The organism is Dapis brunnea BLCC-M229 (genome assembly GCF_050015995.1).
In the GTDB taxonomy this organism is placed as follows: Bacteria; Cyanobacteriota; Cyanobacteriia; order Cyanobacteriales; family Microcoleaceae; genus Trichodesmium.
In genome coordinates, this window is record NZ_JBNHEP010000242.1 from 1 (window position 1) to 45321 (window position 45321).

Below are 45321 nucleotides of genomic sequence, written 5' to 3' on the forward strand. Positions count from 1 at the left end.
CAAGGAGTCAGGAGACAGGAGACAGGAGACAGGAGTTCATTAATGGATAATTGATAATGGATAATTGATAATTACCTCTCCCTAAAACGGAGAGGATTGACGCGGTAGGGAAAAAATTTATTCTCGCGTTGGTGATTGGATATGGTTAGGTAACCCATCGATCACTCGACCGCTTTTTTCCCCTATCCAAGGGGAGGCAATTAGGCTTGAATCATCTAATTATTTAATTGTTTAATTATTAATTATTTCGGTAAGAGGTAAGAGGGAAGAGAGAAGAAGGAAGATGTGGGGAGAAATAATACAAAAAATTCAACACTCCTTGAGATGATGATTTTTCCTCAAAATTGATGCGCGAAAAGACTTGACTACCATAATTATATAGCTATCAAATGGGTTCTATAAGTATAAAAATTGGCAACCTAATAATTCCTGGAACCCACAGAGGAAAAGCTACTGGTCTACCAAGCTAACAATGTGGCTTAACCGGATGTTAATCTATAGATATAAATTAAGTTAAAAATTTAACATTAGCTGGACACAAATTACTATTAACGAAGTATATAGAGGTCTGGCAAAATAGGAGAGTTGATTGCAAACTATGAGTCTTCTAGAATCTCAATGGCAACATTTCTTTGTAGACACCAATAATATCCGCCTACATTGTGTTACTCAAGGTGAGGGAGAATTAGTCATACTCCTTCATGGTTTCCCAGAATTCTGGTATTCTTGGCGGTATCAAATGCCTGCATTAGCCCGTCATTTCAAGGTTGTAGTTCCAGATTTACGGGGCTACAATGATTCTGATAAACCAGATAATGGTTATGACTTGGATACTTTAGCTGCTGATATTCGGGGACTAATTGAACGTTTAGGTTATGTTAAAGCACATATTGTAGGCCATGATTGGGGAGGGGCGATCGCATGGCACCTAGCTCAAAAATTTCCTCAATACTTGAACCGTCTAGCAATCTTGAATGCAGCTCATCCACAAAAACTGATTCAAGAACTGGCAGGAAATGTAGATCAAATACGCAGAAGTTGGTATATATTAGCTTTTCAAGTGCCTGGAATTCCAGAATGGTTAATTCAGCAAAACTTAGGAGAATTTATTAAAGGAGTTTTCCAAGGACAAGCAATTCGCAAAAGCGCCTTTACTGCTGAAATTACTCAGATTTATCAAGCAGCTTTAGAGAAACCTGGAGCTTTAGTCGCTGCAATTAATCACTATCGTCAATTTCTTTTGCCTCAAAACTGGCTGAAAAACTTCAACCCTAAGCCAGAAAAAGTTACAGCACCTACTTTAATTTTATGGGGTAAAGAAGATTATCTTTTAAGTCAAAAACTTACAGAAGGTTTAGATAAATTAATTGCTGCTCCTTTCTGGTTAAAAGTTATTCCTGAGTGTGGTCATTGGATACAACAAGAAGTACCCCAAACAGTTAATCGAGAATTACTTGATTTTTTCCGAAATTAAAAATTCAGTAAAAAAATTGCTGATTGAGATATTATTTGACTCAAAGCACAATTAGGCGTTGCTGAAGTGTAATAGTTAATAGCTTAATGTAAAATCGGAAAACTTATTTTTTTTACATTGAGACTTAAGCTAAAATTATTACCATTCACCAACGTCGTAAATCTGAATAAGCAAAAACATAGTGTGGAGAAAGATTTAAAAAAATTTGAAAAAAACAAGCAAATGCCGGAAAATTTTGACTTTCGGCGTTGGCAAAGTATCGGAGCTTTTTTTATCGTTTCCATACTCCTTGGTTCAATTCCAGCAATAACAAAATGGACAATTTTGTATATAAGTCCTAAAGCAATACTGGGTCTTCGCTATATAATCGCGCTCGCTTTATTCATGCCTTGGATTAGTAAGTTTATTTTAAGTCTTAATTCAATTCAAAATCAATTAACTTTAGGGACAATTGAATCGATCGATTTAAGTAATACCTTACAAAACAATGTAGGAATTAGAAAAATTGGGTCAATAAAGAATAATGTTCTATTCCGAGATGGTTTAATATTGGGAATTCTTACATTTGGTATTAATTTGGGTTTAACTATTGGAGTCCAAACAATTTCTGCAAATCGCACTTCTTTCCTATTTGGGTTGTGTGCTATTTTCGTATCTGTTTTAGAGTTTATCTATCGAAAGCGGTTTATTCTCAGAATATTTGCAGCAGCAATTTTAGCGTTTGGTGGCAGTAGTTTGATGTTCTGGGAACAAAGTTATGAACCTTTGATTGGAAGTTTATGGGTTTTAGGAGCAATCGTGTGTGAAGCAACCATTCTTTTTCTTTTAGAAGACATTGCTCCTCGTCACGATCCAGTCACATTATCAATCCTGCGATTGGGAACTGCCACTACTTTAGCCATGTTTATTGCCGTACCCGAACTTGCGAATCAGCTAGTCGTGATTGTGGAAAACTGGATACCTCTGTTATATTTGGGGGTTGTTACTGCAGCGATAACTTGGTTAGTTATTTTTGCTCTAAAATCTCTACCTGCTACTGAAGCTGCCTTGATTCAGACATCGGAACCAATTTTCGGGGCAATTATTTCATTTCTAGTTTTGGGTGAAAGTTTTGGTTGGCGTGGTATAGTAGGTGCTGGACTAATTTTGATCGGAACTACTTTAGCAATCCTGAATTCGTCCAATGAATTAGCTGAAAAAAAACAACTTATTTCCAAGTGCGAAGAAGTATAACGTATAAATATGATAGTTAGCAGTTTAGATCGACTAATTGGAACTGAACGAGATGTAGCTTGGGGGAATGGCCAAAGTCGCAGATTTTTGATTGAAAGCGATGGCATGGGATATACCTTAACGGATACCATTATAGATGCAGGAAGTGAGTCATTGCTACAATACAACAATCATCTAGAAGCTTGTTATTGTATTGAAGGGACGGGAGAAGTTGAAACTTTGGATGGGAAAGTTTTTCCAATTACTGTCGGTACAATGTACGCTCTCGATAAGCACGACAAACATTATCTACGGGCAACAACAACTATGCGATTAGTTTGTATCTTTTCTCCTGCTTTAAAGGGGAATGAGTCCCATAACGTGACAGATAGTCAAGAGAGTAGCTATTAAGTTTCAGTAGTCAAGAGAGTAGCTATTAAGTTTCAGTAGTCAAGAGAGTAGCTATTAAGTTTCAGTAGTCAAGAGAGTAGCTATTAAATTTCAGGGAAAATGTAGCACCTAAAACCCATACTTTACCGAATAATTAAGGTTTAAAGCCTCTCATCAGCAAAGAGAAACAAGAAAAAATTTTCCTTTGAGTCAATCCTCTCCTTTTCAAGGAGAGGTAATAATTAATTATTAATTATTGAATATGGGTCTTAGGTGCTACATTTTCCTCTAAAATATAAGTTACTCTTCCTCTAGAGTTTCATCCTCATCTTCGTCGTCTTCTATTTCATCAACCCGTGCCACAGAATTAGCCGAAACTACAGCACCTTGACTTAACTCATCCCGAACTTGCTTTTCAATTTTTTTAGCAAAGTCAATATTTTCTTCCATATAGGCAATAGCTTTTTCTCTACCTTGAGCAAAATTAGTTCCTTCGTAGCTATACCAAGCACCTCTACGTTTAATTACATCTGTCTCTTCGGCTAAGTCAATAATACAGCCAACATTAGAAATTCCTTTACCAAAAATAATATCAAATTCAGCAATGCGGAACGGAGGAGCAACCTTATTTTTAGCAACTTTTACCTTAGCATGAATACCATATTCCTCTGAAGATTTCTTCAGAGTTTGTGTGCGACGAATATCAAGTCTGACCGAAGCATAAAACTTAAGAGCATTACCACCAGTAGTAGTTTCTGGATTACCATAAACAACACCTATTTTTTGGCGAAGTTGGTTGAGAAAGACTACCGTACAACCAGATTTACCAATATTACCTGTAATTTTCCGTAGCGCTTGACTCATTAAACGAGCTTGGAGACCCATGTGAGAATCTCCCATATCTCCCTCAATTTCAGCTCTAGGTACCAATGCTGCTACCGAGTCAACAACTACAATATCAACAGCTACAGAACGAACAAGTTGATCCACCACTTCCAAAGCCATCTCGCCAGTATCAGGTTGAGAGACCAATAAATTTTCTATATCTACTCCTAATGCAGCAGCATAAGTAGGGTCTAGAGCGTGTTCTGCATCTACAAAAGCGGCAATACCTCCAGTTTTCTGAGTTTCGGCGATCGCGTGTAAAGCTAGGGTAGTTTTTCCAGAACTTTCTGGCCCATAGATTTCAATAACTCTGCCCTTGGGTAAGCCCCCTCCCAATGCTAAGTCTAAGGTTAGTGCCCCACTAGGGATTGTTTCTACCTTCATGCGGGTAGCATCTCCCAAACGGACAATTGACCCTTTTCCAAAACTTTTTTCTATGGTTTTGAGGACTGAATCTAAAGCTTTTTGTTTTTCTTTACTATCTGTAGCTGAAGCCATTTGTTTTTTTTCCCAACTTACACTAGATAATGGCTACCCAATAAGGGTAAATGTAGTTTTTCATACTGCATTATCGTAACATTTTTAAAATTCTATTATTCGATAATACATATAAAATATTATTAAGATTATAGTATTTAGGGAAAGAGAGCTAGTTTAGAGAATAAACATAGAACAAAAATGGACTTTATCGGTTCTCCTTGATAATTTCTAGTAGTCCAAAAATCCCAATTGATGGGGTAGAGATGTTTGAAGTTATAAAAATTATACCCAGTTTTTACGCCTGATAATTCTTGTAGTAGAGCACTAGACTATATGGACGATTGTGATATATACCCAACTTATTTGTATCAATATTTTATAGATTATCGGCAAATAATCTTATGCCCCGATCGTTTTCAGGAGTTATCTAAACGTTGGTTGAAGACCCGCGCTCTCCATCCCCCCCAACCCCCCTTTGAAAGGGGGGGAGCGACGCAATTGGAAAACCAATCAATATTGCGGGTTTACACATAGTATGTTAAAATGTAAATGTGGAAAATTAATCAGATTAGTAGATGGTTGAAAAAGCGTACAAATTTAGATTTTACCCAACTCCAGAGCAGGAAAGTCTGCTTAGGAGAACTTTGGGTTGTGTACGCCTGGTCTACAACAGAGCTTTGGCAGCTAGAACTCAAGCCTGGTATGAGAACAAAGAGCGAGTAAGCTACAAGCAAACCTCAACTATGCTTACTAGCTGGAAAAAACAGGAAGATTTGGATTTTCTCACAGAAGTAAGCAGTGTGCCATTGCAGCAAAGCTTAAGACATTTACAAACAGCTTTCACTAACTTTTTTAGTGGACGGACTAAATATCCTAATTTCAAGAAAAAGCGGAATGGTGGTAGTGCCGAGTTTACCTCATCAGCATTCAAGTGGAAAGATAATCAAGTCTATTTAGCCAAATGTGCAGAACCATTACCCATTAGATGGAGCAGGCAACTACCCCAAAACTCTGTGCTTAGTACAATTACTGTCAAACTTGACCCCTCTGGTAGATGGTCTGTATCTCTGAGAGTTAATGACACCAGAGATTTGAAACTTAAGCCAGTCAAAAAACAAGTTGGGATTGACTTAGGTATCACCAGTCTTTTAACTACCAGTGATGGAGAAAAAGTTGCGAACCCAAAGAATTTTCAGAAGTTGCATAAAAAACTGAGGTTAGCTCAGAAGTCCCTAGATAGAAAAACCGACAAAAAGTCTAATAATTATCAAAAAGCAAGGCTTAAAGTAGCTCGTATTCACGCAAAAATTAAAGATTCAAGAGGAGACTATACCCACAAACTAACAACCCAACTAATTAGAGAAAACCAAACGATAGTAGTTGAGGATTTGGCAGTTAAGAACATGGTCAAAAATCACTACCCACCCCCATCCCCTCCCGGGAGGGGAGCAAGAGGGGTGGGTAGTGATGCCAATTGGGGAGAAATAGTCAGGCAATTAGAGTACAAAGCTGAATGGTATGGACGGGAACTAATAAAAATTGACCGATATTTCCCTAGTTCCAAGCGTTGCTCTAGCTGTGGTTATGTAGTAGAAAAATTGCCTCTAAATATTAGAGAGTGGGATTGTCCTAAATGTGGTAGTCACCATGACAGGGACATAAACGCTGCAATTAATATTTTGGCTGCGGGACTCGCAGTGTCAGTCTGTGGAGCGACTGTAAGACCTGAAGGGAGTAAATCCCGGAAGGCGGGTGCATTGAAGCAGAAAGCCCCTAACAGCGATGCTGGGGAATCCCGCGCTGTCTCGTAGAGCAGCGTCGGGAGGATGTCAATTGTGCTATCTTATACATACTAATTAAGCCAACTTAATGTATAAAACGATACCCAACAGCAGCAATTCTCCGGTCTTTAAGGAGAATGTGACAGAAGTCGCCGAAGGTTTTTCAGACCATAGCTAAAGCTGATGGGTTTCCAAACAACCGATTGATAATATATATAGAGTATGCCAAAAAATATTCCTTTCGTTGACCTAAAACTCCAACATCAACCACTTAAAAGTGAATTAGAAAATTCGATTCAGGCAGTATTAGAAAGAGGAGATTTTATACTTGGTCAAGCAGTAGAAAAATTTGAGTCCTCATTCGCTACAGCTTCTGGAGTGGAAAATGGCATTGGAGTTTCTTCTGGCACAAATGCTATAGCACTTGGACTTCAAGCTTGTGGTATTGGTCCAGGAGATGAAGTAATTTTACCAGCTAATACATTTATTGCCACTTTAATTGGGGTCCTTCATGCTGGTGCGACCCCAGTGTTAGTAGATTGCCATGCTGAAACTGCGTTAATTGACTTGGAAGTTGCTCAAAAAGCTGTCACATCCAAAACCAAGGCAATATTGCCAGTACACCTTTATGGTCAAATGGTAGCTCCTAGTGAACTAAAAGACTTTGCTCAAGCTAACAACCTAATTATATTTGAAGATGCAGCCCAAGCTCATTTGGCACAAAGAGAAGGTTACTATGGTGGAAGTGTAGGAACTGCTGCTGCGTTTAGCTTCTATCCTAGTAAAAACTTAGGTTGCTTTGGTAATGGAGGAATGGTTATTACTAATAATGCGGAGGTGGCAAATAAAATGCGAACTCTCCGTAATTATGGAGCCCCCCGTAAATATGTCCATGAGGAAGTAGGGACAAACAGTAGACTTGATACAATACAAGCTGCCGTACTTAATGTCAAGCTGCCTTATTTAGAAGGTTGGAATAGCGATCGCAACCAAGCAGCTCAAAAATACGATACCCTCCTCAGCCCCATGAAAGAGAAAGGTATTATTCCGATCGAGAATTTGAGTGGTACTGGTCATATTTATCATTTATATGTGATTCGAGTCACTGACAAATCTCCAATTGAGCGCGATACCCTGAAAGAGAAATTAGGAGCAGCAGGAGTTTCTGTTGGTATCCATTACCCCATACCCTGTCATCTCCAACCAGCTTACCAAAACTTGGGCTATAAGCAAGGAGATTTTCCCAACAGTGAAATTCTAAGTCAACAGATTTTATCTTTACCCATGTATCCTGTAATTAATGAAGAACAAATTAATCACGTTGTTGAGACAATGTTTCAAATTATAGGTAAGTAATTGGTAAGTATTCAGCTATCAGCTTTATAGAACCTATTTAAAATCTCCTTGCCTAATCATCAGACTTACAATTTCTTGGTTTAATCATTATTGGCATAAATAGTTATACTCGGCAATTACCGAATAATTAATAATTAATAATTATAAATTAAATACCTTGGTTAAAAGCCGACCCCCATAGGGGAAAAAGTAGTCATTTAGCTAGCGCACAACTTCGTACTTCGGCTGTCACCGAGATGAAAAGCGGAGCTTAGAGTAGGATGGGATGCATCAGAAACCTAGCCAGATCCAATCGACCAAAGAGAAAAGTGCTAGGATATTTTCTGATATTCAATTCTTTTACGGTTTTAACCAGAGGTAATTATCAATTATCAATTATCCATTAATGAACTAGCCTGAAATTGCTTGATATACTAGCTACTTCAGAAGCTAATTTAGCTTGAGAAAGATACCAAATGGGTTCTAGACAAAATGAAGTCTTATGGCAGTATTTAGATAGTAAAGTGCCATTTGAAAATATGGTTCAAATTACATCCTAAGACCTGAGCTATCCGTAGCAAATTTCTTTAATGCCTTCAGAAAAAAAGCTGTTTGTTATGCTGAAAAAAAACCGAAATACTGACCATGAGCTAAATGAATACTTACAGTAATTGTTAACTTCATTGATTTTCAATTCAGGGTGTTATCATCAAAGTATCATCTAAAACTCAGGAATTTAAGTTATTAAATCAGGGTAAATAGAAAAATATAATATTATTTTTCATCATCTACAAAATCAAAATCAGTTTAATTTCTGTTGAATTTTAAATACAAATTTTAACTGTTTAAATAGCAATCAATAAAACAAAAAAAAATGCAAACGCGTCAAAAATTTCCTATTGCTATTGAGCAAAACTTACTGACAATAGCGATCGCTGCTTTAATATTTCTGATGTATGCTCCGCTGATCATATATTGGTATGATGGGTGGCTAAATAAAAGTATAAGTATAGAACATGAATATTTTAGTCATGGAATAATAGGTATACCTTTTGCTGCTTATATTGTTTGGAATAATCGGCATAAATGGGAAAACTTACCGAATATTTCTCATCCCTTGGGAGCAGTATTATTAGGAATTGCAGGAGTTTGGTATATCAGTAATATTTCAGACTTAATAAACTTGTCTTTTCCCATAATATTGGCAGGAATTTGCCTTTGGTTTAAAGGAATACCTGGTTTGAAATTAATGGGTATGCCACTACTCTTTATTTTGCTTGCTAGTCCTAATCATATTCCCTATTTAGTTGAACCTTATGCCTTACCTCTACAGAAATTTATTGCTGCAATTGCCGGGTTTATTATGACTCAGTTGCACATGGAGGTTATTGTTGAGCAAATATATTTATATGTTGGAAATAGAATTGTTGAAGTTGCACCCCATTGTGCAGGTTTAAAAATGTTATTTACCAGTATCTATGTTTCTCTAATGTTACTTTATTGGACTGGGGCTATAGCAAGTCGCGCTAAGACAACTTTTTTACTGGTTAGTACAGTATTAGTTAGTGTTAGTGCAAATATTGTGAGAAATACTGTACTAACAATTTTTCATGGTACAGGTCAGGATGAAGCTTTTCATTGGTTACATGATGGATGGGGTGGAGATATGTATTCTGCCTGTATGTTGGGTTTATTAATTCTGATTATGAACTGGGTAGATAATTATTTCACAACATCGGCTGATTCTCAAAATCAATCTGATATATAAATTATGATTATGATACTGTCTAAGATTTAAGCATTCAGCCATCAGCTATGAGTTATGAACTAATTATTTTGTCAGGAGGAATTAGTCTCCAGGAAGTGACATAAAAATGAAATTGGTCTATCAGCTAAGGTTATTCATTAATGGATAATTAGCTCAAGGAAAACCCTAACGGAATTAAAGATAAGGAAATATCCTAGCACTTTTCTTGAGGGGAGATTGGATATGGCGTTTAGCGCTCCGCCTTTTTTATGTCGGCGACAGCCGAAACGCACGTTGTGCGGAGCGCTAAACGATCGTTTTTCGCCTATGGGGGAGACTTTTAACCAAGGTATTTAATTAATAATTATTAATTATTAATTATTAATTATTCGGTAAGTTATTACCTTCAAAAGCTTTTTGGGTAGCATGATCCAGGAAAACATGACCCAGGAAAAGCTGAGTGCTTACCTTAAGGTCAGAAATTCTCAGTTTAGGAAATAGGAAATACAAAAGTAGAAAAAAAGTATACCTTAACTAACATGAGAAAGCCTATATAGCTTTCCCCAAGCTCGTGAGGTACAGTTATCTTTTTGTTTTTTTTATTCCCTGTTCCCTATTCCCTGTTCCCTCAAACCTAAAATTTTGTACCTCACCAGTATAGGAATTGCTATATAGAAATATAATCAAAAGATAGTTGTAGGATTATTTTTTTCCAAAATAATTCCACAAATAAATTAAATTATCATTTTTTTTATGATTTACAGTTTTAAATTACTTCATAGATATCAACTTTCAAAAGTAATATTAGTTGTACTTCTGTTAATTGTTTTAGTAGTAGGTGCTGTTCCTGGTTATATAACAGGAAAATGGTCATGGAAAAATACAGTCCAAATTGCTAATTTCAAAGACTTAAAACAAATAAGAGAAGACGGATTAACTATTTCTGATTTGCCAACCATATCCCATCAAAAAATACGAATTGCTGACAATAATTGGTTGCTGCAAAAAGTTAAACAGGATAATCAATCTGTAATTTTGTTACTTTTAACTCCCAATGGACCCAAAGACAAGCCCCAAGTAGAATGGATGGATATAAACGGGTTTAATCGCTGGAAAACAGATTATCACCAGCGAGTTAAATTTACCCTGAAAATAGCAGGCAATGGGGATGGAACTACAGACTCAAAAAAGCAATCTTCTAATATAGAAGCTAGATTCTTTCGAGGCTGGACAAATAAACAAACTTATGCAGTTATGCAATGGTATGCTTGGCCTGGAGGAGGAAGTCCAGAAACTGGCGATTGGTTTTGGAAGGATAGATCGGCTATGATATCCAAAAAGCGTGTACCTTGGGTAGCAGTTAATATTTTATTGCCTGTTGAACCTTTAGCAGATATCGATCCCTATCTACCACAACTCAAATCTATTGGGGAAAAAATTCAAGCATCACTAATGACAGAAGCATTCAAATAAGTTTTAGACATCTCCAGAAAAGAGGGAATAGGGAATAGGAAACAGGGAACAGGGAACCCACCCCTAACCCCTCCCAGGAGGGGAGTAATTCATAATTTATCGATAAGAATTGATTTTATTTTGTATTTTTGGAGATGTCTTTTAGATATAACAAACCACAATTAGTTAAGTTATTCGAATTTCTTAGACATAGTTAGGGTATGCAAAAAGTTACTTAATTCCTAAGAATAAAACTTAATCGCGCAAAGCTACTTCAAAGTTTATGATTAACAACTACTCTCGAAAGTTAATTTCTTTATCCTTAGCCAACTTTTACTCTAGTGCTATAATATTCTCCTTAACTGGGTTGATTTTTCCCAAAACTGCTTATGGGCAACCCCAATTACCTAATAACTCTAAACAAAATATTGCACAAACTAATATAAAATCTCCATCCATAGGTTCTCCACCTTTAGATCCTAACTTCGACTCAGATCCAGATTTACGATTAAGACGTTACTTACTCGGACCGGGAGACCAACTTTCGATTCAAGTTCAAAGATTTGCTGATCTAAATGTAGCGACAACTATAGGTCCAGAAGGTACGATTCAAATGCCTCTGATAGGAACTGTGTTATTGCAAGATTTAACTATATTAGAAGCAATAGCAAAAATTACCTCTGAGTTAAATAAATTTATCATTAATCCAGAAGTATCCATATCTTTAGTTGTCCAACGTCCAGTCCGAATCACAATTGCCGGAGAAATTACAAGACCTGGTTATTATCCGGTGGGAGGAAATTATCAAATTTCAGATGCTTTATCAGCAGCAGGTGGGACAACTTTTACAGCAGACCTACGGAATATAGAGGTACGTCGGACTTTAGCTAATGGTTCTGTAGTTAGTCAGATAGTAAATATTTTAACTCCATTACAAGAAGGTGGTTCTCCTCCAGATTTACGTTTAGAAGATGGGGATGTAGTAATTATACCTTCTCAGCAGTCTATTATACCTGAAGAGAAAGACAGAGAGTTACTCACTAATTATAGTCAAGCAGGAGCTTTAGCTACTGGTATTGTTACTGTGAATGGGGAAGTAACTCGACCTGGTTATTACCCTGCAAATCAGGTATCCTCTGCTTTATTAGCTGCTGGTGGTGCTTCTCTGACTGCCGATCTGCGACGAATTTTAGTCCGCCGGACCTTAGGTGATGGTACTGTGATTGAAGAAACAATTGATTTATATACTCCTTTGCAAAATTCTACTGACTTGCCCAATATTCCTTTAAAGGATGGCGATGCTGTGATTGTACCCACATTACAACCAGGGTCAGACTTAGGTTATGACCGGGAGCTAGTTGGTAAATCGACTTTGAGTCAAGAACAGATTACTATTCGTATTTTCAGTAATCCTAATGATACCTTGGCTACTACTAATCTCCCCAATGGTAGCAGATTAATAGATATTCTCAATGGTATAGCGGTAGAGTCAGCAGATTTGAACGCAATTAATTTAATTCGATTTGACAAAGAAAAAAGGAAAATAGTTAGGCGGGAACTGAATGGGAAAAAAGCGATATTTGGCGATAGTTCTCAAAATATTTTACTTCAGAATGAGGATATAGTTGTTATCGATAGAACTTGGATTAATAACATTAACTATCTATTTGAGAAATATACACTTCCTATTAGAAGTTCGCTGGAATTCGTGCTTTTTTTCCGGTCTTTACAACAAGATACCTCTAACGTATTCTTTGGTGGTGGTAGTAATGGCAATAATCGTAGAAATAATAATAGTAATTAATTAAAAATCAATAATTAGACATCTCCAGAAAAGAGGGAATAGGGAACACTTAACTGGGAACACTTAACCCACCCCTAACCCCTCCCAGGAGGGGAGTAATTGATAATTTATCGATAATAATTTATTTTATTTTTTATTTTTGGATATGTCTATTAGGAATAGGCAAATAATTAGAAGTAATACTATTTCTCAAAAATAATGCTATACCCGATCGGGTGGGGAGGTGTGGGAAGTAGTAGGGACGTTTTGCTGACGCAAAGCTCCGCTAACGCTGCGCGACATGAAACGCATTTTTGTTATGCAACGTCCGTACGGGAGAGGTTAAAAGTAGGAAAAATATATACACTCCCGGCTAATAATTGTCAAAAACAGACAAAAAATCTTGGTAACTATTGAGGTGTTGAAGTATCGCTGAAGTATAGCGTTACTTTTGGTAATTGGTATAAAAAAGTTTTGATTGGTCTATAAAGTTCGGGTGTGTTGTTGCTGAACTCAGAAGTCATATCAAATCTGGTTAAACAGTTATATATTGGTTAAGTCTTTAGGAGTCAGGAGTCAGGAGGCGAGAGAGAGAATAACAAAACTCCCCACACTCCCCACCCTTCCCACATTTTGCACACTTCCCACCCTCCCCACACTCTCCCCACTCCCCATCCCCAAATTAATCTAAAGGTGGTGCTTCGGGGCTGAGAATAACGATATATTCTCCATCTCCGTTTTGCTGAATGACAACAACGGGAGGGCGAGCATTTGAAGGGGCATTTTTTGGCAGAGAAGGGAATATGTAATATTGACCGTTTCTATCGATCAGCAGTCGCCACACAACTTTGGGAAAGTTGTCATCAGTTTTGTTGTTATAGTCTCTTTCTAGTAACTTTTCATATAATTCAAGATCGCCGATCGCTCGAAAACTACTTCTATTAGGATCGTCTGTGAGGTCGGAAATTTTTCTACCTAATGGTAGTTGATTTTCTGGTGTTATTAAAGTAACTACTGGTAACAATGATGTTTCGTTGCGAGCGTCTCGAATAGCATCAACTTTTCCCTGACTTTGACCGAGAAAAAATAAGGCTGTTAATAACCAGCTAACCATGATAATTTCGTTAATCAAAACTTTGTCATATCTGATGAAATTAAATTGTTTCAAATAGAGAAATGATTGGAAAGGGCGAGTAATTTTATGGTGTTTGGTTTTCAGACTCCAATTTAATAATTTCAACCGCCATTTGTTGATAATATCAGTTAATTTATTTCTGCAAAATTTAAGTATAATTAAATTAACTTGAATGACAATAATAATGATTATAAAAGTGAATATTCCTATCCGAATAGTGCGCCAAATAGTGGAAAAATCTCCTATGGATATGTTGCCTAAAAATACCTGTATTGGTGCAATTAAAAATGATTCAAATGGTAAATCTAGGGTGGTTACTTCTAGTTGAAAATAACCAAAATAAGCCCAACGATAAACCCAACCTGTAAAATATAAACCTATTCCTAAAAAACTTAATAAACTTGCAATTTTTCCCAGCATATTTTTCATTCATTGATAATGGATAATGAATAATTTCTCTAATTATCAATTATCCATTGGTAAATATAAATTATTCTTTCACTAGGGTAATACTATAGGTCTAGTAGGGTGTGTCAAGCTTGAAAATATGGGTTAAAAAACCTAACCCCCTAACCCCCTTCCCTGCAAGGGAAGGGGGGAAAAACTCCCCTCTCCTCGCAGGAGAGGGGTTGGGGGAGAGGTCTTCGCTCGTTGCTCAATCCTAACCTACAATTTTAGTCTAGACACGCCAGTAGGGCGCATTAACAATAAGCATAACGCACCGAAAATCATTGGATAATTGGATAAGCGGTGTGTTATGACGGATTTTTCAATAACTTTTCATAATCCAAATTTTAGCCGTCTAACACACCCTAAAAATTTTGCATTAGCATTAATATAGTAATTAAAGATATTAGCAGTAATAAATATTTCTATCCGGTACTAACTATGAAGATAAATAAAATTACTATAATTTTCTTAGTAGCTTGCCTAACTTTAGGAGTCCAAGATAGAAGACAGGCGATCGCTAACCCCAAAGCTATTGTAGAAGCTGAAGCTAAATCAACTGCACAACCTATTCCTTTTTCTTTCCCTACTAATGCGACAGTGGTACTCAAAGATGGTGATAGTAGATCCGGTAAAGTAATAGATATTAATTCTCAAAATATTACTATTAAAAAAGGTGAAAGTCGTCGCCAAGAAGCGATCGCCAATGTTGCCCAGATTAAGTTTAATGGAGATATTTGGTGGCCAACTTCTAGTAAGCCAATTCGTATTCGTGGGAATGAAGTAGAAATGAAAGGTGAACCCCGACGTTTTCAATTACGAATGGATGGCTTGGAATGGGAGGATGCAGAGAATGGTATTGCAATTATTAAACCGGAAGCTGTGGTTGGGGTAGATGAGAGAAAAGGTCTACCTCGAAGTATGAGGAATACTGGTAAGAGTCGTTATATTGTCAGTGAGATGGAGTTTGAACCGGAGCAGCAAATTTTAATTATTACTGCTACTTCTCAATCAAGAAAAGAATAATTTAGTAGGTTGGGTTGACGGCAGGAAACCCAAAAAATATAAATCTATTCCCATATTTTTGGCGTTGCACAATCAGGAATGATGAACTCTGAAAGTAGATATTTTTAGGTAATTCTTTTCTTCATATATGTACAGTTTAAAACCTATTATCATTCTTTAATGTGCAACCCCATATTTTTAATTACTAATTATGTGGGCTTGATATAATTATTAATTGTTGTAGCACTATAAAAAAGTCATAGTAGTAGCACGTCTAGACTAAAATTGTGGGTAAAACCTAACCCCCCAGCCCCCTTCCCTGCAAGGGAAGGGGGAGCATTTCTCCCCTCTCCTTGTAGGAGAGGGGTCGGGGGAGAGGTCTTCCGGGATGCTAAAACTTGCCCACATTTTAAAGCTAGACGAGCTAGTAGGGTGGGCAAAAAGTAATTTATCTAGATTAATAGTTAACTTTTCAAAAAAATTTGCCCACTATTGCTTCTACAATTTTAATGTTTTTAATCTTTGGGATAATAATTATAGTATCTGTTGAAGAACTCATTAAAGAAGCTTTATCTTTACCGAATATACAGAGGGCACTTTTAGTATAAAAGTTGGTTGAAAGTTTGGAGTTTGATATAGATGAAACGATTCAAAATACTTGGATAAATGAAGCTAAAAAACGCCGAGATGAAATTAAGAATGGTGATATTTTATCCATATCTGGAGAGGACGCTTTAGCTGAGGTAAGGCGAATTTTAGAATAATAAAATATGTTTTTCATCCTGCTGCTTTAACAGAATATTCTGAAGCTGTGGAATTTTATCCAGAGCGTCGAGTAGAAATTGCACAGACATTTATTAATACTGTGGAAAATACAATATTCAAAATAGTTAAATATCCCACTCGTTTGCCTGTGATTGATGAGGATATTCGCTGATGTCTAATGGATAAGTTTCCTTATGGTATTTTATACACGATTGAAGATAATTTTATTCTGATTTGAGCAGTTATGCACTGTAGTCGAGAATAGGGATATTGGTAATAGCTCAATTTTAACCTAATTCTATTTGACTTAATTATTTATATGAAACGAATTATTATTACTTCTTTAATTGGAATAACAACCCTGATTACAACTCCCCTAACACTGCCACTATTATCACAACAGAGTTACACCCAAACTTCCAACTCTCAGACAGAAAAGTTAGATAGCTCTGAGACAGAAACGTTAGAGCAACTAATAAAAACAGGATTGCAACAAACAGAGCAATACCAATCTCAGGAGGCTATAGAAACGCTTCAACAAGCTTTAGCTATTGCCAAAAAAGTCAAAAACCGAGAAAACGAGGTATTAGCAAACTTTTTTCTTGGTCTTAACTACGATCGTATAGGTAAGCCACAAGAAGCATTAAACTTTTACAATGAGGCTTTGATGATTTTTCGGGAAGCGGGCGTTCGCTCTGGAGAAGCTCATACTCTCAATAGTATTGGTGGAGTTTACGGCAGTATAGGTAAACCCCAAAAAGCACTAGAATACTACCAACAAGCTTTACCCATCTGGCAAGAAGTAGGCGATCGCTCTGGAGAAGCTCGTACTCTCAATAATATTGGTGTAGTTTACGATAAGATAGGTCAACCCGAAAAAGCATTAGAATACTACCAGCAAGCTTTACCTATCGTGCGAGAAGTGAACAATCGCTCTGGAGAAGCTCGTACTCTCAATAATATTGGTGAAGTTTACCGCAAAATAGGTAAACCCCAAAAAGCATTAGAATACTACCAGCAAGCTTTACCTATCTTGCGAGAAGTGGAGGATCGTTCTGGAGTTGCTACTATTCTCAATAATATTGGTGCAGTTTACACCGATATTGGTCAACCCCAAAAGGCATTAGAATACTACCAGCAAGCTTTACCTATCCTGCGGGAAGTGGAGGATCGTTCTGGAGTTGCTACTATTCTCAATAATATTGGTGCAGTTTACACCGATATTGGTCAACCCCAAAAGGCATTAGAATACTTCGAGCAAGCTTTACCTATCAGTCGGGAAGTAAACGATCGCTCTCAAGAAGCTACTACTCTCAGTAATATTGGTGCAGTTTACCGCAAAATAGGTCAACCCGAAAAAGCATTAGAATACTACCAGCAAGCTTTACCCATCAGGCGAGAAGTAAACGATCGCTCTGGAGAAGCTGTTACTCTCAATAATATTGGTTTAGTTTACGGCAGTATGGGTAAACTTCAAAAGGCATTAGAATACTACCAGCAAGTTTTACTTATCAGCCGGGAAGTGAACGATCCCTCTCAAGAAGCGACTACTCTCAGTAATATTGGTGGAGTTTACAACAGTATTGGTCAACCCAAAAAAGCATTAGAATACTACCAGCAAGCTTTACCTATCACGAGGGAAGTAAGCGATCGCTCTGGAGAAGGTACTACTATCAATAATATTGGTGCAGTTTACAGCGATATTGGTCAACCCGAAAAAGCATTAGAATACTACCAGCAAGCTTTACTGATAACGAGGGAAGTGAACAATCGCTCTGGAGAAGGTACTACTTTCAATAATATTGGTGTAGTTTACAGCGATATTGGTCAACCCCAAAAGGCATTAGAATACTACCAGCAAGCTTTAACTATCTGGAAAGAAGTGGGCGCTCGCTCTGAAGTGGCTAATACTCTCAATAATATTGGTCTAGTTTACAGCGATATTGGTCAACCCGAAAAAGCATTAGAATACTACCAGCAAGCTTTACCTATCACGAGGGAAGTACGCAATCGCTCTGGAGAAGGTACTACTATCAATAATATTGGTGCAGTTTACGACAGTATAGGTAAACCCCAAAAGGCATTAGAATACTACCAGCAAGCTTTATCTATCACGAGGGAAGTGAAAAATCGTTCTGGAGAAGGTACTACTCTCAATCATATTGGTGCAGTTTACGACAGTATAGGTAAACCCCAAAAGGCATTAGAATACTACCAGCAAGCTTTACTCATCAGGCGAGAAGTGGGCGATCGCTCTGGAGAAGGTACTACTCTCAATAATATTGGTGGAGTTTACGGCAGTATAGGTAAACCTCAAAAGGCATTAGAATACTTCGAGCAAACTTTACCTATCTTGCGGGAAGTAGGCGATCGCTCTGGAGAAGGTACTACTCTCAGTAATATTGGTACAGTTTACAGCAATATTGGTCAACCCCAAAAAGCATTAGAATACTTCGAGCAAGCTTTACTTATCAGTCGGGAAGTAAACGAGCGCTCTCAAGAAGCTACTACTCTTAATAATATTGGTACAGTTTACAAAAGTATTGGTCAACCTCCAAAAGCATTAGAATACTTCGAGCAAGCTTTATCTATCACGAGGGAAGTGAAAAATCGCTCTCAAGAAGCTACTACTCTCAGTAATATTGGTCTAGTTTACGACAATATTGGTCAACCTAAAAAAGCATTAGAATACTACGATAAAGCTTTACCTATCTTGCGGGAAGTGAAAAATCGCTCTCAAGAAGCTACTACTCTCAATAATATTGGTGCAGTTTACAGCAGTATAGGTAAACCCGAAAAAGCATTAGAATACTTCGAGCAAGCTTTATCTATCACGAGGGAAGTGAAAAATCGCTCTAGAGAAGGTACTACTCTCAATAATATTGGTGGAGTTTACGACAATATTGGTCAACCCGAAAAAGCATTAGAATACTACCAGCAAGCTTTACTTATCACGAGGGAAGTGCGCGAGCGCTCTCTAGAAGCTACTACTCTCAGTAATATTGGTGTAGTTTACAAAAGTATTGGTCAACCAAAAAAGGGATTAGAATACTTCGAGCAAGCTTTACTTATCAGACGGGAAGTGGGCGATCGCTCTGGAGTTGCTAATTCTCTCAATAATATTGGTGTAGTTTACAGCGATATGGGTCAACCCCAAAAGGGATTAGAATACTACCAGCAAGCTTTACCTATCACGAGGGAAGTGAAAAATCGCTCTAGAGAAGGTACTACTCTCAATAATATTGGTACAGTTTACAGCGATATGGGTCAACCCCAAAAGGGATTAGAATACTACCAGCAAGCTTTAACTATCTCACAAGAAGTGAGCGATCGCTCTGGAGTTGCTAATACTATCAATAATATTGGTGGAGTTTACCACAAAATAGGTAAACCCCAAAAGGCATTAGAATACTACCAGGATGCTTTAGTTATCAGCCGGGAAGTGAGCGATCGCTTTGGGGAAGCTACTTATCTCAATAATATTGGTCGAGTTTACCACAAAATAGGTAAACCCCAAAAAGCATTAGAATACTACGAGCAAGCTTTACCTATCTCACAAGAAATCAGCGATCGCTCTGGAGAAGCTAATACTCTCAATAATATTGGTGTAGTTTACAAAGACATAGATAAACCTCAAAAAGCATTAGAATACTACCAGAAAGCTTTACCCATCTCACAAGAAGTGAGCGATCGCTTTGGAGTTGGTGTTATTCTCAATAATATTGGTCGAGTTTACTACAAAATAGGTCAACCCCAAAGAGCATTAGAATACTACCAGAAAGCTTTACCCATCTCACAAGAAGTAGACGATCGCTCTGGAGTTGCTAATATTCTCAACAATATTGCTTATGTTTATCGAGATACCAACCAACCAAAGAAAGCAATCAAAAATTGGGAAGACTCATTAACAATGATCCTAGAAATGCGTGCGGGGTTAAAAAAAGAACACCGTAAAACTTTTTTAGCAGATGAAGATAATGAGGGTGCAGCGATCGCCCTTGTCGATCTCCTCATTGACCAAAATAAACCTGATGCTGCCTGGAAATGGTATAACCTAGCTACTACTTTCGACATCGCTGACTACACTCACCTTATTGATGCCAAAGTAAAAAACCCAGAAGCTCAAAAACTAATTAACCAATGGGAACAAAACTATCAAGAATTACAAGGTCTCTATGGCAAAGTAAAAAATAAATGGAATCCCCAACTTTCCCAAAAAATTAACCAGTTACAAGCAGACAAAAGCCAACTCGCGGAAAAGATGAGCCAGGAATACCCAGAAGTTGCGGAGCTTTTTGAATATAAGCCAAAAGATATCAAAAAACTCAAAGCCAATATTGCACCAGATACCGTTGTTATTCAACCAGCTCTTTTAACTGGTATTAAAAATGTTCCCGATAGCATAGCCATATTTTTTATCACCAGAGATAAACCTGTGCTAGTTAAAAAAATTCCTATAGATGACCAAAAATTTGATTACATCCTCACCGAATATCGCCAGCAACTAGAAAACCCCAACGCTGACGACTACGACATTAACCAAGAAAAACTCTATGACTATTTGATTCGTCCGATGTCAACAGAAATAGCTGCTTACTCCCCCAAACAACTTGCCATCATCCCCACCAGAAAATTACGTTATATTCCTTTTGAAACCCTATTTGATAATCAAACAGACCAATATTTACTGGAAAAATATCCCATCCACTACCTCACCCGCATCTCTGGGAACAAAAAACCAGAGTCAAAAAACACTAAACCTATGAAAGTATTAGCATTTGGTAATCCCACTCCCACAAAATTAAATCTCCCTGGTGCAGAAGAGGAGGCTAAAGCGATCGCAGAAAAGTTATCAGGCAAACATTACATTCAAAAAGAGGCAACCCTGACTCGTTTCCAAAACGAATCCCTGGGTTTTCCCATAGTGCATCTTGCTACCCACGGTTGCTTTCAAGAAGGTGGTTGCCCTGGTGTGGGTTTAGAGGAAAATACAATTTTGTTTGCCAACGATGAAACTTTTAAGATCAAAGATGCTGCCAGTTTAGGATTAAAAAATACAGATTTAATCGTTTTGAGTGCTTGCCAAACTGCCATGACAGCAGACTCCAACGGTGAAGAAATAGCGGGAGTTGCCTATTTATTTGAGCGTGCGGGTGCCGATGCTGTGATTGCCAGTTTATGGAATGCGGAGGATGAGACTACGAAGGATATTATGGTGAAATTTTATGAAAATTTGCAACAAGGAATGACGAAAGTGGAGGCATTACGTCAGGCGAAGTTAAGTTATGTTAGGGAGTATGTACATCCGTTTTATTGGTCGCCTTTGATTTTGATAGGTGATGGGGAGTGAGGGAGTTGCCAGACACAGATTCGGGCACGGATAAACGGATTAATCATTTGACATCATCTGTGTATCCGTGGCAAAAGATGCTAGACACAGATTCGTGCGGGGATAAACGGATTCATTATTTGACATCATCCGTGCATCTGTGACAAAATCCCTGTCTAGCTCATAGGTGATGGGGAGTGAGGGAGTTGCTAGACACAGATTCGGGCGCGGATAAACGGATTGATTATTTGACATCATCCGTGCATCCGTGACAAAATCCCTGTCTAGCTCTGTCTAGCTCTACAGTTAAAATTCTCCTGCTAAAGCAGCAACACAACGTTCGCAAATTGTGGGGTCTTCTGAGGAGACACCGACATGGGTAGAATAATTCCAACAGCGATCGCATTTCTCGCCATCTGCTTTGACTACTCCTACTCCTAAAGTATCTGATATAGATTTATATTCAAGATTTCCTAGAGTTTCTGGAGATTCTAATAATTCTACTTGAGAAGTAATAAACAGATAACGTAATTCATCAACTCCATTACCAGCGATGGTGGCTTTAATATTCTTGGGTTGTTGAGGTAAATTTTCTGTTTCTACTACTTGTGGAATAGGGGGAGAATCGACTTTTTGGGGAGGAACAAAAACTCCTTCTGGAGATACTAAGGTTGCTGATTGTTTAACTGTATTGTCTGTTGATTTTTTCGGTTTGGGTGATAAGGCTCCTTTACCTAATATATCTTCAGCAGTCAATTTGATTTTTTCGGACAAACTTTGCCGAGTTTTAGTCAATAACAAATTATGAGTAACAAAGCGAATTGTGTAGATGATTCCGACTAATTCCATGATGGAATTTACTACGGGTATTTGGTGAATTGTTGTTACTACTGTTAGTGTCACTCGGATTAATAACAGGAATATAATCAGGAAAAATATTCCTCCTAATGCTTTTTGATATGCACTAAATAATTTGCTCAAAATATCAGGAAAATCTGATAAAAAATCCTGGGGTTGAGCAAAATTAGCATGAGATTTTTGCGGGTTATTAGGAGTTGTATTTTCTGTTGTTTCTGGTTCTGTTTCGATTTGAACTTCTAGAACTTCTGACTGACTTTTTTCTGCTTTAGCAGTAGGGTTAAAAGATTCCATTTGCTCTCGCAATTCTGCATCTTTTACATACAACAATACCTTTGCTTCTAGGGGCGCACCGATGGCTTTTTCTGCTCTTGCTTTTTCCAATACTTTGTTAACTTCAGTGCGAGTTTTTCGTAATTCTTCCCATAATTTCACTAATTCTGGGTTATGCCATTTTGACTCTAATTTCACCCACCCAGACTCAAATACAGATTTGTAGGGAGTCGGATAAGGAAGATTTTGCCAAATATCTTCTGCCATGTGAGGTAAAACTGGAGCGATCGCTTTTGCTAAATTTTCTACAGCTATAGCTAAGACTGTCTGACAACTGCGCCGTCTGAAAGCGTCAGTCGCACTGATATAAAGTCGGTCTTTGGCAATATCTAAATAAAAGTTAGATAGGTCAACGACACAGAAATTTTGAATTGTTTGGAAAAAGCGGAAATACTGAAACTTTTCAAAACCATCTTTGACTTCAGCAAATACTTCTGTTATCCGGTGCAACATATAACGGTCTAACTCTGGCATTTCCTCATAAGCAACAGCATCTTTTGCCGGATCGAAATCATGGATATTCCCCAATAAAAACCGCGCCGTGTTTCTAATTTTGCGATAAATATCTGCTATTTGCTTGAGAATATTTTTACCAAGGGGTACATCCGAAGAATAGTCTACAGAGGAAACCCACAAACGGAGAATATCTGCACCATAAGGAGGTTCTTGTTTTTGATTTTTGCCGCCTTCAATAACTATTGATGGATCTACCACATTTCCCAGAGACTTACTCATCTTGCGACCATTTTCATCCAGCACAAAACCGTGAGTCAAAACCGTTTTATATGGTGCAACACCGTTAGTAGCAATACTGGTCAGCAAACTTGACTGAAACCAACCGCGATGTTGGTCGGAACCTTCCAAATATATATCAACTGGATATCTTAACCCTTCCCGTTGTTGAGCAACTGCTGCCCAAGATGAACCGGAGTCAAACCAAACATCCATTGTATCTGTACCTTTCTGATACTTGTCAGCATCTTTACGATATTTTTCTGGTAGGAGCTCCTCCACCGACATTTCCCACCAAGCGTCAGAACCTTTTTCGGCAATAATTTTTTGCACATGAGCAATGGTTTCCTCAGTCATTAAAGGTTCCCCAGTCTTTTTGTCATAAAATACCGGAATAGGTACGCCCCAACTTCTTTGTCGAGAAATACACCAGTCAGAGCGATCGCTTACCATTGGAGTAATGCGATTTTCTCCTTGAGCAGGTATCCACTGAACATCAGCGATCGCCTTGACTGCTTCATCCCGGAAACCTTCCACGGAAGCAAACCATTGTTCGGTTGCTCGAAAAATAGTTGGTTTTTTGGTGCGCCAGTCATAGGGATATTTATGTTCGTAGGGTTCCTCTTTCAACAGAGAGTTAACATTTTGCAGTGCTTCAATGACGGCAACATTTCCCTCTTTTAATACATTCAACCCCTCAAACTCTCCTGCTTCAGCAGTAAATTTTCCATTGCCATCCACAGGCGACAAAATTGGTAAACTATAACGTTGCCCTACGATATAGTCTTCCTGACCGTGACCGGGAGCAGTGTGAACTAAACCTGTACCAGACTCAGTAGTAACGTAGTCGCCACCAATGAGAATTTTACTTTCTCGCTCAAACAGTGGATGTTGATAAGTGCAGTTTTCTAAGTCTTGACCTTTAACAGTCGCTACAGGTGTTAAAGTTGTACCGAGAGTTGCCGACAAACGTTCGACTGCTTCTGCTGCAACTATGAATAATTTTTCTTTCCCCATTGCATAGTCAGCATCGGGTTTGACAACAGCATAGTCGAGGTCTGGGTTAACGCTGACTGCCAAATTACCAGGAATAGTCCAAGGTGTTGTCGTCCAGATGGCAACCCAGAGTTTTTCCAGGTAAGGTGCGAGAGACTTTTCAACTGCTTTTGCTAATTTCGTAATTTTAAAAGCAGCATAAATACTCTGAGATGTGTGACCTTCAGGATATTCTAGTTCAGCTTCTGCAAGAGCAGTTTTAGAACTAGGACTCCAATGTACTGGTTTGAGACCACGATAAATGTAGCCTTTCAAAACCATTTTGCCAAATACCCCAATTTGAGCAGCTTCATATTCTGGAGAAAGAGTCATGTAGGGATGTTCCCAGTCTCCCCAAACACCATAACGTTTGAATGACTCCCGTTGTTTGTCTACAGTTTCCAGAGCAAAGTCTCTAGCTTTGTGACGTAATTCTATAGGTGTGAGTTTTGCCCTTTCTGCTGATTTAAGATTTTGAATAACTTTTAATTCGATAGGTAAACCGTGGCAGTCCCAACCAGGAACATAACGAACTTTTCGCCCCTGAAGAATTTGATAGCGGTTAATAATATCTTTAAGAATTTTATTCATGGCATGGCCAATATGCAGGTTGCCATTGGCATAAGGTGGGCCATCATGTAGGGTGAATATTTCCCCTGGGTTGGTCTCTGAGAGACGTTCATAGATTTGTGATTCTGCCCAAAACTTTTGTAGTTCTGGTTCGCGGGTGACTGAGTTTGCCCTCATATTAAAATTGGTTTGGGGCAGGTTTACGGTGTCTTTATAGGATTTTGCTTCAACCATTAGATTTTAGATTTTTCTGTGAGTATATTCAGAATTTTAGACTTATTTGTTTGTATCATGCCCTGTTTAGGGTTTTGGTGGTGTTTAATCTTATCTGCATAACTGCCTGTCTATCTTAGTCAGGACTTACGCATTTTTGAGTTCTAAACACTACATATTTATAACGTTATAGTTCTTGAACGCTATATGACGCTATATATAGTGTCTCTGCGTAAGTCCTGTTAGTCTTGTAAAAAGAGTATCTATCAACAAAAAATTTGGTCAACATTTGCAGGTGGCTTTTATTCATTGTAGTATAAAAAATACAATTTGAAGTAAAAATTTAGATTTATTGCAAAAAATGCCAGTATATACTCGTCCTCCTAGTAATAAACCACCAGAAATAACCTATTTATTTATTGATGGAGGTTATTTGAGGAGAAGCTACAAAGACTGCACTTCTCAATGGTTCGGAAATGACGTTGGAGATGGCAGAGATATTGACTTTGCTGCAATCAAAAGTCGTTTTAATGCTCGAAAGGTTTTCTATTATGACTGCCTTGATGAAATTCACAATAAAAATGAGAAAGAAGAAGATTTTAAAGCTCGTGTATCTCAACAAAAGGATGATTTTAATCAAATCCGTTCTCTAGAAGGATATCATGTTAAGTTAGGAACTTTGGTAGGTAATCCAAACAACAAACGTCAAAAAGAAGTGGATGTTCTATTAACAGTAGATATGATGAATCACACGATTCGTAATAACATGACCAATGCAGTTTTAATTGCTGGCGATCGAGATTTTAAACCAGTTGTTGAAAGTCTAGTTACTATGGGAATGTATGTAAAAATAGCTTCCGAACCTCGTTCAACTTCCCCAGAACTTAGATATGCTGCTGATGATTATATACCTCTATTATTTGAGAATTACTATAGTTGGTCATCTCCAGAACTGAAAAAAAAGTATCCAACACCCAAAATTGATCAAGCGGGTGGTGGAGATACTCCACAGCGTTATAGACCTAGTGATGCTAAATTTCTTAAGCAGGGAAAAGTCAATGGTTATAAAGCAGAATTGTTTCAAAAAGATAGTCAGTTTATTCTCTTTTTTGAGAAGATAGAAGGTGGTTGGACTTTAAAGTTAAGTTTCAATAGTCAAGAAAGACTAGAACTTTATTACTTCCTAAAATATGGAAAAAAAATTGAATGGGATTGAATGAATTTATACAGTGTTTCATAGTGATAATTTTGACATGACAATAATTTCAAAAGATGATTTGACTTTATCAGGAGCGAAACTATTTATGATATTCTGAAAATAAATTGGTATAGTTATTTATTTATCAATGGAGTTTACTTGAAAAAAAGTATAAAGTGTACTTCTGATTATCTATAAATATGAAAATTCCTAATTCAAAACTTGCAGAAGTTGATGTTCGGAAGTTGCGCGATTATTGCCTCTCTCCAGAGCATTCAGGGGGTAAGCACAAAGCGCGGTTATTTGAATCTATTCTTGGCATGACTGCTAATGATGCAGAAGAACTGCGTAACATACTTCTTAAAGTTGTTGATATTTATGATGCTCAACTAGGACGTACAGATGGATATGGACAACGCTATACTCTAGATTTTATGCTTGAATGGAATAACAAAAGTGCTACAGTTCGTAGTGGGTGGATTATTGAGCATGGCTCAGATATACCAAGGTTAACAACCTGTTATCCTCTATAATTATTGAAGGTAAAAATATGAATGAAACAATCAAACTATTAGACGTAGTAGCTCTTACAGAAGACTTACCAGAAGTAAATTTATATCGCGGACAGGTAGGTACAATAGTAGAAATTCTGGCTAGTGGAAAAGCATTTGAGGTTGAGTTTTGCGACGATAATGGGCGAACTTATGAATCATTGGGTTTACAACCAGAACAGTTTATGGTGTTGTATTTTGCTCCTGTTTCTTGAGCATACAGCAGTGTTGACGCTCAGTGAAACACGTAAAAAAAAGGATAACCCTGTAGGGATGTTCCATGGAACGTCCCTACTTTGTTAGTTTTTGCCTATTGATAGATTTTTTCAACCTACATTCCCCTTGTAGTTAAAGTTATTATTTGAGGAGCTTAAAAGTTTTAATAATGCCAGTAAATGCAGATAAACCCCATCTGTGGAAAAAAGATATTACTCAGTCAGTAGATTTCTACAATAATTGGTTTCTTGAGTTTGCTCCGATAACATACAAAGAAACTCGTCTTAGTACCACTCAAAAGGTTGAGTCCACATTAATGTTGACAGCTAATTTCACAAATATCTCACGGGAGATACTGTATCAGCACCCATTTATCTTGCCTATATTGCGGATGGCAACAGCGCCACCTATTGCTCGCGATCGACTCATTGGACTTGCTGATGTACGACCTAATCTTGTTAAGAATATGGAAGAAAAACTACGAATACCGCCACGAATGAATCCAGAAGAAATTCATTCTGAACTTGATAAAATTTGTCTAATTATTATTAGATTGCTAGATAAAGATATCTTTCCTTGGCTCGAAAGTGGTAGACAAGCAACCGATATAGAAGCTACTAGAGCTGCTACTATTGTTGCCGATCGCTTATGTGGTAATTTAGCTGACCCTATTATTCGTAATGCTCAAGAACAAAGACAACTTTCTACTATGAAAAATTGGTTAGAAAACAGAGGTTATTCTTATATTGAAACTGGCAGTGGTTTACAGTTTAATCAACTCAATCCAGGCAGTTTTTCATTTCGGATGAATATATCAGTAAAACAACCTAAAGGTAGCAAACAGATTAATATTCCTATTGATACTATTATTATGCCGTTTAATTCTCAAGTTGGTGAATTGCCACTATTAATTGAAGCGAAGTCAGCCGGGGATTATACAAATACAAATAAAAGACGAAAAGAGGAAGCTATTAAAATTAATCAATAGCGATCGATAAAATCAGAAATTTCAGGAATATTACTGGAGTGATTCCTGGCGTTCGGGATGTGTTTACACTGAGTCAACATTTGAAAACGTTTCGGTTGAGAATGGAGTATTTGAATGCTGCTGGTAAGAAACTGACAGAGTTTTTAAACTCACACCCTTTGGTTTCTAAGGTATATTATTTAGGCTTAGACTCTCATCCTCATCGGGAACTCGCCCAGAAATATTTTACGAATGGGTATGGTGGTGTTGTAACTTTTGAACTCAAACTTTCAAAAAATGAGACCTCTGAATTTATTGATAATTTGACAATTCCATATATTGCTTCAAATTTTGGTTCGGCAGAAACTTATATTGAACAACTTGCGCCTTTTACCTACTACTATTTATCGGAGGAGGATAGAGAATCATTAAAAATTACGGATAGTTTGATTAGATTATCTATCGGTTTTAACGATCCAATAGATAGTCTAATTGATGACTTGAATAGTAGTCTGGCGAAATATCAGAGATAAAAAACCTAATTAGGACTTTCGATATTTTGCGTAAGTCCTGCTTTTCTTTTTTTCAAAGGAGTTTTAATGAACTTGATTTTCCCTTTCCATTCTTTCTCGAATTGCTTTTGTTTTTCTAACCAATCAGCTAATATTAATTCCGGATCGTAGTTAAAAGCTTTGGCGTGTTCTTCTCGAATTTTGTAAATTTCTTCTAAAATTTCATCAGGTAACATCATTGTTTTTTCGTGCTAATTGATAATGTGTACAAAGTATTGGTAATTGATAGCCAAAGTTAGTGCTAATTTCAGATAATTTTCTCTGAATATTAGGGTTAGCAATATGGCGACAATTCCATGTTAAAAGATAGTCTAAACTATAAACAGTTGCTAGGGCAATATGCAACGCATCATCACTAGCTTTAAGGGGAAGATTCGTTTGTTGGAGAAACTGTTGAATCAAGTTTGTAACAGTTTGATTATCAAAGAGAAAGGGAAAGTCTTTAATCATCTCTATTCTATTTTGAGCCATTTCTGGGTCGCCCCTAGCTGCCTCATCCAAGACTACTTGAGAGACGTATATTTCAAAATTGCTTCGGCAATTATCCCACCATTCTCTGGTTACTGCCATATTAGCAGCAACAATTAGATTTTGGCTTGGTCTGGCGGTTAAATAACCAATAACACTTGTTTCTAAATATAAACTTTCACTCATTGCTATTTAATTATTGTTCAAATTTACCTTGTTTAAACTTGCTCATAACTAAATTTCAACCTAATTTTATTCATTTATTGTCTTAACAATTTAAGATTACTCTGTTTAATAATTAATAAAATATGTTGATTGATACTAGACATTTATAGTATCTTGTTAAATTAATCTTAAGTAAGAGATTATTTAGCTAAAGCATATTTAAAATAGCTAAAATATATTTGATCGGGACTTACCGAAAAATTTGGGTTTAAAGCCTCCCCTTTTCAGGGGATAATAAATAAAAATTTTCATGATTAGTCAATCCTCTTCTTTTCAAGGAGAGGTAATTATTCATTATTAATTATTCATTATTCATTGTTGAAATATCCATGTGAAATAATACACAAATTCTAGGGGTTAACAGTCGTTAATCCCTACTATATAAAGAGAGATTTTCACAGAAAAAAACAGCGATTTAAACACTCCATTATTCATCTAAATGTAATGAAAAATCAATTGCTATTATCAGAATAATCAAAGTTATTTGATAGATAAAAATTAATCGCGATCGCATTATTATTCATAGCTGCAGTTGGGCTATCTTTTGCAGCAATATTTATTAAATGGAGTGAAACATAAATTAGTCCAAATGCAACAGTTTTTAATCGTTTGTGGATTGCGACTGTAGTTCTCGGTTTTGGGAATACTCTTAATTTTGTTTATCTAAAACTATCTAATAGACAATTAAATCTACAGTCTGTAGAAGATAGGCCTTACACAAAAACTGTTATTTTACTATTGTTAGGATTAGGTTTTAGTTATCTGGGATTTCAATCACTTTGGGCTTGGTCTATAACTCAAACAAGTATTGGTATTTCTACTGTCTTGCATAATTTTACTCCCATATTTACAACTTTGAGCGCATGGATTTTTTTTGGTCAGCGTTTTGAAGAAAAATTTTTGATAGGGATGGTAATAACCATTGTAGGAATAGTTTTTATTGGTATCGAAGATATACAAATAGCTAATGGTACAACTAATAAAATATTAGGTGATGCAGCTGCTTTATTCTCTGCAGTTTTCTATGCAGGATACTTACTGATAATAGAACAATTACAAAGCAAATTAAGTGCTACCAAAATATTAATGTGGAGTTCGTTAACTGGAGCTATTTTAATTTTACCTATCCTGATACTTACTGGGGAAAAAATTTTTCCTTACTCATGGAATGGGTGGTTAGCCGTGATTTGTTTAGCTGTTATCTGCCAGGTTTTAGGACTGGGACTTATCACTTATACCCTCAATAAATTATCTGCGGGGTTTGTGGCCCTATTTTTACTTATCGATCCAGTTCTGACAGCTATTGAAGCATGGATAATTTTCTCCGAAAGATTAAGTTTATGGGACTGGATTGCTTTTGTATTGGTTCTACTGGGTATTTATTTAGCTTTATCGAGTAAATCTTCTATTCAGGAAGAATAATTCATAACTTGAAGTTATTATTTATTTTGATTGGAAAACAAAAGGTAGATAATAATATTGACAGTAAACGGACACTTGTTCCATGTCTCAATATTCGTAATAGGCAAAGACTGGAAGCTTCCGGCATTCATGGTTTGAAAGATGTCTGGCACTTCCTAGAAATGTCCTTTATAGAAATAGAGATGCCAAATATAATATGAGAGTATTTAGAAGCAGTTGATCTTGAAAGTTATGCAGGAACAAGTTGATAAGATAGGTAATTTAAGAGTGTTTGCATCCTTAGGACTAGCTATATTTGCCCTCTCTTGGATTCCCATTTTTTTCCGATTCCTTGAGGCAGAAATAGGTCCTTTTGCAGCTGCATTTAATCGCGTTTGGCTGGTCACGATTCTCTTAGGATTGTGGAATGGACTACAGTATATTAAAGAGCAATTTTCATCAGATAAATCTTGCAAACACAATCCTTATACTCCTTTAGTTTGGCTGCAATTATTAGTAGCAGGAATTAGTTTAGCTGGCCATCTGCTCTTATTGGCTTGGTCTCTAAGTCAAATTAGCATTACAAATACTTGTTTATTAGCCAATATGACTCCGATATGGACTGTTCTGTTAGGTTGGCTAATATGGAGCCAAAAGTTTGACAATTTATTTTTAATCGGGATGGGAGTCGCTATTGCAGGAGCTTCTATCATTGGAATAGAAGACTGGAAACTTGCCACAGCAAGTTTAAAAGCAGATGGAGTTGCTATAGTGGCATCAATCTTCTATAGCATATATTTGCTTTCTGTAGAATATCTACGCTCTCACTTAAGTTTTGTAACGATTCTGGGGTGGATTTCTACAATATCGACTATATCTATATTACCTCTTGCCTTGATCGCCGAAAATCAGCTATTTCCCCATTCTTGGTCAGGGTGGACATTTGTAATTTTGCTAGGTTTAATTTGTCAACTTCTAGGGCAAGGACTTGTGATGTATTGCCTCAAGAATTTATCTTCAGGCTTACTTTCTATGAGCAAGCTACTCGTTCCCATCATCAATGGTTTCTTAGCTTGGGTGTTGTTTGCAGAGGTGTTGAGTTTCTGGAACTATGTAGCATTTTGTCTAGTTCTACTGGGCATCTATATCGCTAAATCCAGTTCCTTTGCTGTTAAAGAGTGATATCAAATCCGGTAGTATCGGTAGAATTCCAGACCGTAGGGGTTTGGTCTCCAAACCCTCGACAAACTAGGAGTTTTAACTCTTTTTCTGATAGTAGAATTATATCACTCCGATTTCTCGGCAACCGTAGCCAGCGGATTTGATATGATATTATAGAGCAGCGAATTGAACAATTGATTTGAGAACCAAGCTATCAAAAAAAGATTATGAGTGATTTTGTTTTAACTGTTATAGGAGGGGGTAACTGCGGACATACATTAGCTGGTCTTGGGCCAAAAGAGGTTGAAACCCGCGTAATGACTCGCCGTCCCGAAGATTGGAACCAACGAATTGAAGTTTTCTATGAAAGTGATACGACTCCAATTTCTGAGGCCGATATATCGATTATTAGTTCTAACCCAGAAGATGTCATCCCAGGCAGCGATTTGATCCTCATATGTGGTCCTGTATATGTCTATGATGAAATCCTTTCTCGAATAGCTCCTTATGTAGACCCAGATAGCCATGTCGGTTTACTTTATGCCCAAGGATGTACTCACTTTAATGCTCAATCATTATTGCCCAATTCATACTTTTTTGGGTTTCAAACAATCCCTTGGCTTTGTAAAACTATGGAGTACGGGAAGAAGGCTCGTATTATTGGACCACAGAAGTCCCTCCGGGTAGCTACTAATTCTCCAGATAAAGATAAGTTGTCTTCATGGTTAGAGAGAATACTCAGGCATTCTACAATAACATTCCTACCTAATTTTTTAAGTACAACCCTAACTCCATCTAATCAGATCGTTCATGCAGGTCGGTATTATGGGATTTTTCATAACTGGGATGGTGTCTCACCTTACTCGGAAGAGGATATTCCACTACTATATGAAGATATGGATGAATTTTCAGCAGATTGTATTGGACGTCTTAGTGATGAGCTTCAATTAATCAAACAAGGGATTATCAAAGAATTGCCAGAGGTTAACTTAGATTATGTCAAGCCCTTAGACGAGAGATTGGCTGAAGACTTTTCTGATTTAGTAAAGGACAAAAGTTCTTTGAAAACGATTTACGCCACTAGCTATGCACATCGGGGAGTTAAAACTCCTGTGCGAGAGTTTAAGGGTGGTTTTGCTCCAAATCCTGACACACGTTTCTTTAAGGATGATATTCCCTATGGTCTTTGTATTATGAAGTGGTATGCTGAAATGCTAAAGATTGATACTCCCTGGACTGATGCAATGGTAGAGTGGCATCAAAACTTAATGGATAAGGAATATATTGTCAATGGAAAGCTTGTTGGAAAAGATGCTCACGAATGTGGTACTCCAGCATTCTATGGTGTTCAGACATTAAAAGAAGCAGTAATTTGAACATATTTAGGTTTTTTACCATTCATTTTTCAATGAATGGTAAAAATCTTGAGGCGATCTAGCTGCCGCACTTGCTCCGCCAACGCTTAAAAATTTTTAAGCGATTGCTGACACAAAGCTCCGCTAACGCCTAAGTTAGTAGGCGCTATATATATAGGGTTTGCTGAATAAAGTTTTTTTGCTGGGGTAGGAGTCAGGAGTCAGGAGGAATGGGGAATGGGGAATTTAGAGGAGGCAGTAGGAAGAATTATCCCTTGATTTTTCTCCCATAGTCAGCTCAAAATCCTAACTTTTTGGTCGCTCCAGCTGAAAAAGTGCAACTTTTTCAAAAAAGGCTTTAAGATTTAATCAGCAAGCCCTATATAGTATCTTTGCGTAAGTCCTGATAGAATTACTTTAGTCTGAATTTGTCCTTTATTGTTTCTCAAGTCCCCTATGAAAGACAGAGTTTATAATTTTTATGCAGGTCCTGGTGCTTTACCTTTACCTGTGCTGGAGCGAGTTCACTCGGAGTTTTTTAACTATAACAATACGGGTATGAGTGTGATGGAATTAAGCCATCGCACAGATGAGATTCAGCATATTATTGATGATAGTGGTGCTCGAATTAAGAGAATGATGAATTTGTCTGACGAATTTGAAGTAATATTTCTCCAGGGGGGAGGTTCCCTACAATTTCTGATGGTGCCAATGAATTTATCTCATCCGGGAGATAAAATAGATTACATTGATACCGGATATTGGGCAGAAAAAGCTATTAAAGCAGCAAAAAGTTTGGGTAGAGATTTAGAGATTATTGCTGCATCAGGCGATCGCAACCATACTTATGTTCCTAACTCGGACAGTATTCAAACACGCTCTGAAGCTAAATATTTACATCTTTGCACCAATAATACTGTTGTCGGAACTCAATTTCACAATTTTCCTAAAGTTCCTATTCCTATTGTTGCTGATATGAGTTCTGACTTTTTGAGTAAGGCGATCGATCCTTCTCCCTGTGCTTGTATATATGCACACGCTCAGAAAAATGTCGGACTTTCTGGGGTGACTGCGGTTGTGATCCGAAAGAGTATTTTGGAAAATAGTCCGGACGATCTGCCAGAACTTCTAGATTATCGTACCCACATCGAACGCAAGTCTAATTATCATACACCTCCCTGTTTTTCTATCTACGTTATGTGGCAGATTTTGCGCTGGATAGAAGAAGATATTGGTGGAGTAGAAGCAATGGAAAAGATTAACTGGCAAAAATCTTCTGCTCTCTATGATTTTATTGATGCAACACCTTTATTTGATTGTCCTGTAGAAGTTGAGTCGCGATCGCGCATGAATGTAGTTTTTAGGTTGCCTACGAAAAGCTTAGAAGAACAATTCATTCAAGAAGCGTTTGAATCAGGACTTGTGGGTGTAGCTGGACATCGTACTCAGGGAGGATGTCGTGTCAGTCTTTATAATGCTGTCACTCTAGATGCAGTTAAAAATTTGATTGAATTTATGGACAAGTTTGCTCAAAAAACGAATTATTAAAAACCTGCTTGATTGTACATAGATTCAGTTACTTTATAATCATTCTTTTGGTTTATTGGTTGTGATGTTTTTGCACCGGATTTAATATTATATTATTTTCGGTAAAACAGTTATAACTAGTGCAGGATGACGGAAATAAGTGACCAGTGACAAAATCCTAAAAACCTTACTAATCAATACTTTTGACTTTTAACTTTTGACTTTTAACTTCCGCGTAGCGGCACTAGGCTAGTAGTTGGGCTTTAGCCCAGGAAATAGTTATCTTATTGCTCTAGCCCAACTACTAACAAAAACTTTATTATAACTAATGATGAAAGGTGCACATTATATTTTAGATATGCTGGAACAACAAATCTAGATAATTTCTCTGGAAAGTATCTACAAAAATTTGAAAAAAAGTTGATTTGTAGCAGAAATCTACCATTAAAAAAAATCAATATTTCCTAATGACAAATACAACAAAAGTTTTGAATCAAGTAGTTGCCTTAATTGTCAAATATTTAGAAAGTAATTCCGATCTAGATACAAAAGTTGTTAATTATCAAACTGTTAATGTTCTTAAGGAAAAGCTTGATTTAACTTTACCGGATGATGGGGTTAGTTTAGAAGAGTTAATTTATGTAGTAGAATCTTACCTCAAATATAGTGTCAGAACAGGTAGCACTCAATTTTTCAATCTACTTTTTAGCGGGTATAGTATTCCAGGAATATTAGCTGAGACGATCACAAGTGCAACTAATACAACTATGCACACTTATGATGTTGCACCTGTAGCTACACTTATGGAAATGGAATTGATTAAACATTTGAATAGTGTTAGTGGGATTTAATGATGGTGAAGGTTTAATGGTTACGGGTGGGAGTTTTGACCTAGTTAACAATTTACGTTATAACGCAGTATAATACGATAGTTATTTTTGGCTGCCCGAAAATCACAATTGTCAACTAAAAAAAAGAGCATTGACTTAATCAAAGAATAACGATATAATAAGTTAAAAATCATACCATTATACTGCCAATACGCATACATGAAATCCATCAGAACCAAGCTCAAACTGAATAACAAGCAGAGAACCCTGATGGCTCAACACGCAGGTTACTCACGTTGGTGTTATAACTGGGGTTTAAGTTTATGGAATGCTGCTTACAAGGCTGGTGACAAACCTAATATTCGTACAATTAGAGAAGTTTTTACTAACCACACAAAGCCTTTATATCCTTGGATGAAAAACTTGTCATCTAAAGTTTACCAATATACTTTTATCAACTTAGGTGAAGCATTTAAAAGGTTCTTTAAAGGATTAGGAAAATACCCAAAGTTTAAAAAGAAGGGTAGGTCTGATTCTTTCACAATTGATAATTCTGGAAAACCAATAGAATTAAATGGATGGAATCATAAATTACCTTTTATTGGTATTGTTAAAACTTATGAACCCATTGAAGCAACAACTAAAAAAATCACCATTAGTAGACAGGCAGGAGATTGGTATCTTAGCTGTAGCTATGAATTTCATCCTCACAACCCACCCCCATCCCCTCCTGGGAGGGGAGCAAGAGGGGTGGGTGATGTTATCGGTGTAGATTTAGGTGTCAAAATATTAGCAACTTTAAGTAATGGGAAAGTGTTTGCAAGTGTAAAAGCTTACCGCTCCTTGGAAGAGAAGCTCTCTAGACTACAATACCATTACCGCAATAAAATAATTGGTTCTGCTAACTGGAAAAAAGCACAACTTAAGATAGCGGCATTGCATGGAAGGGTAGCAAACATCCGCAAAGACGCACTTCATAAACTGACAACATACTTAGCCAAAAACCACGGCAGAGTTGTCATAGAAGATTTAAACGTCAGGGGTATGTTAGCTAACCATAAGCTGGCGAAATCTATAGCTGATCAAGGGTTTTATGAATTTAGGCGACAGCTTAAATATAAATGCCAATGGTATGGTTCTGAAGCTCTGGGTAGTAGATAGATTCTTTCCATCATCAAAGACTTGCTCAAACTGCGGTCATGTTCAAGATATGCCATTAAATCTGAGAACTTATGATTGCTCTGAGTGTGGGTTGTCAATAGATAGAGATTTAAACGCAAGTATTAATTTAAGAAATGCGGTCGGCTCGGTCGTGAATGCCTGTGCATGAATGCCTGTGGATGAGTAACCGCCGACGGCCTCAGTAGAAGCAGGAAGTAAACGTCAAATTGTCACGTTATGTGACGTTTTGTATCGGTTTTATAGAGCAGTAATGCTAATATGTTGGGAATGCTTTGTGGGCGAAATCAAGTTTTACCTGAAGCTAAGTTTAAGGGATTGCGCGATCGTCAATTAGTCGCTTTTGTTTCAGAACAAACTCATTATTCTTATGAAAAAGCTGCTAATTTATTAGGAATTGGTATAGAAAATTTAGTTAAAATTAAGTCTGATATTGACGGAAAAATAATTCCACAAGAATTAGAAGTGGCAATTCAAAAAAGTTTATTAGAAAAGAAAATACCTTTTTTTGTTGGTGCAACTGCGGGAACTACTGTTTTAGGAGCTTTCGATCCTTTACCTGCTTTAGCAGAAATTACTAAAAAATATAAATTATGGCTTCATGTAGATGCTGCTTGGGGTGCCCCTGTTTTATTTAGTGAAAAATACAAGTATTTATTAGCTGGAAGCGAGTTAGTTGATTCTTTGACTTGGGATGCTCATAAATTAATGGGAGTTCCTTTAATTTGTTCGGCTATTTTAGTTAAAGAAAAAGGAATATTGTCAGAAACTTGTTCTGGTGGAGGGACAGATTATCTCTTCCATGATGATGAAAATGATTCCTATAATTTAGGTAAAATTTCATTACAATGTGGTAGAAAAGTAGATGCACTAAAATTTTGGTTGTGTTGGAAATACTCTGGGAACAAAGGTTATGAAAAGCAAGTGGATAATTTGTTTGAGTTAGCTAATTATGCAACAGAATATATTCGCAATTGTGAAAATTTAGAACTAATAGTTGAACCAAAATTTTTGAATATTTGTTTCCGTTATATATCAAGAGAAAAAAACTTTGATTCTGCTGCTTTAGATCGGCTTAATTTAGAAATACGCAATCGATTAATTGCATTAGGAGAAACTTTTGTTAATTATACTTATTATCAAGATAAGGTGATTATTCGGTTAATTTTGGCTAACTCTGAACTACAAAAAGCAGATATAGAAAAGTTTTTCAAAAATTTAATTAATGCTGGCATGATTACTGAGAAGACTTACAGCACTTTTTAGAATAGTGAGGTATACTTTTTCATATTAAAGGGGGATATTCCAATATCTCCAAACTGCGTAATGTTTGAATGAGTTAATAACTCATAGCTAATAGCTTACTGCAGAATACTTACAAGCTATTTATAGCAAAATATGTAATATTAAAGTTCAAGTATAAAATATAGATTTATTATCAAAAATGTCAAATATTCATAATTCTACCGACCTACAATCTTCCAAAGTAACTTATTTATTTATTGATGGAAGTTACCTAAGAAAAAGTTATATAGATACTACTTCTAAATGGTTTGGAAATGAAGTCGAAGATGACAATATTAACATTGATTTTAATGCCGTCAAAAGTTTTTTTGATGCTCGAAAAGTTTTCTATTATGACTATATAGATCGAATTCAAGGTAAGTATGAGAATAAAATAGATTTTGAAGATCGTGTATCTCAACAAAAAGATTATTTCGATCGAATTCGTTCTCTGGAAGAGTATCACGTTAAGCTAGGGAATTTGACAAAAAAAAGTCACAAAGAAGCTGGTATTCTCCTCACAGTAGATATGATGAATCACGCTATTCGCAACAATATGACAAAAGCAGTTTTACTATCTGGAGATAAGGATTTTAAACCACTTGTTGAAAGTTTAGTAAATATGGGAATGATTGTATATGTATCTTCCGAAGCTCGTTCAACTTCATCAGAGCTGAAATTTGCGGCTGATTCTTACATTCCACTGTCATTTTTTGATTACTATAAATGGTCGTCTCCAGAACTAAAAAGTAAGTATCCAATGCCTAAAATTGAAACATATAAAACTCCATTTTTAGGTCGAGGTATAGATAAATTTACAGCACTATCAGATATGAAAATTGGTAAGAAATTTGGAGGTATAGTCAAAGTTTCTGAACCTCAAAATGCTCAGTTGCTCGATCGGGGAACAGTTAAAGATTACGAAGTTAAGTTATTTCAAAAAGATCGTGAATTTATCCTCTTCTTTAGAAAGATAGAAGATGGTTCTACTTTTCAGATGACTTTGAATAATCAGGATAGATTAGAACTTTACTATGCTCTAGAATCTGGAAAAAAAATTAAGTGGGATTAAACAGTTATCAGTTTGAAATACTGAAGTGAACTTTTTTTCATCGCCTTAAAAGAGGAGGTTTGAGACCTTCCCCAAATCAGCAACGCCAGCATTCCCAATTCTTCAGAGATCGTGGCCAAACAACACGCTTTTCGATCCCTTATACATATGTTCTACAGTACCCATATTGAATAAAGCAGTCTGTTGAGTACCCCGGCCAACTTGGTATTTGAACTCGACCACATTCAATCGCGACTCCTCGCCGTTTCGACGAAGGGTGATTGTTCCCTCAACCCGATCGCCAGGTGCTACTTTGAAGCTTTCTTGGAGTGGGTATAGTTGCTGTCCCCAATGATTGTAAACTTCTCCTGGTCCTGTGTCCAGAACTGTTCCGTTGGGAAAATCTGTGGTGAACCAGCCGAGAAATCCTTTAATTTCAGTGTGCTTGCTTACAGTAAACTGAAAATCCTTGCTGAACTCGACGAGTTCAGTAGGATCGACAGTTGCACAGTCAAACTCAAGGACTCGCTGTGGGTCTGAGGCGAGATTATCTTGGGACAAGTAGTTGACGCGGATCGCATTCCTCAAAAAGTAGTCTGACAAGTCCTGCTCCAACTCATCTGTGAAACTGGAGTAGTCCACATCAATACGTTGAAGATTACTCACCGTTTCGTTCCATTCTGCCATCTCTTTTTCAAACTTAGCTCTGACAAAATGGGAGTGATCTTGATCGCTAGTTGGCGCGTACAACCCAAGCAGAATAGTAGCATGGGAAGGCAAAAGCAACCCTCCTGGCTTGAGCCATTTGTCACGAGCATAAGCCACACTGTCAAACATCGATTCTTTGAGTAAAAGGCTACCCATCCACTCACTGACGATCGCATCTACTGACTCAGGAATTTCAACCTCTTCAACTTTGGAATGGAGAACTGTCACTATATCTGATACATTTGACACCTGAACCAACCGCCTAGCAAGTTCAGCAGCATTACTGGCATCCACTGCATAAACACGTTTGGCACCCGCCTTAGCTGCCCAAACAGCCAATACACCAGTACCTGTGCCCACATCAAGAACAACTTTATCGGCGATCGTTTCTGACTTGTTTTTGAATATAGCCGAGTGATAAGCTTCCATCCTCGCCATGTCTTCTAACATGACTTTATGCGATCGCATTGAGCCATACAAATCAAAGTATTTAAAAGCTCTGTTAGGCTGGGCTGGTTGTGAGACTGTCATTTAAATGCTTCTCTCCTTTAGAATTAAAGTAAATTTTGGTTTCCAGACTTAGAAGTATGACTTCAATATGCCTCGTCTGCGGACATCGCAAGTTGCACAATGCAACCCACCCCCAAAAACATAATGATCTTTGAAGTCTACTAAAATTGGCTTTAAGCCTATCTCTTTAAAAAACTTAATGGTTGGTTCTTCACTTTTTTCAACAACTACTCTCTCCTCATCGATCATCAGAATATTCATGGAAAGCCAACGGCTGGACATATGAAATTCAGCATTTGCCACGCCTCTAGGAGGATAAAGAATCTCCCATCCTCCCCGCTTAAACATATCTAAGATATCAGGTGAGAGACAGGAACGATCGGGGCAAGACAAGACACGCCCTTCCCCGATGGGAACCCAAGTTGCATCCATATGTATTGGGCCTGGATCGCGGAACTTTACCGTGTGGACTCTGTACTCCGAGCCAAGATGTCTCTGCATCCACTGAATTCCCAAATCATTGGTAACGTGGCTCCTCTGCGCCAAGATGTCTCTGCCGAAGCGCGTGAAATCAGCCGCATCGAAGCAAGGCTCCGACTCGGTGGTAATGAAGCGACCATTCAAAGGACCAACGCTATCTGGCACACCAGACTCCCCACGGAAAAAGGCCATATCCTCTTCAGGATAGTCCCAATCGTAGAGGGCATCAGACATCTTGGGCTTGGGAGCTGCTGTCCAGCGTGACCCCTGCCCGAAGTATTCTTGGATTAAGGACCGATAGCGTAAGAACTCGAAATAGCGGCATCGCTGAGACATTGGTGCTTCGATAATTTCGTCGCCCACAACAAGCAAGACATCCCTCACATCAGCATTGAAGAACCCTGCTGATTCAAAATAAGGTGTTTTAAAGAGATGATGGGCATAATCAACAGGTTCTGGTCGTCGTACAATGACACCTTCTCCTTCAAGCACTTCTTGAAGATTGTCGAGAGCTTTGGCAGCCTTCTCAACCAATTCTGTCGGATAGGGCTGTCCGCCGTACTTCTGATAAAAGCTCCAGTAGTCCTTGCGGATGAAGGTCTTCATGTCATGGGTTAAAACAGGTGCTGTAACCCCATCAATAGTTCCAACAATTATTTCTTCGAGAGGGTCCCATTCGTTATAGCTACATACCGAGGATATTTTCATTTTAAATCATTATCTATGGAGACATCTCCATAAAAGGTTCTGAAACCATTATAGCACCTTCCCAAAATCATCTAGTTCATCTATAAATATTCATTTTTTGTCTTTTGAGTGCAGATGTTATTATTACTATTATATCTGTTATGACCTTATATTTTTGGATCAATCTAAAGTTTGCAAAGCAACTACTTGAGTCTAGGTCAAAAATCTGTCGCCTTTTTTGCTTCTTCTAGCCAACTATCAAACAATTCTTGATTATTTTTAACCCACTCTTTTGCATGGCGACGGATATCCTCTGGAGAATCTTCACCATCTTTAATATATAGACTTTCAACATTCATATCCTCTGTAGGAATTTGAACCAGTTCAAACCAACGTTTGGCAACTGGGTTAGCTGCTAAAAATTCTTTATTGGCAAAAATTCGCTGGTTATCAAGAGCAAATCCAAGATTGTTACCTTCTATAGTAGTGTCTTTTTCTGTTATATTTTTCTGAGATTCTGGAAGAGAAGTAAAGGGAACTTCCAACCAAATTATATCTTTATCTGGTTTTAATACTGTAGATATCCAGTGAGGATTATAAGCATAGTAGAGAACACTTTTCCCTTGTTGGTAGCGACTAATAATATCTGCAAGCAAAATAATGTATTGTCCTCTCTTGTGTTCAACTGTATCTTCTAATCCATAAGCTTTGATGTGATGATCGATTATTATTTCACAAAACCAACCAGGATTACACCCTACTAAATTAGCTTTACCATTACCATCCGAATCAAATAGTTGAGCAATTTTTGGGTCTTTAAGTTGTCCAATATTAGTAATTTTATATCGATCGGCAGTTTTTTTATCAATTTGATAGCCTTGTACTACATTAGGAGTAAGAACTCCAACTCGCTCTAACTTTTTTTTACCCCCAGCATTATTAAAAAATTCTTGGTGTCCTTTTTCATAGTTGATCGTACTATAATCTATGTCACTATTAGCAACAGACAAATAAATAGCAGGGTAGTCAATTTCTTTGGGTTTTTCAATCTGATAACCAAGTTTTTCCAGACCAATATTTACTATTTCGGTTTGGAAATGTTCCTCAACCCAATTACTATGAGCAGCACGAACTTTAGTTTTTTTAACGGACGAAGTTGATTGACAGGCAATTAAACTTATCAACAAAGTTGTTAAAGTCATTCCTAAAGCTAGTTGCCTCAATTTTTGTTTCATTCAAAAATTCTCATAAACCTACAATAAAGATTATTTAGCTAGACTATATCCTTAAACACTTGATTATCTAAAAACTTTAGAAAACCTTAATTATTCTATATTTTTATAGGCAAAAATTAGGCATTAAATTACAATGTGATAGGGTGTTAATCGGCTCTAAGTGAAAATTTTCAACAGTAATCAAATAAAGTCATTTACTAATCAATATCTTTAATTTAGAACTATCGGGAATATTTACTAGAAAAACATTAGCTATTAGTGTTGGGTTTCATTCTTCAACCCAACCTACGCAATTCTATTTTTTATTATAACTATTCAAAGCAAAATTATGTTGTACCATTCTAAGAAAATTATGGCATAAACCTGAATTATTAAGCCTCTTTCCAAGGGAAATTTGTGGGAATTAAACTCTTCGACTATTCATATTAATTGTCATCCAAAAACTTGAGAAAACCTTAAGTATGCTATATTTTTATAGGCAAAAATTCTGCACTAAATTACAATATAGCAGGACGTTAATCGCCCAAATGAAAATTTCCAAAAGTAATCAAATTATTGCTGATGAATCAATTAACTAATCTCAAATCATTTCCATTAGTTTCGCGACGAACAATACTCAAATTATTAACTATTGGAGCTGCCACTGGTTTACTGGGTTATACTCGATTCTCGAAACCCCAACCAACAGTTTTTGTACAAGATAATCTAGATTTACCAAAATATTTAAACAATTCTAAAAGTGTGGTAGTAGTCGGGGGTGGATTAGCAGGATTAGCTTGTGCTTATGAACTTAGTCAGCGAGGTTTTACGGTTACTTTATTAGAAAAATCCCCACAACTAGGAGGAAAAATTGCTAGTTGGTCTGTTGATGTAGGGGGAGAAAAGTTTATGATGGAACATGGTTTTCATGGTTTTTTTCCTCAATATTACAATCTGAATAGTTTGGTAGAAGAACTGAATATTACCGATAATTTTAAATCTTTAGAGTTTTATTCTATGGTGTTTCGAGAAGGAAAATATCAACCAGAAGTATTTCGTCCTAGTAGTTCTGCTTTTCCTTGGAATATAGTAGATTTAGCAATTTCTTCTCCTAATAGATTTAGATGGGGAATTAATTTAGCAAAGCCTAAACATTGGGAAGTTTTTCGAGCTATAGGTGGCTTTCAAGTAGAGAAAACTTATCAGCGACTTGACAATTTATCTGTTGCTGAATGGGTGGAAAAAGATTTTCCACAAGGATTGTACGATCTGTATTTTTTGCCTTTTGCTAAATCAAGTCTTAATGCTCCAGACAAGTTGAGTGTTGCCGAGTTAATGCAGTTTTTTCACTTCTATTTTTTTGGTAATCCAGAAGGTTTAGCTTTTAATGGTACGAGACAAGATATGGGTACAAGTTTAGTACAACCAATTGCTCAAGAAATTGAAAGTAAAGGAGGTAAAATTTTTACTGATGTTGGGGTTAGTAAAATTAATTGGCAAGACAATAAGATTAATTCAATTAGTTATCAGTTAGGAGAAGTGAAAAATTTGATTCCTTTTTGGGTAGAACGTAATTGGGAAATTAACAAAGAGGAAGTTAATTATTTTGGGTCGAGCGATCGCCTCTTTGCTATTGAACCTCATTCATATGAGGCTATTTCTCTAACTTGTACTCATCAAGGGTGTACTGTTGAATTAGCAGAAGATGGAAAATTTTACTGTCCTTGTCACGGTGCAGTTTATGATAGAAAAGGAAAAGTATTGGCAGGTCCCGCAAAACGAAATTTATCACGCTACAAAATTACTAAAACTCGAGAAAGTCAAGTGCAATTAGTTGGCATAATGGAAAATAACTCAGAAATTATCTCCACAGAAATTAAAGCAGATTATTATGTATTTGCTACTGATGTTCCAGGAGTTCAACACTTATTTAATGTGATGGAAGGAGAAGTAAATCAAAATGTAAAATCACAGGTACAAAAATTACATATAGCTGACCCATTTGCAGTCTGTCGTTTTTGGTTTGACCGAGACTTTGACTGGGAACATAGCAATTTTACTTCTCTATCTGGCTATGAATTAACTGATAGTATTACTCTTTATCATCGCATTCAAGAACAATTCATTCAATGGCATCAAAAAACAGGTGGTAGTGTTGTGGAATTACACGCTTATTGTTACAAGGAAAAACAGTTTCCCACTCAAGAAATTTTACTGAAAACTTTTGCACAAGAATTATATGAAATTGTACCGGAATTAAAAGATGCTAATTTGCTGCATCGAGAATTAGTAAACCAGAAAAATTTTTCTGCTTATCCTCCAGGTAGTTATCAACAACGTCCGGAAACTAATAGTGGTGTTTCTAATTTAATGTTTGCTGGAGATTGGGTAAAGATGCCATTTCCTTGTGGTTTAATGGAAAGAGCTGTTAGTAGTGGGTTATTAGCAGGAAATGAAATTATTTCCATAGAGGGTTTACAAAGGCGAAAATTACTATCAGTAAACCCAGAAGGTATTCTCAAAATTTGATTTTAGGGAGTAGGGGAGTAGGGAGTAAGGGAGTAGGGGAGTAAAAAACAAGAAAAACAACTGTACCTCAGTAACTTGAGAAAGACTATAAGAGAATAAGTAGGACTTGCTCAATACATTGAGGGAGTGAATATTTTTTCCCAATTCCCCATTCCCAATTCCCTAGTAACTTGAGAAATACTATAAGAGAAGAAGTAGGACTTGCTCAATACATTGAGGGAGTGAATATTTTTTCCCAATTCCCCAT

General features: G+C 37.0%; 33 protein-coding genes and 2 pseudogenes. 27 read left to right on the plus strand and 8 right to left on the minus strand.

Annotated features, from left to right (window positions below):
• The first annotated feature begins 598 nt into the window (after nucleotides 1–598).
• The 3 genes from ACP6PM_RS27765 to ACP6PM_RS27775 all read left to right on the plus strand — a co-directional run bounded on the left by ACP6PM_RS27765 (nucleotide 599) and on the right by ACP6PM_RS27775 (nucleotide 3097).
• Nucleotides 599–1474: an alpha/beta fold hydrolase gene (locus tag ACP6PM_RS27765; protein WP_426590126.1), complete on the plus strand. Its 876-nt coding sequence runs from the start codon at nucleotides 599–601 to the stop codon at nucleotides 1472–1474.
• A 222-nt stretch (nucleotides 1475–1696) separates the two neighbouring features.
• Nucleotides 1697–2707, plus strand: coding sequence for a DMT family transporter (locus tag ACP6PM_RS27770; RefSeq protein WP_426590127.1), 1011 nt, complete (start codon nucleotides 1697–1699; stop codon nucleotides 2705–2707).
• Nucleotides 2708–2716: 9 nt separating this feature from the next.
• Nucleotides 2717–3097, plus strand: coding sequence for an ectoine synthase (locus ACP6PM_RS27775; RefSeq protein ID WP_426590128.1), 381 nt, complete (start codon nucleotides 2717–2719; stop codon nucleotides 3095–3097).
• A gap of 279 nt (nucleotides 3098–3376) precedes the next feature.
• Here ACP6PM_RS27775 and recA read toward each other — a convergent pair whose 3' ends face one another.
• Complete coding sequence (gene recA, locus ACP6PM_RS27780) at nucleotides 3377–4459, minus strand: recombinase RecA (RefSeq protein ID WP_426590129.1); 1083 nt, start codon at nucleotides 4457–4459, stop codon at nucleotides 3377–3379.
• 315 nt (nucleotides 4460–4774) lie between these two features.
• On the opposite strand from recA, the gene ACP6PM_RS27785 reads away from it, so the two are divergent.
• From ACP6PM_RS27785 to ACP6PM_RS27810, 6 genes are all read left to right on the plus strand, one after another.
• On the plus strand, nucleotides 4775–4975 hold the full coding sequence (locus ACP6PM_RS27785; RefSeq protein ID WP_426590130.1) for a hypothetical protein: 201 nt from the start codon (nucleotides 4775–4777) through the stop codon (nucleotides 4973–4975).
• Nucleotides 4976–5016: 41 nt separating this feature from the next.
• Nucleotides 5017–6252, plus strand: coding sequence for an RNA-guided endonuclease InsQ/TnpB family protein (locus ACP6PM_RS27790; RefSeq protein ID WP_426590131.1), 1236 nt, complete (start codon nucleotides 5017–5019; stop codon nucleotides 6250–6252).
• 192 nt (nucleotides 6253–6444) lie between these two features.
• Nucleotides 6445–7578 (plus strand): DegT/DnrJ/EryC1/StrS family aminotransferase, encoded by a 1134-nt coding sequence (locus ACP6PM_RS27795; protein ID WP_426590132.1) that lies wholly within the window; start codon nucleotides 6445–6447, stop codon nucleotides 7576–7578.
• An 853-nt stretch (nucleotides 7579–8431) separates the two neighbouring features.
• Nucleotides 8432–9325: a cyanoexosortase B gene (gene crtB, locus ACP6PM_RS27800; RefSeq protein WP_426590133.1), complete on the plus strand. Its 894-nt coding sequence runs from the start codon at nucleotides 8432–8434 to the stop codon at nucleotides 9323–9325.
• A 732-nt stretch (nucleotides 9326–10057) separates the two neighbouring features.
• The gene (locus tag ACP6PM_RS27805) at nucleotides 10058–10777 is read left to right on the plus strand and encodes a cyanoexosortase B system-associated protein (RefSeq protein WP_426590134.1); all 720 of its coding nucleotides are present in this window, start codon (nucleotides 10058–10060) and stop codon (nucleotides 10775–10777) included.
• Between the two features lie 262 nt (nucleotides 10778–11039).
• A complete protein-coding gene (locus ACP6PM_RS27810) occupies nucleotides 11040–12560 on the plus strand; it encodes an SLBB domain-containing protein (protein WP_426590135.1) in 1521 nt (506 codons plus the stop codon).
• Nucleotides 12561–13221: 661 nt separating this feature from the next.
• Here ACP6PM_RS27810 and ACP6PM_RS27815 read toward each other — a convergent pair.
• Entirely contained in the window at nucleotides 13222–14094 is an 873-nt protein-coding gene (locus ACP6PM_RS27815) for a hypothetical protein (protein WP_426590136.1), read from the minus strand.
• 468 nt (nucleotides 14095–14562) lie between these two features.
• Here ACP6PM_RS27815 and ACP6PM_RS27820 point away from each other — a divergent pair, with 468 nt between their 5' ends.
• The 4 genes from ACP6PM_RS27820 to ACP6PM_RS27835 all read left to right on the plus strand — a co-directional run bounded on the left by ACP6PM_RS27820 (nucleotide 14563) and on the right by ACP6PM_RS27835 (nucleotide 21241).
• The gene (locus ACP6PM_RS27820; protein WP_426590137.1) at nucleotides 14563–15147 is read left to right on the plus strand and encodes a hypothetical protein; all 585 of its coding nucleotides are present in this window, start codon (nucleotides 14563–14565) and stop codon (nucleotides 15145–15147) included.
• A 590-nt stretch (nucleotides 15148–15737) separates the two neighbouring features.
• A complete protein-coding gene (locus tag ACP6PM_RS27825; RefSeq protein ID WP_426590138.1) occupies nucleotides 15738–15890 on the plus strand; it encodes an addiction module protein in 153 nt (50 codons plus the stop codon).
• Nucleotides 15891–15937: 47 nt separating this feature from the next.
• Nucleotides 15938–16063 (plus strand): hypothetical protein, encoded by a 126-nt coding sequence (locus tag ACP6PM_RS27830; protein WP_426590139.1) that lies wholly within the window; start codon nucleotides 15938–15940, stop codon nucleotides 16061–16063.
• 147 nt (nucleotides 16064–16210) lie between these two features.
• Nucleotides 16211–21241 (plus strand): tetratricopeptide repeat protein, encoded by a 5031-nt coding sequence (locus tag ACP6PM_RS27835; protein ID WP_426590140.1) that lies wholly within the window; start codon nucleotides 16211–16213, stop codon nucleotides 21239–21241.
• A gap of 285 nt (nucleotides 21242–21526) precedes the next feature.
• On the opposite strand, the gene ileS is transcribed toward ACP6PM_RS27835, so the two are convergent.
• Nucleotides 21527–24982, minus strand: a complete 3456-nt coding sequence (gene ileS, locus ACP6PM_RS27840) for an isoleucine--tRNA ligase (protein WP_426590141.1) — start codon at nucleotides 24980–24982, stop codon at nucleotides 21527–21529.
• A 340-nt stretch (nucleotides 24983–25322) separates the two neighbouring features.
• Here ileS and ACP6PM_RS27845 point away from each other — a divergent pair, with 340 nt between their 5' ends.
• The 5 genes from ACP6PM_RS27845 (at nucleotide 25323) to ACP6PM_RS27865 (ending at nucleotide 28426) form a co-directional block, all read left to right on the plus strand.
• Nucleotides 25323–26177 carry an NYN domain-containing protein gene (locus ACP6PM_RS27845; protein WP_426590142.1) on the plus strand — a complete coding sequence of 285 codons (855 nt, stop codon included), beginning with the start codon at nucleotides 25323–25325 and terminating at the stop codon, nucleotides 26175–26177.
• A 182-nt stretch (nucleotides 26178–26359) separates the two neighbouring features.
• A complete protein-coding gene (locus ACP6PM_RS27850; protein WP_426590143.1) occupies nucleotides 26360–26692 on the plus strand; it encodes a DUF6883 domain-containing protein in 333 nt (110 codons plus the stop codon).
• Between the two features lie 17 nt (nucleotides 26693–26709).
• The gene (locus tag ACP6PM_RS27855) at nucleotides 26710–26925 is read left to right on the plus strand and encodes a DUF4926 domain-containing protein (protein ID WP_426590144.1); all 216 of its coding nucleotides are present in this window, start codon (nucleotides 26710–26712) and stop codon (nucleotides 26923–26925) included.
• 170 nt (nucleotides 26926–27095) lie between these two features.
• Complete coding sequence (locus ACP6PM_RS27860; RefSeq protein WP_426590145.1) at nucleotides 27096–27914, plus strand: XamI family restriction endonuclease; 819 nt, start codon at nucleotides 27096–27098, stop codon at nucleotides 27912–27914.
• An 11-nt stretch (nucleotides 27915–27925) separates the two neighbouring features.
• Complete coding sequence (locus ACP6PM_RS27865) at nucleotides 27926–28426, plus strand: PLP-dependent transferase (RefSeq protein ID WP_426590157.1); 501 nt, start codon at nucleotides 27926–27928, stop codon at nucleotides 28424–28426.
• A gap of 5 nt (nucleotides 28427–28431) precedes the next feature.
• Here the strand turns inward: ACP6PM_RS27865 and ACP6PM_RS27870 are convergent, their stop codons facing one another.
• The gene (locus ACP6PM_RS27870) at nucleotides 28432–28644 is read right to left on the minus strand and encodes a hypothetical protein (RefSeq protein ID WP_426590146.1); all 213 of its coding nucleotides are present in this window, start codon (nucleotides 28642–28644) and stop codon (nucleotides 28432–28434) included.
• Nucleotides 28631–29119: a type II toxin-antitoxin system VapC family toxin gene (locus ACP6PM_RS27875; RefSeq protein ID WP_426590147.1), complete on the minus strand. Its 489-nt coding sequence runs from the start codon at nucleotides 29117–29119 to the stop codon at nucleotides 28631–28633. Before ACP6PM_RS27875 ends, ACP6PM_RS27870 begins: the two co-directional genes overlap by 14 nt.
• 618 nt (nucleotides 29120–29737) lie before the next feature.
• Here ACP6PM_RS27875 and ACP6PM_RS27880 point away from each other — a divergent pair.
• From ACP6PM_RS27880 to ACP6PM_RS27915, 8 genes and pseudogenes are all read left to right on the plus strand, one after another.
• On the plus strand, nucleotides 29738–30580 hold the full coding sequence (locus tag ACP6PM_RS27880) for a DMT family transporter (RefSeq protein ID WP_426590158.1): 843 nt from the start codon (nucleotides 29738–29740) through the stop codon (nucleotides 30578–30580).
• Nucleotides 30581–30811: 231 nt separating this feature from the next.
• On the plus strand, nucleotides 30812–31741 hold the full coding sequence (locus ACP6PM_RS27885) for a DMT family transporter (RefSeq protein WP_426590148.1): 930 nt from the start codon (nucleotides 30812–30814) through the stop codon (nucleotides 31739–31741).
• Nucleotides 31742–31947: 206 nt separating this feature from the next.
• Nucleotides 31948–33096, plus strand: a complete 1149-nt coding sequence (locus ACP6PM_RS27890) for an NAD/NADP octopine/nopaline dehydrogenase family protein (RefSeq protein ID WP_426590149.1) — start codon at nucleotides 31948–31950, stop codon at nucleotides 33094–33096.
• Nucleotides 33097–33531: 435 nt separating this feature from the next.
• A complete protein-coding gene (serC, locus tag ACP6PM_RS27895; protein ID WP_426590150.1) occupies nucleotides 33532–34623 on the plus strand; it encodes a 3-phosphoserine/phosphohydroxythreonine transaminase in 1092 nt (363 codons plus the stop codon).
• A gap of 446 nt (nucleotides 34624–35069) precedes the next feature.
• The gene (locus ACP6PM_RS27900; protein ID WP_426590151.1) at nucleotides 35070–35453 is read left to right on the plus strand and encodes a pyridoxal-dependent decarboxylase; all 384 of its coding nucleotides are present in this window, start codon (nucleotides 35070–35072) and stop codon (nucleotides 35451–35453) included.
• A gap of 198 nt (nucleotides 35454–35651) precedes the next feature.
• A pseudogene (locus tag ACP6PM_RS27905) lies at nucleotides 35652–36762 on the plus strand (RNA-guided endonuclease InsQ/TnpB family protein).
• Nucleotides 36763–36869: 107 nt separating this feature from the next.
• Nucleotides 36870–37877 (plus strand): annotated as a pseudogene (locus tag ACP6PM_RS27910) (pyridoxal phosphate-dependent decarboxylase family protein); the annotation flags it as partial.
• 178 nt (nucleotides 37878–38055) lie between these two features.
• Nucleotides 38056–38967 carry an NYN domain-containing protein gene (locus ACP6PM_RS27915; RefSeq protein ID WP_426590152.1) on the plus strand — a complete coding sequence of 304 codons (912 nt, stop codon included), beginning with the start codon at nucleotides 38056–38058 and terminating at the stop codon, nucleotides 38965–38967.
• Between the two features lie 102 nt (nucleotides 38968–39069).
• Here ACP6PM_RS27915 and ACP6PM_RS27920 read toward each other — a convergent pair whose 3' ends face one another.
• From ACP6PM_RS27920 to proX, 3 genes are all read right to left on the minus strand, one after another.
• Nucleotides 39070–40185, minus strand: a complete 1116-nt coding sequence (locus ACP6PM_RS27920) for a methyltransferase domain-containing protein (protein WP_426590153.1) — start codon at nucleotides 40183–40185, stop codon at nucleotides 39070–39072.
• A 48-nt stretch (nucleotides 40186–40233) separates the two neighbouring features.
• On the minus strand, nucleotides 40234–41352 hold the full coding sequence (locus ACP6PM_RS27925; protein WP_426590154.1) for a hypothetical protein: 1119 nt from the start codon (nucleotides 41350–41352) through the stop codon (nucleotides 40234–40236).
• Between the two features lie 197 nt (nucleotides 41353–41549).
• Nucleotides 41550–42566: a glycine betaine/L-proline ABC transporter substrate-binding protein ProX gene (proX, locus tag ACP6PM_RS27930; RefSeq protein WP_426590155.1), complete on the minus strand. Its 1017-nt coding sequence runs from the start codon at nucleotides 42564–42566 to the stop codon at nucleotides 41550–41552.
• Between the two features lie 561 nt (nucleotides 42567–43127).
• Between proX and ACP6PM_RS27935 the strand changes: the two genes are divergently transcribed.
• Nucleotides 43128–45074: an FAD-dependent oxidoreductase gene (locus ACP6PM_RS27935; protein ID WP_426590156.1), complete on the plus strand. Its 1947-nt coding sequence runs from the start codon at nucleotides 43128–43130 to the stop codon at nucleotides 45072–45074.
• Nucleotides 45075–45321 lie beyond the last annotated feature (247 nt).

Bases quoted from the DNA above. Each gene is read 5' to 3' on its own strand.
- ACP6PM_RS27765 (WP_426590126.1), top strand. From the start codon at position 599: ATGAGTCTTCTAGAATCTCAATGGCAACATTTCTTTGTAGACACCAAT.
- ACP6PM_RS27770 (WP_426590127.1), top strand. From the start codon at position 1,697: ATGCCGGAAAATTTTGACTTTCGGCGTTGGCAAAGTATCGGAGCTTTT.
- ACP6PM_RS27775 (WP_426590128.1), top strand. From the start codon at position 2,717: ATGATAGTTAGCAGTTTAGATCGACTAATTGGAACTGAACGAGATGTA.
- recA (WP_426590129.1), bottom strand. From the start codon at position 4,459: ATGGCTTCAGCTACAGATAGTAAAGAAAAACAAAAAGCTTTAGATTCA.
- ACP6PM_RS27785 (WP_426590130.1), top strand. From the start codon at position 4,775: ATGGACGATTGTGATATATACCCAACTTATTTGTATCAATATTTTATA.
- ACP6PM_RS27790 (WP_426590131.1), top strand. From the start codon at position 5,017: ATGGTTGAAAAAGCGTACAAATTTAGATTTTACCCAACTCCAGAGCAG.
- ACP6PM_RS27795 (WP_426590132.1), top strand. From the start codon at position 6,445: ATGCCAAAAAATATTCCTTTCGTTGACCTAAAACTCCAACATCAACCA.
- crtB (WP_426590133.1), top strand. From the start codon at position 8,432: ATGCAAACGCGTCAAAAATTTCCTATTGCTATTGAGCAAAACTTACTG.
- ACP6PM_RS27805 (WP_426590134.1), top strand. From the start codon at position 10,058: ATGATTTACAGTTTTAAATTACTTCATAGATATCAACTTTCAAAAGTA.
- ACP6PM_RS27810 (WP_426590135.1), top strand. From the start codon at position 11,040: ATGATTAACAACTACTCTCGAAAGTTAATTTCTTTATCCTTAGCCAAC.
- ACP6PM_RS27815 (WP_426590136.1), bottom strand. From the start codon at position 14,094: ATGCTGGGAAAAATTGCAAGTTTATTAAGTTTTTTAGGAATAGGTTTA.
- ACP6PM_RS27820 (WP_426590137.1), top strand. From the start codon at position 14,563: ATGAAGATAAATAAAATTACTATAATTTTCTTAGTAGCTTGCCTAACT.
- ACP6PM_RS27835 (WP_426590140.1), top strand. From the start codon at position 16,211: ATGAAACGAATTATTATTACTTCTTTAATTGGAATAACAACCCTGATT.
- ileS (WP_426590141.1), bottom strand. From the start codon at position 24,982: ATGGTTGAAGCAAAATCCTATAAAGACACCGTAAACCTGCCCCAAACC.
- ACP6PM_RS27845 (WP_426590142.1), top strand. From the start codon at position 25,323: ATGCCAGTATATACTCGTCCTCCTAGTAATAAACCACCAGAAATAACC.
- ACP6PM_RS27850 (WP_426590143.1), top strand. From the start codon at position 26,360: ATGAAAATTCCTAATTCAAAACTTGCAGAAGTTGATGTTCGGAAGTTG.
- ACP6PM_RS27855 (WP_426590144.1), top strand. From the start codon at position 26,710: ATGAATGAAACAATCAAACTATTAGACGTAGTAGCTCTTACAGAAGAC.
- ACP6PM_RS27860 (WP_426590145.1), top strand. From the start codon at position 27,096: ATGCCAGTAAATGCAGATAAACCCCATCTGTGGAAAAAAGATATTACT.
- ACP6PM_RS27870 (WP_426590146.1), bottom strand. From the start codon at position 28,644: ATGATGTTACCTGATGAAATTTTAGAAGAAATTTACAAAATTCGAGAA.
- ACP6PM_RS27875 (WP_426590147.1), bottom strand. From the start codon at position 29,119: ATGAGTGAAAGTTTATATTTAGAAACAAGTGTTATTGGTTATTTAACC.
- ACP6PM_RS27885 (WP_426590148.1), top strand. From the start codon at position 30,812: ATGCAGGAACAAGTTGATAAGATAGGTAATTTAAGAGTGTTTGCATCC.
- ACP6PM_RS27890 (WP_426590149.1), top strand. From the start codon at position 31,948: ATGAGTGATTTTGTTTTAACTGTTATAGGAGGGGGTAACTGCGGACAT.
- serC (WP_426590150.1), top strand. From the start codon at position 33,532: ATGAAAGACAGAGTTTATAATTTTTATGCAGGTCCTGGTGCTTTACCT.
- ACP6PM_RS27900 (WP_426590151.1), top strand. From the start codon at position 35,070: ATGACAAATACAACAAAAGTTTTGAATCAAGTAGTTGCCTTAATTGTC.
- ACP6PM_RS27915 (WP_426590152.1), top strand. From the start codon at position 38,056: ATGTCAAATATTCATAATTCTACCGACCTACAATCTTCCAAAGTAACT.
- ACP6PM_RS27920 (WP_426590153.1), bottom strand. From the start codon at position 40,185: ATGACAGTCTCACAACCAGCCCAGCCTAACAGAGCTTTTAAATACTTT.
- ACP6PM_RS27925 (WP_426590154.1), bottom strand. From the start codon at position 41,352: ATGAAAATATCCTCGGTATGTAGCTATAACGAATGGGACCCTCTCGAA.
- proX (WP_426590155.1), bottom strand. From the start codon at position 42,566: ATGAAACAAAAATTGAGGCAACTAGCTTTAGGAATGACTTTAACAACT.
- ACP6PM_RS27935 (WP_426590156.1), top strand. From the start codon at position 43,128: ATGAATCAATTAACTAATCTCAAATCATTTCCATTAGTTTCGCGACGA.